Below are 54712 nucleotides of genomic sequence, written 5' to 3'. Positions count from 1 at the left end.
TACCTCTGTTCGATCGACTGGATCACGACGGTCCGGTCCGGTGGGCGCGCCCCGGACGACCTGCTGCCCCTCCTCCTCCCTGACCCGCGCGCGGCGCGGATCGTGTCGCACGCGGACTTTCTGTGGGTACGGCTGCTGGATGTCGTACGGGCGCTCCAGTCGCGTACGTACACGGCTTCGGGGTCCCTGGTGCTCGACGTGCACGACGAGTCGGGGCTGGCGGGCGGCCGCTTCCGGCTGGACGCCACGCCGGAGGGGGCGTGGTGCGTGCCGACGACGGAGGCGGCGGATCTGTCCCTGGGGATCGGGGACGTGGGGAGGCTGTATCTCGGGGACGAATCGGTGCTGCGGCTGGTGGCCCTCGGCCGGATCGACGAGGCCACCCCGGGCGCGGCGGCACAGGCGGACGCGGTGTTCCGCGCGAGGCGCCGCCCTTGGTGCCCGGACATGTTCTGACGGGGCGTGCTCTGACGGGGTGTGCTCGGGGGTGGGTTCGAGGCCGGGTCCGCGGGCGGGGCCGCCTGTGCTGGCGCGCCCGCGGCGGCCTCAGACCGATGCGGAGTGGAGCAGCAGGGCGAGCATGATGCTGCCGGCGCCTGCTGCCGTGGCGTTCTTGGCGCGCAGGCCGAAGCTCAGCAGTCCGAGGCTGACGACGCCCACGATGCCGAAGCGCCAGTGGATGAACTCTTCGACGGCGAAGGTGAGGAGCGGCATGGCAGGTCCCTCCTTGGGGTGTGGGAGGAGCGTGCGAACCCGTTGGCTGATCGACCAACTGGAGTTAGCATCGGCCTACTTAGGCCAAGTGTTGAAAGTTGGTGCCAACTCACTTTGAGTTGTCCCCACTTGGTGTCCTCGAATAACCCTCTTCCAATAACTCCCCACAAACGGAAGAGAGTTGTAGCGTCGACCTGTGAACCAGGAGAACGGCACCATGAACGGACGAGACACCGAACAAAAGCTCGGCTACCAGGACATCGCCGACATTCTGCGGGGACGAATCCGCAGCGGTGAGCTGAAGGCCGGGGATCCCATGCCCACGCAGTCGCATCTGGTCGAGGAGTTCGGCGCCGGCCGGGGAACGGTCCGCGACGCCCTGAAGATCCTGCAGGACGAGGGCCTGCTCACCCACGTCACGCGCGGCGCCCCCGCACGTGTCGCCGGCAACGTCGCCCGGTCCGCGCACGACGCCGACGACCCGCAGCCGACGATGGTGGCGCTCGGCCCGCGCATGGCGGAGGCGTTCTCCGCCGAGCACGTCCGCATCGACGCGCTCAGTCTCACCGCCGAGACCCTGATGCTGGCCCTGGGTGAGCCACTGCGCCTCATCCACGAAGGCCGCATCAGGCCGGAGACCATCGAGGCCCGCATCCTGCTCCCCGGCCGCGACATCAACCTCGCCTTCCCGACGCCGGTCGAGACCGAGCAGGCCCTCATCGACGACAACCCCGTCCACCAGCGCTGGCTGACCCAGCGCAACGCCCAGGGCCAGGTCCTCCGCCACAACCTCCAGGCCCTGCACCGCTCCCACGGCATCGACGTCAAGGTGACCTTCCGTGCGCTGCCCCTCACGCCGCCCGTCAAGCTGTACGTCCTGAACGGCTCCGAGGCCCTCTTCGCGTACTACGAGGTCACCAGGCGCGAGGAGGAGATCGACGAGACACCCGTCGAGATGTACGACGCCTTCGGGATGCAGTCGCTGCTCTTCCCGTTCGTCACCGCGAACGGGTCGCGCGACGCCGCCTTCGTGGCGCAGTCACAGATGTGGTTCGACGCACTCTGGAACACCATCGCCTCGAACCTGACACTCTCCTAGTGACTATCCAAGCGGCACACACGGAACAGGCGGCACACGTGGTCGAGCAGCTCAAGGATCTGGTCAGCGGCGCCGAGCATGTGCTCTTCGACTTCGACGGCCCCATCTGCCACCTCTTCGCGGGCCATCGCGCGCACCACGTCGCCGACAGCCTGGTGGAGTGGCTGGAGAAACGCGGCAGCCATGTGCTCCTGACGGACGAGGAACGGGACTCCGGGGACCCGCATGCCGTCCTGCGCGCGGTGAGCCGGCTGCAGCCGGGCAGCGAGCTGGTCGAGGCGCTGGAGGCGGAGCTGACCCGCGAGGAGCTCCACGCCACCACGACCGCCTGGCCCACCGCCTACGCCGACCCGCTGATACGTACCTGGAGTGCGATCGGCGTCGGCCTTGCCATCGCGACCAACAACTCCCCGCGGGTGGCGGAGCAGTACCTCACCGGCCGCGGGCTGCGCGAGTGCTTCGCGCCCCACATCCACGGCCGTACCACCGATCTTCACCTCCTCAAGCCCGATCCGGACTGTGTGCTGCGCGCCCTCACCTCCCTCGGCGCGGACCCGGCCGCGTCGCTGATGATCGGCGACACCCCCTCCGACCTGTACGCGGCCCGCGAGGCGGGTGTGCGCTTCCTCGGTTTCGGCCGTGATGGACACCGGGTGGAGAGACTGCACCGGGCGGGGGCGTCGGTGACCGTGGATTCGCTGGAACCGGTCCTGGACGCCGTCCGATGCGTGGGCAGGGGCCGGATCTAGAGCAGCAGGAGTACGCAGACCACGCACCCCAGCACCGCGCAGTCGCGCCTCTCCTCTTTGTCGGCCAGAACGAGGACGGCGACGAGCAGTCCGGGAGCCCCGAACAGCTGGTGGACGAGCAGCTCCAGCAAGGTTTGCAGGAGGCGGGCCATGGCGTTCCCTCCCTTCGGGTCCAGTCACCCGATCAACTTCCGGTCCAATTGGACTGGTTGATTGAAGTGGTGGTCCCCTTCCTGTCAGATCGCTTAACCCGTAGGGGTGTAGGCCCGCCAATTTGACCGAAAGTGGTATGAGGGAGCGGCCGGAAGGGGTACGGTCACGGCGTGGGGAGCAGACAGTCCGGCGAGGGGGCCGGCCGGGAGTTCCAGCGTGTCGCGGACGCGCTGCGGTCCAAGCTGGCCGACGGCGTATACCCGGTCGACGCCGTGCTGCCCACACAGCGGCAGCTCGCCGATACGTTCGGCGTCTCCCGCGACACCGTGCAGCGCGCACTGCGGGAGCTCGCCGACGAAGGGTGGATCGAGTCCCGTCAGGGCAGCGGCTCGCGCGTTCTCAAGAGCAGCCAGACGATCCACACCTCGTCGAGCACCCGGAAGGCGGGCACCGGACGGGTGACTCTCGGCCCGTTCATCCGGGCGGCCTTCGAGCAGCCGGAGGTGACCCTGGACGCGTTCACCCTGACGTCCGAGTCGCTGGACACCCATCTGCGTGTCCAGTCGGAGCGGGTGCGAAGCGGTGAGATCGGCCCGCGCCGCATCACCGTCCGTCTCCTGCTCCCCGATCTGCGGCAGCCGTCGGTCTATCCGCGGAACGTGGCGGATCCGGAAGACCTGCGGCCGCTGGAGCGACTGCGCGACATCAGCCGCCGCCACGCCGATTCGCTGCGCGACACGCTCCACGACCTGCGGCGCGAGGGCCTGGTGGCCGAAGCGGACCTTCAGGTCGGCCGCGTACCGCAGTACCCCACCGCCAAGCTCTATCTGCTCAACGGCACGGACGCGCTGCACGGCTTCTACGACCTGACCGAGCGCAAGGTGCTCCTGCCCCCTGATGACGAGGAAGTCGTCATCAGGGACGTGCTGGGCCTAGGCGCGACCCTGTTCCACTATGCGAAGGACGACGACCCCGAGTCCCAGGGGTCCTTGTTCATCGACGCCGCACAGGTGTGGTTCGACTCCCACTGGAAGGTGAAGCAGTGGTAACGAAGCGCGTCGCCACCGGGCTCAGGCCGCTAAGGTGTGCGTCATCATCAACGCCCCCGTGACTGTTTCAGGAGCGGCTTGTGGGTGCTACCCCTGCGGCCGTTCTGCCGGCCGCAGTCCCGCCCGACGACGGCGCGCCCGCGCACCGTCACGGCACGCCCGACGACGACGCGCTCGCCCGCTTCGTACGTGACGCGAAGCGCACCGCGGTGACGACCCGGGGGCATCACAACCGCAACCTCATCGTCCCACTCGACAAGCCCATGGCGCGTGTCCTCGGGCGGCGTGCAGGGGAACGCGTCACGGTGCGCCGGCGAATGCGGGGAGTGCTCCAGGTCGTCATCAGGACGTGGCAGGACGAGCGGCTTGTCCTCGACAGGCTGAAGGGCGTGCTGCCCCATGTGCCCGAGTGCCTGGCGGTGGTCGGGGACACGGCGGTGCACAGCTACGTGGAGGGCGTGCCGCTGTCGAGCGTGTGCGAGTACGGCAAGCCGGTCGACCCGCGGCTCGTCGAGGCGTTCGCCGGGCTGCTCGCCCAGACGGTGCGGGTGCGCAGGGAGAACCTGCCGGCGCTGCCGTACGGGTGGCCGAAGGACGGTGACAGCGAGGCGTTCCTGCAGACCTTGGCGAGGCTCGCCGACCAGCAGATCCGGCAGCCCAATTGGACCGAGTTCGGCGAGCTGTTCATGGCGCTGGGGGTCCCCGAGGACGCCCTGCGGAGGTTCGCCGACCGGATTCCGCGTATGGCGGCCCGGCCGTTCGGCCTGCTGCACACGGATCTCCACCGGGACAACGTGATCATCCCCTACTACGGCGACAGTGGTCCGCCGCTCGTGTGCGTCGACTGGGAACTGGCGACGTACGGTGACCCGCTGCACGACCTCGCGACGCACCTCGTACGGATGCGTTACCCGGATCTGCAGGAGCAGGAGATCGTGGACGCCTGGTGCCGGGCGATGAGTGAGATCCGGCCGGACGTCGTGAACGGCGTCGAGGATCTGGGTCACTACATCGCTTTCGAGCAGGCGCAGTCCGTCTATCCCGATGTGATGCGTGCGGTGAACCGACTGGACGACACGGATCTGCCGAGGGATCTCGCGCAGGCCGCCGAGTCGGTGCAGCGGGCGCTCCAAGTGGCACAGGAACCCCTGCAGTTGGGCGAACTGCCCTCCCTGCCGACGATCGAGCGGGTGATCCACCGCTGGCACACGACCGCCCGCTCCGGTCGTCACGCCAGGGGACGGAGCAGACAGTCGGCGGTCCTGTGGCAGGCGGACGTCCAGGTGCCGGAGCACCCGGGATTTCCGTGGACGGCGGTGACGGAGGCCCTGGTCGCCGAGGCGGAGGCACCCGCGGAACGCGTGTTCAAGGGCACGCACCACATCAACACGATCGTGGACGTGGCGAGCGCCGGTGCGTCCGTCGTCGTACGGCGCAGGGCGAGCGGGCCCAGGCGCGCGGAGCTGTGCGTCCTGGACGAGCACAAGGTGCTGCTGGCACTGGAACAGCTGCCGGGCGGATCCGTTCGGGCGCCGCGGCTTCTCGCTCTTGGCTGCAAGGGACTGTCGGACCGTTTCGCGATCCACTCCTACGAGGGATCCGGGAACTACTTCCAGCCACCTGATCACCCCGTGGCGGGGCTTCTGCCGCACGAGGCGGACGATCTTGTGGATCAGCTGGCAGCGCTCGTGCACATCGACACGCACACGCTCGACCACACCGTGAGCGATGGCTCGTTCTATCACTTGCTCAGCGACCGGCTCGTGGAGCTGGTCGAGGGTCTGCCCAAGGAATCGCTCCAGCTCGCGCGGGTGCTCGGGCTGCCTGCGGCCGACCGGCTGAAGGAGATGCTGGACAGCCGCACCGTCACACCGCGGACTCCGGTGCTGCTCCACGGCGACCTCAACCCCTGGAACCTGGTCAGGGGCAGCCGGTCAGGTCCGCTCACGATCATCGACTGGGAGATGGCGATGATCGGCGACCCGCTCTACGACCTGGTACGCCATCTCCATCTGACCCGGCACAGTTCCGAGATCGGCCGGCGCATGTTCCGCCGCTGGGAACGGAGCCTCCCCCCGGAGTACGTAAAGGGCTGGGAGGAGGACCGCCGCACCTACCGCTGGATCGAGCTCGTCCGCTCCGCGTACATCGATCTGGACCGGCTGGTGACGGGCGTGGGCCTGGACGCGCCCAATGTGCGCAAGGCTGTCGACTCGTACGCCGTGACCCTCTACGCGGCGACGGCGTCGCTGGGGCTGCGCGGGGGTCGCATGGTCAATCCGTACCTCATCGCGGCGCTGCCCGAGGGAGACAGAGTGATACAGGGCGCGAAGCCGCGGGCCCAGTCGCCGCTCACCTCATCCGTGCCCTGAACAGCACCCCGGACAGCCCGACCCCCACTACCAGCAGCCCTGCGCACCACCCCAGTGCGATCCAGGGTGTGTTGCCCACCGGCTGGTCCAGCAGGAGGCCGCGGAGTGACTCGATCACCGGGGTGACCGGCTGGTGTTCCGCGAAGCCGTGGAGCCAGGACGGCATCGTCCCGATCGGGACGAACGCACTGCTCGGGTAGGGCAGGAACATCATGAAGAAGGTGAATCCGCCCGCCGCCTCCGGGGACTTGGCGAGCAGGCCCGCGGCCGCCGAGAGCCAGGAAATGGCGACGATGAAGGCGAGCAGGACGCCGGCTGCCGCGAGCGCGGCGGGGGCGGAGGCCGAGGGGCGGAAGCCGATCGCGAAGGCGACGCCGAGGACGAGAGCGGTCGAGACGAGGTTGCGGGCGGCGCTGGCGGTCACGTGGCCCGCCAGGATGGGGATGCCGCCGATGTCGAGGGAACGGAAACGGTCGATGATGCCGCCCTTCATGTCCTCGCTGACGCTCACGGCGGTGGTGGAGGAGCCGAAACCGGCGCAGAGGAGCAGGACGCCGGGGACGACGTAGGTGACGTACTCCGTACCGGTGTCGATGGCGCCGCCGAAGAAGTAGACGAAGATCAGCATCAGCATGACCGGCAGCAGCATGCTGGTGATGACGGCGTCGATGTTGCGCCTGCTGAGGCGGATGCCGCGGCCTGTGAGTGTGAGGGCGTCGGACAGGGCGTCAGGCACGGGTGGGCTCCTTCTCCGTGGGCGCGGGGGTATGGGCGTGCGGCGTCGTCGTCGCGGCGGGCGCGGTGCGGGTGAGGGCGAGGAAGACGTCGTCGAGCGTCGCCGAGTGGAGCGAGAAGCGGGCCACGTCCCGGTGGTGCGGGTCGAGTTCGTCGAGCAGCGCGCGGACATGGGCGGCCGTGCCGTCGGTCGGGATGCCGAGGGTGAGGGTCTCGGGGGAGCGGTGCACGGCCCGGTCGGCGTGCCGGTCGTACGCTGCGCGGTCGGCCAGGACCAGGTCGATGCGGTGACCGGCGACGCGGCGCTTGAGCTCGTCCGCCGTGCCCTCGGCGACGAGCACGCCGCCGTCGATCACGGCGATGCGGTCGGCGAGCCGGTCGGCCTCCTCCAGGTACTGGGTCGTGAGGAAGACGGTGGCGCCGCGGCCCGCCAGGTCGCGGACGGCCTGCCAGAGCTGCTGACGGCTGCGCGGGTCGAGGCCGGTCGTCGGCTCGTCGAGGAAGATCACCTCCGGGTCGCCGACCAGCCCGGCGGCGAGATCGAGCCGGCGCCGCATGCCGCCCGAGTACGTACGCGCCAGGCGCCGCGCGGCGTCCGTGAGGTCGAAGCGGTCGAGGAGTTCGGTGGCGCGGCGGCGGGCGGCGGTGCGGGAGGCGCCGCCGAGGCGGGCCATCATGCGCAGGTTCTCCTCGCCCGTCTGCATGTCGTCGATCGCCGCGAACTGCCCGGTCAGGCTGATGGCCCTGCGGACGGCGGCGCGCTCGGTGACGACGTCGTGCCCCGCGACGCGGGCGCGGCCCGCGTCGGCCGTCGTGAGCGTGGTGAGGACGCGGATGGTGGTGGTCTTGCCCGCACCGTTGGGACCGAGGAGCGAGAAGACGGTGCCGCGTTCGACGCGCAGGTCGACGCCGCGCAGGACGCCGACGGCTCCGTACGACTTCGTGAGTCCGTGTGCCTCGATGGCGGCCGGTGCGCCGTGGCCGCCGTGGTCTGTCCCCATGAGCCTCCCCCTTCTGCGTATGGCATACGCGTTACTGCGTAAGGCTTACGCATTACTAGGATGTTCGTCAAGCGACAAGGAGGCGGTGGCGTGGTGGCGGACACAAGCGGCAGCGGCGACACCGGGCTGCCGGCCGGTATCGAGGCGGCCTGGGGCCTGCGGGAACGCCCGTCGAAGGGTCCGAAGCCCGGCATCGGCCTGGACCGGATCGTCGACGCCGCGATCCGGCTGGCGGCCGACGAAGGTCTCGCGGCGGTGTCCATGGGCCGGGTCGCGAAGGCGCTCGGCGTCTCGACGATGTCGCTCTACCGGTACGTCGGCGCGAAGGACGAGCTGTACGTACTGATGCAGGAGGCCGTCATCGGCACCCCGCCGCCCGTCGAGCAGGGCGCCGGCTGGCGCGAGGCGCTCACGTCCTGGGCGCGGGCGCAGCGCACGGTGTTCCAGCGTCATCTGTGGGCGCTGCGCATCCCGGTCTCCGGCCCGCCGGCCACGCCCAACATGGTGGCCTGGTGGGAGCAGGGCCTCGTGGCGCTTGAGCCCACGGGCCTCGGCTCCGGGGACAAGATCTCGGTGATCCTGCTGGTCAGCGGCTTCGTACGGAGCGAGGCGACGATGATGGCCGACCTGGACGCGGCCGTGCGGGCGAGCGGCACCCCAGAGCAGTTCACCGCCCGGTACGAGAACATGCTCACCCGCCTCGCCGACCCGGTCCGCTACCCGTCCGTGGCCGCGCTCCTGAAGACGGGTGTGATGACCGAGCCGGACGAACCGGACTACGAGTTCACCTTCGGGCTCGACCGGATCCTGGACGGCGTCGCCGCGCTGGTCGCCCGGTGCGCCGGGCCGGACCAGGGCTGCTGACGGGCTTTCACACCGTCAGTGCCACGTTGCCCACCAGGCGCCGCGACTTGATCGCCGCATGAGCGCCCGATGCCCGGTCCAGGGGGGAGCCGCGCCGATCACCGGGCGCAGGGCGCCCGAAGCCGCGGCGGCGAGGGGCGGATGGGCCGGTTCGGCATGGGCCGGGGGCGAGAGCCGGACGTCCGCGATGCCCAGCGGGCGTAGGTCCCGGCGCTCGGCCTCGCACGGGTCCGCGGCGGCGAAGCCGCCCGTCGGGGCGCCGTGGACCGAGAAGCGGCCGCCGTCGGCGGCGACGTCCACGACCACCCGGCCCGGGCGGGCCTCCGGTTCCGGGGCCTCCGCCGGGACCAGGGCGTCGGGGCCGCCGAAATCGATCACCGTGTCACGCGCGTGGTGTCCACACCTCGCCCCGAGTGCCGAGCCGTCGTGTGGAGGCGTCCGGAACGTACACCGTGGTCGAGGTCAAACTTCCTTGACGACGCGGTACTTGAGATGGGTCGCGTTCGAGGTGTGGACCACGTGCAGCGGCTCGAGCTCCTGGTGCAGCGTGCCCAGCCTGTCGAAGAGCCTCAGGCCCTCCCCGAACAGCACCGGCAGCACATGCAGCTGGAGCTCGTCCACCAGTCCTGCGCGAAGGAACTGCTGGACCGTCTCCGCGCCGCCCGCGACGTCGACGTTCCGGCCGCCGGACGCGGCCTCGGCCTGCTCCAGGGCGCTGTGGATGCCGTCGGTCACGAAGGTGTAGCTGGTGCCGCCCTCCTTGACCTCGGGCCGGCGGGGCCGGTGGGTCAGGACGAACACCGGGGCGCGGAAGGGAGGGTTGTCGCCCCACGGCTTCTCCCCGGTGTCGAACATCGTCCGGCCCATCACCACCACGCCCGTCGCGTCGAACCACTCGCCGACGATCTCCGAGTCGCGGTTGTGCTCGCCGCCGGTCAGGCCCTGGCGCTCCCGCCAGCTCGCCAGTCCGGCCATCCACTCGTGCAGGCGCAGCCCGCCGTCGCCGCCCGGATTGCCGATACCGGCGTGGGGCCCGGCGATGCAGCCGTCGAGCGACATCATCAGGTCTGCGGTCACTGTCACGTTCGTCGTCATGGTGGCTCCCGAGGTCGGCCGCGGTCGTGGTGCCTGGAGGTGGTTCCTGGTGGTCCCACTCAAAGCGTCGATCGGGAGCCGGCGTTTTCGACACGCGCAGGGGGCCGGATCGGACGGGTCGGCCGCGGAGGCGTACGGAGCAGGGTGAGCGCCACCACGAAGGCGGTGCCGATGAGCCCCGCGCCGACGGCGAAGGCCAGGTGGTAGCCGCTGGTCAGCGCCTCGGCCCGGCTGCTCCCGGCCGACACCCGGCTTCCGGTGCGGGCGGCAGCCAGCGTGGAGAGCACCGCGACGCCCAGGGCCATGCCGATCTGCGCGGTCGTGTTGAAGACCCCGGAGGCGAGCCCCGCGTCCTCCTCGCTCGCGCCGGACATCCCGAGCGAGGTCAGCGCGGGCAGCGCCAGCCCGAAGCCGGCGGCCAGCAGCATGACGGGCAACAGGTCGAGCGCGTAGTCGGCATGCACGGGGAGCCGGGTGAGCAGCCCGAGGAGCCCGCCCAGGAGCACAAGCCCCGCCAGCAGGACGGTGCGTTCGCCGAAGCGGGCGATCAGCCGGGCGGAGACGCCCAGGGACACCGCTCCGATGACGAGGGCCGCCGGGAGCATGGCGAGCCCGGTCCCGAGGGCGCCGTATCCACGGACTTGCTGCAGATAGAGGGCGACGAGGATCTGGAAGGAGAACAGGGCGGCCACCATCAGCATCTGGACCAGGTTCGCCCCGAGGACGTTGCGCGAGCGGAGGATCCGCGGCGGCATGAGCGGCGTGCGGGCCGTGGCCTGGCGTGCGGCGAACGCGGCGAGCAGGACGACGGCGAGGGCGCCGAGGCCGAGCGTGTGCGCCGAGGCCCAGCCGTACGCCTCGACCTTGACGACGGTGTAGACCCCTAGCATCAGCCCGGCCGTGACGAGGATCGCGCCGATGACATCGGCCCCCGCCCTCAGGCCGATGCCGCGGTCGCCGGGCAGGACGGGTACGGCGACGGCAAGAGCCGAGAGGCCGATCGGCAGGTTGATGAAGAAGATCCAGTGCCAGTCGAGCACATCGGTGAGTACGCCACCGAGCACCTGTCCGAGCGATGCCCCGGCGGCGCCGGTGAAGCTGAACACGGCGATGGCCTTCGCGCGCTCCTTGGGCTCGGTGAAGAGCGTGACGAGAATGCCCAGGCCGACGGCCGAGGCCAGCGCGCTGCCGACGCCCTGGAGGAAGCGGGCGGCGATCAGCACGCCGGGCGACGTCGCGATCCCGGCGACGAGCGAGGCCACGGTGAACACCGCGGTCCCGGCCAGGAACACCCGCTTCCGGCCGAGCAGGTCGCCGAGCCGCCCCGCGAGGAGCAGCAGACCCGCGAAGGCGATGAGGTAGGCATTGACGACCCAGCTGAGGCCGGCGGGGGAGAAGCCCAGGTCGTTCTGGATGGCCGGCATGGCGACGGTGACGATGCTGCCGTCGAGGATCGTCATCAGCGTGGCCGTGGCGATGACGGCGAGGGCGAGCCAGCGGGAGTCGGTGGACACGGAGGTCTCCTGTCGGGCGTCGGAAGGGTCGACAAGAGGGACCGTAGCAGATGGTTTTGTTGCAGACTATCTATCTCAGATCGATATCTCGGCGGTGTTCCGCTTCCCGCGCCGCCTCGCTTCCTGGTGCCGAGCTTCCTGGCGCCGCGCTTCCCACCGCCTCACTTCTCCCGCCGTCTCAACTCCTCCGGCCGTCTCACTTTCCGCGCTGCCTCGCCCGCCGGGTCGGCCGCGGACTGTCGGTCGGAGTGGCCAGACCGTCGTCGGCCAGCTGGTTCAGCGCCCGCAGCAGCGTTTCCCTGTCCTCGTTGGCGAGCGTGCCGAGCGCCTCCGCGTGCACGCGATCCACGATCTTCTGGCTCTTCTCGGCGATCCGCGCACCCTCCTCGGTCACGGCGATGATCCGCGCGCGCCGGTCCCGGCCGGACGGGCGCCGCTCGGCCAGTCCGGCCTCCTCCAGGGCGTCCACGGTCACGACCATGGTGGTCTTGTCCATGTCGCCGATCTCCGCGAGCTGCGCCTGTGTCCGCTCCTCCTCCAGGGCGTGCACGAGTACGCAGTGCATTCGCGCGGTCAGGCCGATCTCGCCGAGTGCGGCGGCCATCCGGGTGCGCAGCACATGACTGGTGTGGTCGAGGAGAAAGGACAGGTCGGGGGCGGTGCGGGCGGGTGTCATGGCGGTCATGCGTGCCAGCGTAACAAGATGAATCCGTGGCGGATTATTCGAAAGTGGACTTTCCGTTCGCGCTGTCGTTCGCTCGAACGCTCGGGTGCGGTGCATCAGCCGCTCGTGTGCGCAGCACCAGCCGAGCGCTTCGCGGCTGTGCCGCATGAAGTCCCGCTCGGCCACGTTCTGCGTGCGGGCGCTCGCCGCCTCGTACGCCTCGGCGGCCTCTTCCCTACGACCCAGGCGGCGCAACAGGTCGGCGCGCACGGCGTGGAACACGTGGTAGCCGTCGATCCGTGCGCCCAGGCCCTCCACCTGGGCGAGCGCCGCCTTCGGGCCCTCTACCTCGGCCACCGCGACCGCGCGGTTGAGGGCGACGGTGACCGGAGCCACCGGGAACGTCGGACGCCCGCGCGAACAGGCCCACGCCATCGGCGACGTCCTGGGCACACCGCTCCGCTTCACCGAACTCGCCCGAGCCGAGGCCCGCTCGGCCATGCTCCGGTTCATGCCCGAACCGGTGGTGGACGGCACCCTCTCCATCCTGGGCGAACCGACGGCAGCCGAACGGCGGGGGAGCCCCGACGCGGAGCGGGTCCTCGGCCGGCCGACGCGTACCTTCGCCGAGTGGGCGGTGCGCAACGCCGCGGCGTTCCGCTGATGCGTACCGTTCTCCCATGCCCGAACTCCAGCGCCTCCGCCTCGACCACGCCCCGGCCTTGCTCGCGTTCGAGCAGGAGAACCGGGCCTACTTCGCCGCGTCCATTCCCGACCGTGGCGACGACTACTTCGCCGAATTCGACGCACGCCACAGCGACTTGCTCGCCGAGCAGGACGCCGGACTCCACGTCTTCCATGTGCTGGTGGACAGCGGCGGCGACATCCTGGGGCGGGTCAACCTGATCGACGTGGCGGACGGCTCCGCCGAGATCGGGTACCGGATCGCCGAGAAGGCGGCCGGCCAGGGCCTGGCCACGAGCGCCGTCCGCCAGGTGTGCGTGCTTGCCGCGTCGGAGTACGGACTGGCCACGTTGCGGGCCGTGACGACCCGCGACAACGCCGGCTCGCGAGCCGTGCTCGCCCGTACGGGATTCGTACCGACCGGCGAGATGGTGCTGGTCGGCCGTCCGGGGATCCGCTACGTAAGGGACCTGAGCCGCACCGGCGCCGACCCGGCCGCCCGGGCCGCCGCCCCTCGCGGCAACGGCTGAGCGGACAGCGGACGCAGGACGAAACGGACACGCGACGCGGAGACGGTGCACGCGTGGACGGTGCACGCGTGGACGGTGTACGCGTGGACGGTGTCCCCGCGGGGACCGTGGATGAGGACGACGGTCAGCGAACGCGCCTCAGGCGGTCGACCAGCCGGCGGAGCTCACCGCGTCCGCGGCGAGGACGCGGCTGACGTGGTCGCCGGCTCGCCGCGACTCGCCGGCCCGTGTCGTCGTCGCTCGGCCTCCGATGGCCGTCGGGCGACAGGAGGGGCGCCTTGCGTTCCGACTGCGCCCGGATCTCGTAGTAGGACTCGTGCGCGGTCACACGGAACGCCTCGTCGTAGGAGGCCATGGCCGCGCGGACGGCCGCGCCGGCGAGGCCGCGGCGGCGGACGTGGACGGCCACCCAGGTGAAGAAGCCCACGACAGCGGCGAGGCCACCGGCAAGCATCAGGAACGGCAAGAACCCACCCATGGGCCGGAGCCTATGTCCTCGCGATTTCCTCGGACCCTGCTCCGTCCGAGCGTGACGGGGCACACTTTTGCAAGCAGGTGCTTGCAATTGTTAGCGCCAATGTCGCAGTATCGGGGGCATGGCATCACTCAACGTCGGCAATCTCGGTGACTACCTTCGCGAGCAGCGGCGCAACGCCCAGCTCTCGCTGCGGCAGCTCGCCGACGCCGCCGGGGTGTCGAATCCGTACCTCAGCCAGATCGAGCGCGGGCTGCGCAAGCCCAGCGCCGAGGTGTTGCAGCAGGTCGCGAAGGCGCTGCGGATCTCGGCCGAGACGCTGTACGTACGGGCCGGGATTCTGGACGAGCGGGAGCGGGACGAGCTGGAGACGCGGGCCGTCATCCTCGCCGACCCGTCGATCAACGAGCGGCAGAAGCAGGTTCTTCTGCAGATCTACGACTCGTTCCGCAAGGAGAACGGCTTCGACGCCGATACGGATAAGGACACCGCCGATGACGGCCCCCGCACGGCCGACGCACGTGGTGCCGATGGACCCGCATCACCCGTACGTGAACCAGAACTCTGACTCTGCGATCCGGGAGGACCACAGTCATGGCCATCGCTGATGACCTGCGCAAGACGTTCACCGACCCGACCCCCCTCTACTTCGCGGCCGGCACGGCCGACCTCGCCGTGCAGCAGGCCAAGAAGGTGCCCGCGCTGATCGAGCAGCTGCGGGCCGAGGCGCCCGCGCGGTTCGAGGCGGTGCGGGAGACCGACCCGAAGGCCGTGCAGGAGAAGGTGACCGCCCAGGCCAAGGAGGCCCAGGCCACCGTCCAGGCCAAGGTCACCGAGGTGCTCGGAACCCTGGACACCGATCTGAAGAAGCTGGGCGAGACCGCCCAGGACCTGGCACTGCGGGGCGTGGGGGTGGCCGCCGAGTACGCGGTCCGCGCCCGCGAGACGTACGAGAAGGTCGCCGAGCACGGCGAGCAGACCGTGAAGGCCTGGCGCGGCGAGGCGGCCGAGGAGATCGCCGAGATCGCGATCGCCGTCGAGCCCAAGGCGGAGGAGTCCAAGAGCTCCGAGCCCACGGCCAACGGCACCTCGGTGAAGAGCGCTCCCGAGGCCAAGGCCACCACGGATGGTCGGCCCAATGCCGCCGCCCCGGCTCCCCGCAAGGCACCGGTGCGTAAGCCGGCGGCCAAGAAGAGCAGCCCTTCCTCCGGAAAGTAGGACCTGACAACCAGGCCGACGCCCTCACGGGCCGGGCACGTCATCGGTGCCCGGCCCGTTGCCGTGGGTAGATACGGGGTACGTTGGCCGCGAGGCGCTTCACATCACTCTTAGGCGGTGCTCATGATCGGCATGTGGATGGGCGGATTCGAAAGTCTCCTCTGGCTGGTGCTCGGCCTGGTCATGCTTGTCCTGGCGGTAGCCGCGCTGGTCATGGCCGCCCTCGCGCGCGAGGACGCCTACCGCGCCGCCGACAAGCAGACCAAGATGCTCTGGCTGATTCTGCTGGGCGTCACGGTCGCGGTGGATCTCTTCCTGCAGATGCTGTTCCTGCAGATCGCCGGCCTGATCGCGACGATCGTCTTCCTCGTCGACGTGCGGCCCGCGCTCCAGCAGGTCTCGGGCGGCCGTGGCCGCCGCGGCGGGTCCAGCAGCGACGGTCCGTACGGTCCGTACAACGGCGGCCGGTAGGACCGGGGCCCGTCGGGGCCCGGCCAGGGGCCGTCCAGGGAGGCTTCCGGTCTGCCCGCCCGCGGCTCCCGCCCGTCGAGTCCGGCTCGCCGAGTCCGGGCCCGCCGGGGTCCTGCCGGATCCGTCAGCGCACGCGGTCCAGCAGCAGCACGGCCACGTCGTCCGTCAGGTCCCCGCCGTTCAACTCCCGCACCTCGGCCACCGCGGCTTCGAGCAGTGCCTCACCGCGGAGCCCCGCCGCCAGCCGACGGTTGATCATCTCGACCATGCCGTCCTGGCCCAGGCGCTCCCCGTCCGGGGAGGTCCGGCCCTCGATGAGTCCGTCCGTGTACATCATCAGGCTCCAGGCCGCGCCCAGCTCGACCTGACGGCGCGGCCAGCGGGCGTTCGGCAGCAGGCCGAGTGCCGGGCCGCCGTTCTCGTACGGGAGAAGCTGCGCCGCCTGGCCCCTGCGGGCGATCAGGGGGGAGGGGTGGCCGGCCAGGCACAGGCCCGCCCGACGCCCGTCCGGCGCGATGTCGACCATGCAGAGCGTCGCGAAGATCTCGTCGCTCTCCCGCTCGTGCTCCAGCACCTGCTGCAGCGTGGAGAGCAGCTCGTCGCCGCACAGCCCCGCGAACGTCAGCGCCCGCCACGCGATCCGCAGCTCCACGCCGAGCGCCGCCTCGTCCGGCCCGTGGCCGCAGACGTCGCCGATCATGGCGTGGACCGTGCCGTCCGGGGTGCGGACCGTGTCGTAGAAGTCGCCACCGAGCAGAGCGCGGGAGCGGCCCGGCCGGTAGCGGGCGGCGAACCGCAGATCCGAGCCCTGGAGGAGGGGCGTGGGCAGCAGGCCGCGCTCCAGACGGGCGTTCTCCTGCGCCCGCAGCCGTGACTCGGCCAGCTTCACCTGCGCGGTGTCGGCGCGCTTGCGTTCGACGGCGTACCGGATGGCGCGGCTCAGGGTCCGGCCGTCCAGCTCGGTGCGGAGCAGGAAGTCCTGAGCGCCCACGCGCACCGCCTCGGCCGCCCGCTCGGCGTCCGCCTCGGCGGTGAGCGCCAGCACGGCGTGGCACGGCGCGAGGCGCAGGACGTGCCGCAGGACGGCGAGCTCGTCGGCGTCCTCGTCGGACTGGCCGCGTACGCGTCCGGGCAGGGCCAGGTCGACGAGGATGCAGTGGATGTCGTCCGTGAGCAGCCGCTCGGCCTCGGTGAGGTTGCGGGCGGTACGGATACGCACACGGGTCCCGGCCGCGTCGAGCATCTCGGGGACGGTGAACGTGCCTGCCGGGTCGTCCTCGATGACGAGGAGCGTGAGGTCGGTGCCGTTGGTGGTCTCGGTGACGGTGTCGCGCATGGGCGGTACGGAGACAGGCGGTACGGCGGGGGCCGGTACTGCTACGGGCGAGCCGGTCCGCTGGCGCGGAACGGGTACGGGCATCTGTCTGGTTTCCTTCCCTCCCCCCGAGGGCGCGGCAGGTCGACGATCGACGTCCCGCCAGACGGGGACCATAGCGGTAGCGGGTGGTGCATTGGAATGGCGTGGCGAGAAGAGCGGATGGCATATGCCGCGCATCGGGAGGTAGTTGCCCCACCGGTGATGACGAACGTCACGCGTCGCTGGTGACCGGGGTCACGAGATCGCCGCGTGACGCCTGTCACCACGATGTCAGTTACGTGGTTCCGCTCACGTTCCGCCCACCCGTACGGGTGCAAGTCCCGGCATTCGGTGTGCACAAGACATACGGCACCTTCCCGGCCTATTTGTCCGGGCGCACGACTCCGAGGATCGCCATCGAACCCGCGCCGGCCAGCGTCACATGCCGTCCCGGCCGCGGCGCGTGGACGATCGCCCCGTCACCCACGTACATCCCCACATGGCTGGCGTCGGCGTGGTAGATGATCAGGTCGCCGGGCCGCATGTCCTTGATGTCGACGCGCGGCAGCAGTCGCCACTGCTCCTGCGAGGTCCGCGGGATGCCCCGCCCCGCCGCCGCCCAGGCCTGCGAGGTCAGACCGGAGCAGTCGTACGAACCGGGCCCCTCGGCGCCCCACACGTACGGCTTGCCGATCTGCGCGGTCGCGAAGGCGATGGCCTTCCTGCCCTGCTTGCTCGCGCTGCCGGCCGCGATGTTCTTCAGGACGCCGGAGCTCAGCCAGGCCGTCTGCGCCCGGTACGCCGCCTCCTCCTCCAGCTTCAGCAGTCGCTCCCGCTCCTCCTTCTCGAGCTGCGACTCGATCTTCTTCGCGGCGGCGATCTGCTGGTTGATCTCCTTCTTGGCCTTCTCCTGCCTGACCCGGTTGGCTTCCAGCCTGGTCCACTGGGCGCCGGCCTCCTTGGTGTACGCCGCCAAGTCGGCCTGGGTCTGCTCGAGTTCGGCGATGAGGTCCTTCGTCGCCTTCTGGCCCTGCTGGAAGCGGCCTGCGCTGTCGAGGAAGAGCTGCGGGTCGTCCGTCAGCATCAACTGGGCCTCGGGCGGCAGTCCGCCGCCCCGGTACTGTGCGCGGGCGGCGGCGCCCGCACGGTCCTTGAGGTCGGCGATCCGGTCCTGGCCCTTCACTATCTCCCGGGCCAGCTCGACGATCTCGGCCGACTGCTTCTTCGCCTGCTCCTCGGCGAGGTTGTACGCGTCGGTGGCGGACGCGGCCCTGGCGTAGAGGCCGTCGAGCTCCACGCGGATCTCTTCGAGGGTCTTCTTCGGGGGTGCGGGCGGGGCCGGTTCGGGCGCGGCGGGCGCCGCAGGCGCGGCGATCGATGCGGGAGCCAGGAGCGACGAAGGCGCTGCGAACGCCTGGCCCGGCGCCGCCAGCAACGTCACGGCGCAGACCACGGTGATCGCGGCGGCAGCACAGCGGCGTCGGTTCACAAGCTCCCCCTCTAAATGTGATTTACCGTCAGTAACTTACGCACGACGTCGTGATGGTGCCACGCCCTCCGCAAAAGCGACAGGGCCACGCGCCGGGTACCGCCTGATCACATCCATTTGTCAAAGACGAACGAACCCGGTCCCGTGTTCCCCGGATCCCCGTGTTGCGTCCGTTCAGCCGGAATTGGGTGCCAGGGCCGGCCATTTCACGGTGACTTCGCCCTGCCGCCACCGGCGCAGCCCGTCCGAACCCGCCCCCGTCAGCGGCCAGTCGGCGGCCAGATCGCGCACGGCTCTCATCCACCGTTGGCGGGCTCCCAGCGTGGCGTACGGGGCCGCCGCCGCCCACGCCCGGTCGAAGTCGCGCAGAAACGCGTGCACGGGCTCGCCCGGCACGTTCCGGTGGATGAGCGCCTTGGGCAGCCGCTCCGCCAGGTCCGACGGCCGCTCAAGCGAACCCAGCCGGGTGGCGAAGGTCACCGTCCGCGGCCCCTCCGGTCCCAGCGCCACCCACACGTGCCGCCGCCCTATCTCGTCGCACGTCCCCTCGACCAGCAGGCCGCCCGGCGCGAGGCGGGCGCACAGCCTCTCCCACACCGCGGCGACCTGGTCCTCGTCGTACTGGCGCAGCACGTTCGCCGCCCGTATGAGCAGGGGCCGCTCCGGCAGTGGGACCTCGAAGCCGCCGTGCAGGAAGCGCAGCCCGTCCCGCTCGTACGGGCGCGCCGCCGCGACCCGGGCCGGCTCTATCTCTATGCCGACGACCTTCGACCGCGGCTCGGCGGCACGCAGCCGCTGCAGCAGCTCCACGGCGGTCCAGGGGGCGGCCCCGTACCCGAGGTCCACGGCGACCGGCGCGGCGGCCGAACGGCGCAGCGCCGGGCCGTGCACGGCGGCGATCCAGCGGTCCATGCGGCGCAGCCGGTTCGGGTTGGTGGTGCCACGGGTCACCGCGCCCACGGGGCGGCTCGGGGGCGGGATGGTGCGCGCGGACATGTGAACGAGGGTAAGGGCGGACGGGGCACCTACGGCACGCCGGGCACAGTGGCCCGCACGACACACCGGGCCGCGCGCCGATTCACCCGGGTGCGCTCGGATGCACTCGGCAATGATTCGGCAAAGCGGAAATGAAAGAGACCGTTCCGCTGTTCTTGCGCTTGAAGGGCAGCGAGCGCCCTTTGTCGGCATGCCCATCCTCAGGCGGGCCGAGCAGCGAGCGCACCCGAGCGGAGAGGACCGTCCACGTGAGCCAGTACGTGTCCCGGCTCGCCGGAACCCTGGCATCGCCGCCCCGGCTGCGGCTTACCGGACATCACCGCAGGCCGCGCCGCGTCGCCATGCTGAGCGTGCACACCTCCCCCCTGCACCAGCCGGGGACGGGCGACGCGGGCGGCATGAACGTCTACATCGTGGAGCTCGCCAAGCGGCTCGCCGCCATCGGCGTCGAGGTGGAGATCTTCACCCGGGCGACCGCGGGCGGGCTGGCGCCGGTCGTAGAGCTCGCGCCCGGTGTGCTGGTCCGGCACGTGGACGCGGGACCCTACGAGGGCCTGGCCAAGGAGGACCTCCCGGCCCAGTTGTGCGCCTTCACGCACGGCGTGATGCAGGCTTGGGCGGGCCACCGGCCCGGCCACTACGACCTGGTCCACTCCCACTACTGGCTCTCCGGCCATGTCGGCTGGCTCGCCGCCGAGCGCTGGGGCGTTCCGCTCGTCCATGCCATGCACACCATGGCCAAGGTCAAGAACGCCGCGCTCGCCGAGGGCGACACGCCCGAGCCCGCGGCCCGCGTCATCGGCGAGACCCAGATCGTCGACGCCGCCGACCGGCTGATCGCCAACACGGCGGAGGAGGCCGGTGAGCTGATCCGCCATTACGACGCGGACCCCGCCAAGGTCGCCGTCGTCCACCCCGGCGTGAACCTGGAGCGCTTCCGCGTCGCCGACGGCCGGGCCGCCGCCCGAGCCCGCCTCGGACTCCCGCAGGACGCCGTGATCCCGCTCTTCGCCGGCCGTATCCAGCCGCTGAAGGCCCCTGATGTGCTGCTGCGCGCGGTCGCCCTGTTGCTGGAGCAGGATCCGACCCTGCGCCACCGCATGATCGTGCCGGTCGTCGGCGGGCCCAGCGGCAGCGGTCTCGCCAGGCCGGAGGGCCTGCAGAAGCTGGCGGCCCGGCTCGGGATCGCCGACGTCGTACGCTTCCGGCCGCCGGTCGCGCAGAACCTGCTCGCGGACTGGTTCCGCGCCGCGTCCGTGCTGGTCATGCCCTCGTACAGCGAGTCCTTCGGGCTGGTCGCCATAGAGGCGCAGGCGACGGGCACACCGGTCGTCGCGGCCTCCGTGGGCGGTCTTCCGGTCGCGGTGCGGGACGGGGAGACCGGCTTCCTGGTGCCGGGGCACGACCCGGCGGACTACGCCCGCGCGCTGCGCCGTTTCGTGGACGAGCCGCGGCTGGCGGGCCGCATGGGCGCCGCGGCAGCGCGCCACGCGCGCGGCTTCGGCTGGGACACGGCGGCCTCCGCCACCGCGGACGTGTACACCGCGGCGATGCACGAGCACCGCCGTCGCGTACGCTCCCACCATGGCTGACGTGCTGAAGGTCCTGGAGCAGACGCTCACGGACGCCGAGCTGGAGTGGGAGAGCCCCCAGCCGGGCTCGTACGTCGTGAAGCTGCCGGGCACCCGCAAGCTGTCGACGACCTGCTCGCTGATCGTGGGTCAGCACTCGCTGTCCGTCAACGCCTTCGTCATCCGCCACCCGGACGAGAACGAGGCGGGTGTCCACCGCTGGCTGCTGGAGCGCAATCTCAGGCTGTACGGCGTGAGTTACGCGATCGACCCGCTCGGCGACATCTACCTGGTCGGCAAGCTGCCGCTCTCGGTCATCACGCCCGAGGAGCTGGACCGGCTGCTCGGCACAGTGCTGGAGGCGGCGGACGGCGGGTTCAACAGCCTGCTGGAGCTGGGCTTCGCGACCGCGATCCGCAAGGAGTATGCGTGGCGGGTGTCCCGCGGCGAGTCCACCCGAAATCTTGACGCGTTCACGCATCTGACCCAGCGCCCGGCGAAGTAGATCGCCAACGCACACCCTCTGCACGACCTCTTCCCCGCCCTGCCTGGGCCGTGGCATGCTCACCGCCGACGTGGACATGAACATCGTTCATATACGTGGAAGGTGGGCAACATGGATCAGCTGACCAGACGGGGCCTGCTCGGCGGTGCGATAGCCGTGGCCGCGGTCGCCGCGACCGGCGGTACGGCGAATGCCGCGACCCCCCGGACCCGCGAGACCGCAACGCTCTGGCGGGAGTTCGCCGCGTCCCCGTACACCCACCCCCAGATCCCGTTCGTCGGCAGGGCGGGACAGCGCGGCGGAGCGGCGTACTTCCCCAGGCCGCGTGTCGTGGCGAACGTCCTGAATCTCGGGGCGCGGCCGGACGGCTCCGCCGACGCCGCCCCCGCGATCAACCGTGCCGTCGCCGCTGCCGGCGAACGCGGCGGCGGCACGGTCCTCATCCCGCCCGGCACCTACCGCATCGACGACGTCATCCGTATCGGCCACAGCAACGTCGTCCTGCGCGGCGCCGGCAGCGGCCGCACCAAGCTCGTCGCGACGAAGAACCTCACCGAGCTCATCGGCCCGTACGGCAGCCGCTACGGCGGCGACAAATCCAGCTGGTCGTGGGCGGGCGGCCTCATCTGGCTGTGCCCGCAGGCCCGTTACGAGAGTCTCACCGCCGCCATCCAGGCCCGGGCCTGGCCCTTCGAGGGCTGGACCGGCAACCGGCGCGACGAGTGGAGCACCCTGACCACCGTCCGCCCCGCCCGCCGCGGCGACCGCTGCGTGACCGTCGACGACCCGTCGGCGCTGCGGCGCGGACAACTCGTCCTGCTGCGCCTCGCCGACGACGCCGCGCACACCCTCCTCGAACACATGGCGGGGGACGGCCCCGGCCCCGAGGCGTACGTGTGGGACGACAAGACCAAGCTCACCTCCTACGTGCCCTACGAATGGCCCGTGCGCGTCGAGTCCGTGCGGGGGGACCGGGTGTGGCTGGAGCGGCCCTTGCCCCTCGACGTACGCCCCGAGTGGGACCCGCGCCTGACCACGCACGTCGAGGCGCTGACCGGCTCCGGGGTCGAAGGGCTGACACTGGAGGCGGTCGAGACCCCGCAGGCGCCCCATCTGCTCGACAAGGGCCACAACGGCGTCACCTTCCAGTGCGCGTACGACTGCTGGGCCGACGACATCACCGTCCGCCACGTCGACAACGGCTTCGGGCTCGTCGCCGCCTCCGCGTGCACGCTGCGCCGCACCCGCGTCGCGGGCCGCGGCTCGCACCACCCGTACTTCTGCCGCGAGGGCGCGCACGACAACCTCGTCGAGGACTTCGTCATCGAGCAGCGCACCGTGCCCGCCCCGGCCGGCACCCAGCTGCACGGCATCAACGTCGAGGGCCTGTCCAGCTACAACGTCTGGTCCCGCGGCGTGATGGAGATGGGCACCTTCGACACGCACCGCGGGATGCCGTTCGCGAACGTACGGACCGAGATCACCGTCGACAACAACGGGCGGCACGGCGGCGACGCGTCCGCAGGACCTCTGTACGGGGCGCGCTTCACGCACTGGAATGTCACGGTGACCAACGAACGGGCGGGCCTGGTACGGATCGACGGGATCGCCCCGTACAGCGCGACCGTCGGCATCTCCACGGTGCGGGAGTTCGATCAGATCGACGTGCCGGACTTCACCGGGGCGCTCAACTCACGGATCGAGGCCTACGGTTCGCCCGGCGACGTGCGGCCGCGGAACCTGTACGAGGCGCAGCGCGCGCTCGACTGCTGAGCTGACGCGGAGGGAGCGGCGGCCCGCGGGTCCCAAGCCCCTCAGGCGTCCGCCCGCTCCGAGGGCTCGGCCGTGGCGGGGACGGCCGGGCCCGGAATCCGGCCGTCGGCGGTCGGCGCCCCCGGCAGTGCGCGCATCAGCAGCCAGTAACCCAGCGCCGCCACCGTGCCGATCACCCCGCACGAGCCCCACAGCCACTCGGCGCCGAAGTGGTCGATCACGTACCCCGCGAGCAGCGGGGCGACCAGGGCGGCGACCGACCAGGACATGGTGTAGACGCCCTGATAGCGGCCGCGGCCGTGGACAGGGGAGAGGCGGACCACCAGGCCCATCTGGGTGGGGGAGTTGATGATCTCGGCCAGCGTCCAGACGCACACGGTCAGCGCGTACACGCCGATCGATCCGGCGAAGGCCGTCAGCCCGAAGCCGTAGCCCGCGAGCAGCGCGGAGATCACCAGGAGCCGTTGCGGGTCGCGGTGCTCGATGAAGCGGGTGACCGGGATCTGCAGGGCGACGATCAGCACGCCGTTGACCGCGATGACGAGTCCGTAGTCGGAAGGGGACCAGCCGTCCAGGCCCATAGCCACCGGCAGTCCGACCGACCCCTGCATGAAGATCAGCGAGATGAGGAAGGAGAGCCCGACGACGCCCATGAACCGCCTGTCCCGCAAGACGGTGCCGAGCCCGATCTCCGCCTCGGTCTTGTCCGCGGCTGCGCTGCGCTCGGGCCGGGACTCCGGCAGTTTGACGAAGACCAGCACCGCGCAGACGAGCGTGAGCGCGGCCTCGCCGAGGAAGCCGGCGAGATAGCTGTACTCGGCGATGAGGCCGGCGGCCGCGGAGGAGATCGCGAAGCCGAGGTTGATCGCCCAGTAGTTGAGTGCGAAGGCCCGCACCCGGTCCTCGGGGCGCACGATGTCCGCCATCATCGCCTGCACCGCGGGGCGGGAGGCGTTGCTCGTCAAACCGACGAGGCAGGCGACGGCCGCGATCGCCACCGGGTGCTCCATGAAGCCGAGCAGTGCGACGGACAGGGCGGTCGAGGTCTGCGCGATCAGCAGCGTGGGCCGCCGCCCCAGCCGGTCGGCCATCACCCCCGCGCCGAGCGACGAGACGACGCCGCCGAGTCCGTGCAGGGCGGCGACGAGTCCGGCGTACGAGGCCGAATAACCCCGATCCAGGGTGAGATAGAGGGCCATGAAGGTCGCGACGAAGGCGCCGAGCCGGTTGACCAGGGTGCTGGTCCACAGCCACCAGAACTCCCGGGGAAGGCCTGAGACGCTCTCCTTCGCGGCACGTCGGAGCGTGGCTGCGGACATACGGACTCCCCCCGGTTTGTAAGTGGCACTGCACTGATCGGCAACTTACAGATCCGGTGTGCCCGGGCGCCAGTCGATTGACGGCGGACGTCAATCGTCGGCCGCATCGGGCGTCGATTAGGCTCGGGCCCATGGCCGACGCGACATACAAGCTGATCCTGCTCCGCCACGGCGAGAGCGAGTGGAACGCGAAGAACCTGTTCACCGGCTGGGTGGACGTCAACCTCACCGAGAAGGGCGAGAAGGAGGCTGTGCGCGGCGGTGAGCTGCTCAAGGACGCCGGCCTGCTCCCCGACGTGCTCCACACCTCCCTCCAGAGGCGCGCCATCCGCACAGCCCAGCTTTCGCTGGAGGCCGCGGACCGCCACTGGATCCCGGTGCACCGCTCCTGGCGTCTGAACGAGCGCCACTACGGCGCGCTGCAGGGCAAGGACAAGGCGCAGACCCTCGCCGAGTTCGGCGAGGAGCAGTTCATGCTGTGGCGCCGCTCGTACGACACCCCGCCGCCGGCCCTCGCCGACGACAACGAGTTCTCCCAGGCCCACGACGCGCGCTACGCGACGATCCCGCCGGAGCTGCGCCCGCGCACCGAGTGCCTGAAGGACGTTGTCGTCCGCATGCTGCCGTACTGGTACGACGGCATCGTGCCGGACCTGCTGGCGGGCCGCACGGTCCTGATCGCCGCCCACGGCAACAGCCTGCGCGCGCTGGTCAAGCACCTCGACGGCATCTCCGACGCCGACATCGCCGGCCTCAACATCCCGACCGGCATCCCGCTCGTCTACGAACTCGACGCCGACTTCAAGCCCGTCAAGCCGGGCGGCACGTACCTCGACCCGGAGGCCGCGGCGGCGGCCATCGAGGCGGTCAAGAACCAGGGCAAGAAGAAGTAGATCTGGTGATCATGCCTCCCTCCTGCGCTTTCGGTGCGGATGGGAGGCATTTTCACGGCCCGGGGACCACTCTGGGCCCTCAGCCCTCCGGATTCTGCGGCCGGAGTGCATGCCCCACGGCCTTACGGGCCCGCTCCCGACTGCTCGGCATGAGGTGCGCGTACACCTTCAGCGACAGCCCCGGGTCGGAGTGTCCGAGGTATTCGGCAAGAGCCTTGATGCAGCTCGCTGCGCTCGCGCGCGACGGCGTTCGGGAGCTCCCGCCCGCCGCGTGCTTCCGGGCCGACTCGGACCTGGCGTGCCCGACGGGTCGCACAGTCCCTGCGACTCTCCCGGCTACGCTCGCGCAGGAGCGCCCCGCGGCGCGTGGCTGCGGGGCGCCTTGTGGGGTTCAGTCGACCTGCTCCCCGTCGTGCGTACCGCCCTTGCAGAGGTTTTCCGCCAGATCGGGCGTTCCGCCGCCCTGCTTGCACTCATAAGGGGTGACGTAGGATGTGGCACCCTGTGCGGCGGTGGCGGTGGCGGCGCCTGTGAGGCCGAGTCCGGCGAGGGCTGCCGTGGCGATGACGGCGGCGAGGATTCGTCGAATGCGCATTTGGTTCCCCTTTCACGGATTGCCTCGGTTGGGGCACTAGTCAGCTTGATCTTCACCCATGTGGGTGGCACGTCTTGTTAGGCCATTCGGGTGACAGTGCTGTCGGGTGCGGAGTCGGTGACGCGACCCGTCGGACAGGCCCTAGAACGAAGAGACCACCCCGGCATCGCGGCCCGGCTGCCCGCCCGCCCCCCTGAAAAGCCGTGGTGAACCACAGAGAGCGGGGGAGGCCCGGCGGCACCTGCCCACCTCTGCCGCCTGCCCCTTGGAAGGCCCGCAGGGCAGCAGTCCACGGGCTGGTGATCACTGACCACACGGGCAAGGAACAGGCGCAGGAGGTTGCAGAGGCATTCACCGGGTGGGAGGAGAACGCTGAGAAAGAGATTCGGGTGGCGGTGTACGGGAAGGGGGGCGCGCTGCTCCACAGCATCCCGGCCACTTGATTTGCCAGTAGCGTGATCTCGCGCTGAATCGCAGGCGGGTCACGATCAGCGGCGGCGAGACCGTCGGCGTGCTGGAGCTCGAGGACTGAGGAACGGCGCGCGGTGCATGCCGGGCCAGGGCTGGTCCCCGTCCGGGCTGGTCCTGGCCGGCGCGTGCGAGCCGAAGGGCCCCGTCCGGGAGAAGCGGACGGGGCCCTTCTGCTGTCGTGGATCAGGTGCGGCCGGTCAGCCGCCGCACTGGCACGGCCCGCCCGACTGGCAGCCGCAGCCACAGCCGGAGCCGCAGCCGCAGGCGGCGAGGAGCGGCAGGTGGCGGGGCGAGGGCGTCGCCACTTCGACGGGTGCGTCCTGCTGGGGGTCGGTCGTGGGGGAATCGGCCATGGGGTCCTCCTCGAAGGCGTGCGTGTGTCGCCTTTCCCCATTTCATGCCCACTGGGCCCGGCGCATCAACGGCGCACAGGTGTGCCCGCGCCCCGACCCGCTTTTCCGCAGGCCCTTTGCGCCGCTTCACCGTTGCACTGCGTTGCCGGGTGGAGCGGCCCCGTCGGCCATGGGAGCCGGAGGCTATGCGCCCTCGACCGTCGTCTCCGGCTGGAGCTCATCGGCGTGCTCGCCCGTCACCAGGTAGACGACGCGCTTGGCGACCGAGACCGCGTGGTCGGCGAAGCGCTCGTAGTAGCGGCCCAGCAGGGTGACGTCGACCGCCGTCTCGATGCCGTGCTTCCAGCGGTCGTCAATCAGGTGCGTGAACAGCGCGCGGTGCAGCTGGTCCATCTCGTCGTCGTCCGTCTCCAGCTGGAGGGCCAGATCGACGTCCTTCGTGATGATGACCTCCGCCGCCTTGGCCATCAGGCGCTGTGCCAGCTGACCCATCTCCAGGATGGTGGCGTGCAGGTCCTGCGGAACCGCGGAGTCCGGGAAGCGCAGCCGGGCCAGCTTGGCCACGTGCTGGGCCAGGTCGCCGGAGCGCTCCAGGTCCGCGCTCATCCGCAGGGAGGTCACCACGATCCGCAGATCCGTCGCCACCGGCTGCTGGCGGGCCAGCAGGGCTATGGCGCGGGCCTCGAGGTCGTGCTGAAGATCGTCGACCTTCTGGTCGGCGGCGATGACGGTCTCGGCGAGCTTCAGATCCGCGTCGAGCATGGCCGTCGTGGCGCGCCCGATCGCGGACCCGACCAGCCGTGCCATCTCGACAAGGCCTTCGCCGATCGAATCGAGTTCCTCGTGGTACGCGTCCCGCATGGGAAGTCCCTCTCTTGACGTGAACGGGGGGTCGGGTGGGGCTGAGACCCCCACGCTCCCACGTTCCGTTCGTAACGCGTCCGGATCCTCCCTCCCAAATGAACCGGCACTTTATCCCGGGTGAACTCTGAGCGACGACTGTTCGAGGTGCCACTCGGATGGCTGGGAGACCACCCTGGCGCCCGCATAACCTGGATGCATGGACGTGAACGCGGCGGTCGCCGCATTGGCTGCGATCGCCGGCGTGTGCACCGGCGTGATCGCCGTGCTGGCGTTCCGTTGGAGCGAGCGCGAACAGGCGAGACCCACCCGCACATCCCTGCACATGGACGCCGTGCTTCCGCCCGGCGTCGACACCGTGCTCTCGGTGCTCCGCTCCTCCGCGGTCGTCCTCGACGAGAGCGACTCCGTGGTCAAGGCCAGTTCTGCCGCGTACGCGCTGGGTCTGGTCAGGGGCGGAAAGCTGGCCATCGAGCCCATGCTGCACATGGCCCGTGACACCCGGCGCGACGGCGAGATACGCCAGGTCGAGCTCGACCTGCCTCGCCGCGGCACCGGCCGCGGCGAGGCCCTCGCCGTCTCCGCGCGGGTCGCGCCGCTCGGATCCCGCCTCGTGCTGCTGCTGGTCGAGGACCTCACCGAAGCCCGTCGTATCGAAGCGGTACGGCGCGATTTCGTCGCCAATGTCAGCCATGAGCTCAAGACTCCCGTCGGCGCGCTCTCGCTGCTCTCCGAGGCGGTCATGGACGCCTCGGACGACCCCGAGGCGGTCACCCGCTTCGCGGGCCGGATGCAGATCGAGGCGACCCGGCTCACCAATCTCGTGCAGGAGCTCATCGATCTCTCCCGGGTGCAGAACGACGACCCGCTGGACGACGCCGAGCCCGTACGGGTGGACGAGCTGGTCGCCGAGGCCATCGACCGCTCCCGCCACACCGCTTCCACCAAACAGATCACCATGGCCGCCGGCGGCACCGCCGACCTGTACGTCTGGGGAAACCGCGGCCAGCTGGCCGCCGCCCTCGGCAATCTCGTCGAGAACGCCGTCAACTACTCACCTGCCCGCACCCGGGTCGGCATAGCGGCGCGGCGTGTCTCCGCGTCCGGCGGGGACCTGATCGAGATCGCCGTCACCGACCAGGGCATCGGTATCTCCGAGAAGGACCGCGAGCGCGTCTTCGAGCGCTTCTACCGCGTCGACCCCGCCCGCTCCCGGGCGACCGGAGGTACGGGCCTGGGCCTGGCCATCGTCAAGCACGTGGCCGCCTCGCACGGCGGGGAGGTCACGGTGTGGAGCACCGAGGGTCAGGGCTCCACCTTCACGCTGCGGTTGCCGGAGGCAGGCTCCGTCCGGGACCGTACGCGCAGCCACGTCGCCGACGAAGCCGACGAGGGACTGTACGACGCGGACCCGGATCCCGATCCTGATACCGGACCCGCTCCCGTCTCCCATCCCGACCCGGATCCCGCACCCCGCACCGCTCACGGTCACGAGTTCCGTCGTGATCCCGAATCCGATTCCCACCCCGAATCCCACCCCGGTCCTGATCCCCGGACCACCCCACGCGAACCACTGCCTGCCCCGGAGGTCCTTCCGTGACCCGAGTGCTTGTCGTCGAGGACGAGGAATCCTTCAGCGACGCTCTTTCCTACATGCTCCGCAAGGAGGGCTTCGAGGTCGCTGTGGCGACCACAGGTCCCGAAGGGCTCGACGAGTTCGAGCGCAACGGCGCCGACCTCGTGCTCCTCGACCTGATGCTGCCGGGCCTGCCCGGCACCGAGGTCTGCCGCCAGCTGCGCGGCCGTTCCAACGTCCCGGTCATCATGGTGACCGCGAAGGACAGCGAGATCGACAAGGTCGTCGGCCTGGAAATAGGAGCCGACGACTACGTGACGAAGCCCTTCTCCTCGCGGGAGCTGGTCGCCCGCATCCGCGCGGTCCTGCGCCGCCGCGGCGAGCCGGAGGAGGTCGCCCCCGCGGCCCTGGAGGCCGGCCCGGTCCGGATGGACGTGGACCGTCACGTCGTCACCGTCGCCGGCGGCAAGGTCGACCTGCCGCTCAAGGAGTTCGACCTGCTGGAGATGCTCCTGCGCAACGCGGGCCGTGTGCTGACCCGTATGCAGCTGATCGACCGCGTCTGGGGCGCGGACTACGTGGGTGACACCAAGACCCTCGACGTCCACGTCAAGCGCCTGCGCGCCAAGATCGAGCCCGACCCGGGCGCTCCGCGCTACCTGGTCACGGTCCGGGGCCTGGGATACAAGTTCGAGCCGTAAACCGGCCCGGCCCTCCTGCCGCCGGACGCCCGTCGCGAACCGACTGACGTCACGGCGGCACAGCGTCCCGAAGCCGGGGAGGCCCCCGGGCCGAGCCGTGCGAGGGGCACACACGGGACGGGATTCGAGCGCGACCCGGCTGCTGCTCGCTGCCTGGTCCGCGGTCCAGGGACTTCGGCTACAAGCCCGTGAGCCTCAACCGGCTCACGGGCTCACGGGCGGCTCACCGAGCCGCGGGTCCGGCCGACGCCCCGCACCCCGGCACGTGTACGGCGGCGCCCCACCGGATCCTTCCGGTGGGGCGCCGCCGTGTGCGCGTACGGGTGCGTGCGCGGGCCTGCGTCAGTGCCCGGCCTCGTGGGACGCCGAGGCGGAGTCCGACGGCGTGGCCTCGCCGCCCTCGGTCCCGGCGTCGCCCTCGTGCTCACCCTCGGTCCCGGCGTCGCCCTCGTGCTCACCCTCGCCCTCGTCGCCGTGCTGGCCCTCCGCCGGCGCGGTCTCGGCGCCGGTCGGGCTGCCCGTGGGGGTGGGGGACGCCGGAGGCGGCGGCAGGACGGACGGGCCGAAGTCCTTGTAGTAGGTGTCGGCCGGCACGACGAAGGCCTGCATCTTCACGTCGCCGGTCTCGCTGAAGCGGAAGACGACTTCCTGGACGTTGCCGCTCTCGCCGACCTCGCGGCCGTTCTCGATGACAGCCGAGGCGTTGCCCTTGCCGCCGAGCACGACCGAGCCGAGGGCCGGCACGGTGACCGGGCCGCTGCCCGTGGCAGAGGACAGCTTCACGGCGGCGTTCGTGCCCGGCAGCGTGATGGAGTCGAGGGTCTGCGGCTCGGTGCCGTCGTTGAACAGCGTCGCCGAGACGGCCGCCGGCCCCTCCGTGCCCGCCACGGGCTGCGCGATCACCGTCGCGTTCTGGATCTTGATGTCACCGACCGAGGTTGCGGCGTTGTCCGGCTTGACGCCGAGCGTCTGCGCGTCCATGCCTGCTGCGCAGGCGGAGAGCGAGGCGATCGAGATCACGAGGGCACTGGCGGCGATGGCGCCGCGTCGAAGGCTGCGGCTCACGGCGGCGGCAACTCCTTGGACGTACGGACGGGCTGAGGTGGTACGGGCCTTGCGGTCTTACAGCGGGTTCAGGTTACCGAGCCGTGGTCGGCGCCCCGCACCCGACCCGCCCCGGACGCGGCCCCGACCTCCGCGGTCGCCACCTCGGGCCCGATCGCGGCATGCCCGTCCGCCGGATTTGGTCCGCTGTTCACATAAGCCGGGTGATCAATTCCGCGGACCATCACACATTTCTTACGGAAAGCCGTGCGACGCCCTTGGTGATCAATTCGGGATTCCTTCTCGCTACCCCCCGCCGTGCGGGTGACCGGGCCTCGAACGGAGTACGGGAAGTACACTGCTGGGAACCAGGCAAATCGGGACGTTCATCCGCTTGGGCGGGGGTTGCGGTGCGTGTAACGTGCGCGTTTCTGTGCGCCCGTGCAGCCGCTCCCACCTGCGAATACCCTCTTCCGGAAGCCGTCCGCAGCACGTCCGGGTTGCTGTTGTCAAGCCCCGAGATATGCCCTGACCTGCGAAAACGCCATTCAGAAGAAGCCGTTCTCGTGTTACCCTGGATAGCCACGGAAGGGGTACCTGTCACATGACGTTCAAGGTTGGCGACACCGTGGTCTATCCCCATCACGGGGCCGCGCTGATCGAGGCCATCGAAACTCGCCAGATCAAAGGCGTGGACAAGACCTACTTGGTGCTCAAGGTCGCTCAGGGCGACTTGACGGTTCGTGTGCCGGCGGACAATGCGGATCTCGTTGGCGTGCGAGATGTGGTCGGTCAGGACGGGCTGGACCGGGTCTTCGACGTGCTGCGCGCGCCGTATGCGGAGGAGCCCACGAACTGGTCCCGTCGCTACAAGGCAAATCTCGAGAAGCTCGCCTCCGGCGATGTCATCAAGGTCGCCGAAGTAGTGCGCGACCTGTGGCGCCGCGAGCGCGAGCGCGGTCTCTCCGCAGGTGAGAAGCGCATGCTGGCCAAGGCTCGCCAGATTCTGGTGAGCGAACTGGCCCTCGCGGAGAACACGAACGAGGACAAGGCCGAGGCTCTCCTCGACGAGGTCCTCGCGTCCTGACACCAGGCGTCTGCGCTCCCCCGCGCCAGGCGTCCACGGTGCAGAACTGAATGCCGCGGTGCCCGCTGACCAGCTGAGGGGTTGTGTCGCCGGGCACTGCGGCATGTCCGCACGACCAAGATCCCGGCGCCGGGTCGACACCCGGCACCCCCACCATCCCGACGTCCCCCCGTCCCCGAGCGTCCCCGACCTCTGACGTGCCGGGCCCGGGCAGCTGGCGCAGCTCGCTCAACCAGGTGTCACGGAAAGAGTTCCGGTCAAGGCGTCGCGCCCGGCACGCTGTGGCCATACCCAGATGAGCCGAGGGCACAAACCTGGCCAAGCCGAATTCGGTCCTGGCCATGCCAATGAGGGGCCGTCCCCGACCTCCGGAGTGGAACCGATGTCAGAACAGACGCGCACCGGCCGCACCGCCGTGGTGATCCCCGCGGCAGGCCGGGGCGTACGGCTCGGCCCGGGCGCCCCCAAGGCGCTCCGCACGATCAACGGCACCCCCATGCTGATCCACGCCGTACGCGCCATGGCGGCCTCCCGGGCCGTCTCGCTCGTCGTCGTGGTCGCACCGCCCGACGGCGCCCCCGAGGTCAAGAACCTGCTCGACGAGCATGCGCTGCCCGAGCGCACCGACTACCTGGTCGTCCCGGGCGGTGACACCCGCCAGGAGTCCGTCCGCCTCGGCCTCGAAGCGCTCCCCGAGACGATCACCACCGTCCTCGTCCACGACGCGGCCCGCCCGCTGGTCCCCGTCGACATCGTCGACGGCGTGATCGAAGCCGTCCGGGACGGGGCCGCGGCCGTCGTCCCCGCTCTGCCGCTCGCCGACACCGTCAAGCAGGTCGAACCGCGCGAGAAGGGCGAACCCGAGCCGGTCGTCGCCACCCCCGAGCGGGCCCGGCTGCGCGCCGTGCAGACCCCGCAGGGCTTCGACCGCGACACGCTCGTACGCGCCCACGAGACCATCGCCGTGGGCGGCGACGGCGCCACGGACGACGCCGGGATGGTCGAGCAGCTCGGCGCGCCCGTCGTGGTCGTACCCGGCCATGAAGAGGCGTTCAAGGTGACCCGCCCGCTGGACCTCGTCCTCGCCGAGGCCGTACTCGCCCGCAGGAGGGCCAACGATGGCTTCTGAGGCACCTGATCTCCGCCTGCCGCGGGCCGGCATGCCCCTCGTCGGCATCGGCACCGACGTCCACGCCTTCGAGCGCGGCCGCGAGCTGTGGTGCGCGGGCCTGCTCTGGCCCGACGAGGAGTACGGTCTCGCCGGTCACTCCGACGGCGACGTCGCCGCCCACGCCGCCTGCGACGCCCTCTTCTCGGCCGCCGGGGTCGGAGACCTCGGCGCACACTTCGGCACCGGCCGCCCCGAGTGGTCCGGCGCCTCCGGGGTCACCCTCCTCGCCGAGGCCGCCAGGATCGTCCGCGCCGAGGGCTTCGAGATCGGCAACATCGCCGTCCAGGTCATCGGCGTACGGCCGAAGATCGGCAAGCGGCGCGACGAGGCGCAGAAGGCGCTGAGCGAGGCGGCCGGCGCCCCGGTGTCCGTGTCCGGCACGACGACGGACGGTCTCGGGCTCACCGGCAGGGCCGAAGGGCTGGCAGCGATCGCCACGGCGCTGGTCGTCCGCGCGTCCTGACCGGGTGCGGGCGGTCGCGTCAGGTAGAGCGGTTGTGGAATCAACGAATTCCTGCGCCAGGAGTCAACGAGGTCAGGAGGACCGCACCGTGACCGCCCCACTCAGCGACAAGCTCAAGGACCTGCTCGACAAGCCCGTTTTCGTCAACCTCGCCACCATTCAGCCCGACGGAAGCCCTCAGGTGTCTCCCGTCTGGGTGAAGCGTGACGGCGACGACCTGCTGATCTCGACCACCGTCGGGCGCCGCAAGGAGCAGAACATCCGCCGCGACCCCCGCGTGACGGTGCTCGTCCAGCCCTTCGACGAGCCGTACACGTACGCCGAGATCCGCGGCACCGTCACCCTCACCACCGAGGGCGGCCAGGAGCTGATCGACGAGCTGTCGATGAAGTACACCGGCAAGATGTACGCCGCGTTCAACCCGGAGGCCGGCAAGGACGCCCCGCGCGTGGTTGTCCGGGTCACCCCGCGGAAGGTCGTCGGCGCCCTCGTCTGAGCGCACCCCGGCCCTCCGCGGCGGGCCGTGGTCACAATCGAGCCCCCGCGTCCCCAAGGGGCGCGGGGCACTGCCGCAGGGCCACTACTCTTGAGTGGTGACTATTCGGCTGTACGACACCAACGCCCGGCAGATCCGTGACTTCGTCCCGCTCACGCCGGGTTGTGTCTCGATCTACCTGTGTGGCGCGACCGTGCAGTCCGCCCCGCACATCGGGCACATCAGGTCCGGACTCAACTTCGACATCATGCGCCGCTGGTTCGAGTACCGCGGCTACGACGTCACGTTCGTCCGCAACGTGACGGACATCGACGACAAGATCATCGCCAAGGCGGCCCTCCAGGAGCGCCCCTGGTGGTCGATCGGCTACGAGAACGAGCGCGCCTTCACCGCCGGTTACGACGTGCTCGGCTGCCTGCCCCCGTCGTACGAGCCGCGTGCCACCGGCCACATCACCGAGATGGTCGAGATGATGCGCGGCCTCATCGAGCGCGGCCACGCCTACGAGTCCGACGGGAACGTCTACTTCGACGTGCGCTCCTTCCCCGGCTACCTGGAGCTGTCCAACCAGGACGTCGACGATCTGCGCCAGCCGTCGGGCGAGGGCGAGACCGGCAAGCGCGACCCGCGGGACTTCGCCATGTGGAAGGCGGAGAAGCCGGGGGAGCCGTCCTGGGAGACCCCGTGGGGACGGGGGCGTCCGGGCTGGCACCTGGAGTGCTCGGCCATGGCGCACAAGTACCTGGGTTCCGCGTTCGACATCCACGGTGGCGGGATCGACCTGATCTTCCCGCACCACGAGAACGAGATCGCCCAGGCCAAGGCCTTCGGCGACGACTTCGCCTCGTACTGGGTGCACAACGCCTGGGTGACGCTGAGCGGCGAGAAGATGTCGAAGTCGCTCGGCAACTCGGTCCTCGTCAGCGAGATGGTCAAGCAGTGGCGGCCCATCGTGCTGCGCTACTACCTGGGCACCCCGCACTACCGCTCGATGATCGAGTACAGCGAGGAGGCCCTGTGCGACGCCGAGTCCGCGTTCGCGCGCATCGAGGGCTTCGTCCAGCGGGTCACCGAAAAGGCAGGGGAGGCGGTCGCTCCCGCCGCCGAGGTGCCGCCGGCCTTCGCCGAGGCCATGGACGACGACCTGGGCGTCCCGCAGGCCCTCGCGATCGTCCACACCACGGTCCGGCAGGGCAACAGCGCGCTGGCCGCCGACGACAAGGAAGCCGCCGTCGCACGCCTCGCCGAGGTGCGGGCCATGCTCGGCGTCCTCGGCCTCGACCCGCTCGACCCGCACTGGGCGGGCGAGGCCGACCGCGGCGAGGACCTCCACGGCGTCGTCGACACGCTCGTACGCCTCGTGCTGCAGCAGCGCGAGTCGGCCAGGACCCGCAAGGACTGGGCCACGGCCGACGCGATCCGCGACCAGCTCAACCAGTCCGGACTCGCCATCGAGGACGGCCCCGACGGCCCACGCTGGACGCTCGGACCCCGCTGACCAGCGACAGTGTGCCGCCCGGCCGCCCGGGCGGCACACTTCTTACGTACGTACGCATCAGGGACCCGCGAAGATCCGTCCGGGACCCACGAAGAATTCAGGGAAACAGGTAGTCATGGCCGGGAACAGCCAGCGCAGGAACCGCCGCACATCCAACAAGAAGGGCGCGACGGTCGGCAGCGGTGGCAATCGGCGCCGCGGCCTCGAAGGCAAGGGCCCGACCCCGCCCGCGTCCGCCCGCAAGGGCCATGCGAAGAACCGCGTCGCCAACGCCAGGGCCAAGCAGGCCCAGCGGCGGCCCGTCGCCCGCCGCGGCGGCAAGGGCTCGTCCGAGATGGTCGTCGGCCGCAACCCCGTCTTCGAGGCGCTGCGCGACGGCGTGCCCGCGACGACGCTGTACGTCCAGCAGTTCATCGACAACGACGAGCGGGTGCGCGAGGCGCTCCACCTCGCCGGGGAGCGCGGCAACATCCACCTGATGGAGGCGCCGCGGGTCGAGCTGGACCGGATGACGAATGGGCTCAACCACCAGGGGCTCGTCCTCCAGGTCCCGCCGTACGAGTACGCGCACCCGGAGGACCTGGCGGCCGCCGCCTTCGACGACGGTGAGGACCCCCTGATCGTCGCCCTCGACGGCGTCACCGACCCGCGCAACCTCGGTGCGGTCGTCCGCTCCGTCGCGGCCTTCGGCGGCCACGGCGTGGTCGTCCCCGAGCGCCGCGCCGCCGGCATGACGGCCGGCGCCTGGAAGACCTCCGCCGGCACCGCCGCCCGCACCCCGGTCGCCCGCGCGACCAACCTCACCCGCGCCCTGGAGGCCTACCAGAAGGCCGGCATCACCGTCGTCGGCCTCGCCGCCGACGGCGAGGTCGAGGTCGGCGAGCTCGAGGCCCTCGACGGCCCGGTCGTCATCGTCGTCGGCAGCGAGGGCAAGGGCCTGTCGCGGCTGGTCGGCGAAACCTGCGACTTCCGCGTCCGCATCCCCATGCCGGGCGGTGCCGAGTCTCTCAACGCGGGTGTCGCGGCGGGTGTGGTCCTGTACGAGGCGGCCCGCCGCAGGAGCTGATCCTGGGAGCACCGGTCATCCCGGCGCCCCGGTTCACCCTGCGTGACCTGCACCGTCCGGGCGGCCGTGGCCGGGGGCCGGCCGCTCCGCGGTCAGGAAGTCAGCCCGGCCAGCCTGGCGCGGGTCAGGACCGCGATGGTGAAGGCGTCGGTCACACGGCCGTCGGCGATCATGGCGTCGGCCTCCGCCGGCGGCATCGTGCGCGTGGAACGGATGCCCTCGCCCGTGGCGAGGCTGCCGACGGCGTCGATGCGGGCCGCGAAGAGCAGCACGCGGTCGGCAGTCATGCCGGTGTCCGGGTGGACCGCGCCGAGGTCGGTCAGTTCGAGGACGTGCGCACCGATCTCCTCGCTCAGCTCCTTCGCCGCATTGGCCTCGGCGCTCAGACCGCGTGTGCCGAAGCCGCGCGGCACCTCCCACTGCCAGGAGCGGGTCGCATGGCGGTAGTGCTCGATCAGGACGACCCCGCCGTCCAGCAGCGGCAGCACCACACAGCCCGGCTCCGCGTTACGGCTGACCGAGCGGATGTACGTACCCGTACGCCCGTCCGGGAACCGCACCGGGTCGCGCAGGAGCATCACGTACGGGTCCGCGTACAGCACACCGCCGGCCGCCGCGACGGCCTCCGGGTCGGAGAGGATCTCGATGCCGCCCGGCACGTTCAGGAACAGATCGGGGCGCTCGGCGCGCAATCGTTCGTAGAGCTCCATCCGTACGACCCCCTCGGCGTCCCGCCACATGACCGGTCAGGCGTCCGGTGACTGCTGGTCCGCCTGCCTTCCGCGGGGCCCGGCGCCGGTCTCGGCGACCCGGCCGCCGTACACCCGCAGAATCGTCCCCCAGTCCTTCTTCAGGTTGCCCAGCCTGAGCGTCGGCAATGTCACCGAATGACTGAGCCCGGAACGCCGGCCCCGCCCGCCGCTGCCGCCCGCGCCCCGTTCCCAGAACTCCAGCCGGATGGCCACCGCCCCGGCCGCCGCCGTCGCCAGCTGGATCGAGCCGCCGAGCAGCGAGACCTCCTCACCGCCGGTGATCATCAGACTGAGCCCCGCCGACTCGAGCACCACCGCCGCCACGATCTCCCGCTGGAAGCCCTGCTGCGAGCCGCTCACCTTCCGCGCCGTACGCAGCATCCGCGCATGCCGCCGCGCGATGTCGGACGTCGCCGCGTTGAACTCCTCCGCCGACGGCAGCCGCCCGTCCCGGAAGCCGCCCCGCACGAAGGCGTCCAGCGCGTTCACATACGCCCGCCACTCCTCCTCCCGCCTCAGCCGCGTGATGTCCGCCAGCTTCAGCGAGCCGTACGAATTCGGCCCGTCCACCGCCCGGTGCAGCGAATCCGCGAACAGATCCCGCAGCAGCAGCCCGATCGCCTCCGGATCGTCGTCCCGTGCCCGGTCCTCCGGCCGCAGCTCCTCCAGCGTGGAGCGCGGCGGCGAGTCGGGCGGGGTCAGCGCGATCAGCTTGCTCGCCTTGGGGATGCCCAGGTTGTAGAGGAGGTCGATCAGCTGCTTGGTGGGGACGACGTGGTCGCCGTCCCGCAGGAGGTTCTCGTACGGCTCCGTCCCCGGCCTGGTCAGGAACTCGCGGTAGACGTCGCTCCGGAGGATGTTCCGGTCGACGTCCTGCTCGCCCGCCCAGATGTACAGGTCCTTGAGGATGCCCTCCCGCATCGCCCGGGCCTGCTCCACGGGGATCCCGAGGTTCTTCGCGAGCTGCGGTGCCCGCAGCCGCCGCAGCCCCGAGAGCTCGCGCGAGAAGAAGTTCCCCACCGCGTCGGCCCGTTCGCGGTTCGCCTCGTCGTCCCAGTCGAACCGTACGGACGCCGGATCCGCCTCGTCCGCGAGGAGCCGCTGCCAGTCGCGGTGCACGGCACGGTCGTACGCCCACGAGTACTCGCCGGCCGGATCGCGCTCGGTCAGCAGATACGGCACCAGCGCGCGGTCGTTCAGCAGCCGGACGAACGCCTCCCGCTCGGCGGGATCCGCCGAGGCGCGGTAAGGGGCGCTGAGCGCCTCGTTGTTGAGGAAGTACGCGCGGTTCACGACCAGCGTGCCGCTGTTCACCAGCGCGCGGCGCAGCTCGGCCGAGGCCGCGGCGACGGTCTCGGGGCTCGGCCCTGACGGGGCGTCCGTACTCTGCCGGGCGGCGGCGAGATCGGCGGGTAGCCACTGGTTGTCGAGCGCCTGGGCCATCACGGGATAGTCGGTGAGGTCGCCGAAAACGAGCTGATTGGCGGTTCGTGTGCCGTCCTCGGCGGTGCCGTCGGACATGGATCCGTCCTCCCCCTCGCTCAACCTCGGTCAACTTCCGGGATTCTAGGGGCGATTGGGCTTGCGTGACCGGACGTTGATCGACCGGCTCGGAACGATCGGCCGATCTTGACGGGTCTCGGACATTTCAGGGCCGTCAAGGCAGTGTCCTAAACACAGGTCACTCGGTTAGATGAGTGTGGACACCAGAACGCCCCGGCCCGGGTTCGACGAGCAGACCTTCCTGAGCATGGTCAAGGTGGACTGCGATCCCGCGCAGGTCATCGTGAACCACGCCAGCTTCCGGGTGAAGCTCGGCCCCAGCCAGACCACGCGCCCCGCGCGAGGCATGGCGGACACTGCCAGGATTCCCGTCGCCGCAGGCGCCGCCGCCGCTGCCGCCGGTGTCGGTGCGGCGCGCCGTCGACGGCCCGTCGTGTGGAGTGGGCGGTCCGCTCCGGGCGACCCCGGCGCGACCGGTCTGCTGCAGGCCGTGCGCACGACCAACACCGTCAACACGGTCCCGGAGTACGAGAGGTTCGAGGGGTACGACGGGTACGAGGGGTACGAGGGGTACGAGGGGTACGACGGGTACGAGGGGTACGAGGGGTACGAGGGGTACGACGGGGGTGCCACGCAGGTCCTCCCGCGCGTCGACCTGGCCCCCGGCCCCGACGGCCGCTCCGGCCCCACCCGCACTTCCGGCAGCTCCGGCGCCGACACCATGCCCACGCCCGTCGTCGGGCCACAGGGCGGTTCCGGGCCCCTCCTGCCGCCCATGCGGCGGGCGGAGGGCGCCTACGACGCGTACGACACCTACGACGCGTACGAGCCCTACGGCGAAGAGGCCGACGAGGAGTCGGACTTCGGGCGCGATCGCGACTTCGCGTACGAACCCGGCTACGGATCCGGCGAACGCCGCCACGCCGCCGACACCGGCGTGCGGCACGCCTACTACCCCGGGCGCCGCATGAACCTCGGCGTCGTCCTCCTCCCGCTCCGCGTCTTCCTCGGCCTCATCTCCGTCTACGCCGGCATGGGCAAGCTCTGCGACCCCGTCTACTTCGACGGCGGCGAACGCGGCTCCATGGTCAAGTGGCTCAACTCGCTGGACCCCTGGACGCTCGCCGAGCCGCTGCGCGACTTCGCGCTCTCGCACCCCGTCGGCTCCGGACTCACCGTCGCCTTCCTTCAGGTCGTCGTCGGCGTGCTCACCGTCCTCGGCCTCTGGCAGCGGGTCGCCGCCGTCGGCGGGGCGCTGCTCTCCGCCGCGCTGATCATGACCGTGAGCTGGCGGACCGTCCCGGTGTACGACGCGCCGGACATCGTCTACCTCGCCGCCTGGTCCCCGCTGGTCATCGCGGGTGCCCCGGTCTACTCGGTCGACGGCCGCCTCGCGGGCGAGGCCTGGCGCAAGCTCGGCCCCCGCTCGGAACTGTGGGAGCTGAGGCGCCGGGTGCTGCGGCGCGGCGGGGTGCTCGCCGCGGTGGTCGTCGGCCTGACCCTGCTGGTCGGCTCCATCCTCGGCGGAGCCGTGCGCTCCACCGAGCTGGTCACCGTGCCGGGACCGAACGTCGACCCCACCAACCACCTCCCCGGCTCCCCCCTCCCTCAGGAGTCGGGCGAGCGCAGCCCCTCCCGCCGGGCGGAGCAGCAGCCCGCGCCCATCAAGAGCGAGACGAGCGACCCGGCGGCGGAGAAGGCCGAACCGTCCGAGACGGTCCGCGAGTCCGGCCGCGTCGGCGAGGCGAGCAGCCCGAGCCAGTCCCAGGGCACGGGCAGCCGGCAGTCCCCGAGACAGTCGCAGCCGGTCCAGCCGCCGTCCAGTGGCTCCGGCCCCTCCTCCACCGGTGGCGGCACCTCGGGCGGCAGCACGTCCGGAGGCGGTGGCAGCACGGGCGGCTGGTCCGGCGACGGCGGCTCCGGGGGCGGCAGCGGCGGCGGCAACCGCAACCCGATCGGCGGCCTCCTGGGCTGACCCCGCACACGCAGAAGGGCGGTCGCCGCGTCGGTCCGACGCGGCGACCGCCCTTCCGGCTTCCCGGCGGAGTGCGCTCGCGGCTGCTCGGCTCAGCGGGGGTGCGCCGAGAGCTCCTTCGCCGCCTCCGTCAGGTCCTTCGCCGTGTCGATGGCCCGCCAGTACGCCCCCTGCGGCAGCGGGAACCCGGCCAGCGCGCGCTCACGGGCAAGCCGGGGGAACGTCGTGCGTTCATGGTCACCACGGTCCGGCAGCAGGCTCGTGAAGGCCGCCGAGAAGACGTACACACCCGCGTTGATGAGATACGGCGACGGCGGCGACTCGATGAAGTCGAGCACGTGCCCGAACTCGTCGGTCTCCACGGCCCCCCACGGGATACGGGGCCTGGCGAGGGCGAGCGTCGCGGTGGCGTCCCGCTCGGCGTGGAACTCGGCCATCTCGCGCAGCGAGAAACGCGTCCAGATGTCACCGTTGGTCGCGTACCAGGGCTCATCCGGGTGCGGGAGGCTCTTAGCCGCGTGCTTGAGGCCGCCGCCCCGGCCCAGCGGCTCCTCCTCGACCACGGTGGTGACACGCAGCGGCAGCACGGCGCTGTCCAGCCACTCCTGCAGGACCTCGGCGAGATGCCCGCAGGACACCACGGCGTCGGTCACGCCCTCGTCGGCCAGCCAGGAAAGCTGATGGCCGATGATCGGGGTCCCCGTCCCGGGGATCTCGACCATCGGCTTGGGGCGGTCGTCGGTGTACGGGCGCAGTCGCGAGCCCTGGCCGCCGGCCAGGACCACGGCCTGCGTCGGATACGTATGCATACGGGCACGATAAGCGGTGCCCCTTCACGGGCAGCGAGGCCCATGGCGAAGCGGACCCGAGAAATGGCGGAGGGGGCGGCCTCGGCGGCCGCCCCGCGTCCTGGGTGGGGCCCTGCGTCCTGTGTGGCGGTCCCGCATCCCGAGTGGCGGTCCTGCGCCCTCGGCGGTCGCCCGACGCCCTCAGCTGCCCTGCGCCTGCTGGTAGACGCCGGCGGCGAACGACGTGTCGCAGACGGGCCGCGAGTAGGCCTGCGCGCGCGTGGGGCCGTAGTGCGCCACGGCGGCGCGGCCCAGGGCCCTCGCGATCGACATGCAGTGACCGGCGAGCGACGGGCTTGCCTCGACCTCGCGCTGGAGATGGGTGAGGGCGGTGCCAGGGTCCTTCTCCTGCAGCTCGGCGAGGAGCTTGTCGCGAAGAAGCTCGTGCGGCGCACTGGACTTGGCACGAACCGATACATTCTCCGACGACGCGGTGAGCATCCGGGCCTCGGAGTTGCGCCCCGCCCACGGGACACTGGTGACCGCGAGAGTTCCGGAGAGCACCAGGACGACGGGCAGGACGAGGGCGAAAGTGCGGCCGATACGGCGGGCTGTGTGGGTCACGCAGGCGAGCGTAGCGCTCGGTAGTGATTTGGCGACATTTAGTCACCCCTGTGGGGGATGGTTCGAGAGGGTTTTTCGAATCGGGTGTTGACGCGCGGCTTCGAAATAACCGATTTGCCGGGGTATTTGTCGACATGCGCCAACGGCCCCCTCGCCGTAGCGAGAGGGCCGTTCATCGCGTGAGAGGCCGGCGCCTCAGTCGGCCGAGCCGCTTGGGCCGCCTGATCCGGCCGTGCCGGCTCGGTCGCCTCAGTCGCTGAGGCGCTCGCCGGTGGAGGTCGAGAAGACGTGCGTCTCGCCCGGCCGCGGCACGACGTGCAGCTTGGCGCCCTTCTCCGGCACGGAACGCCCGTTCACCCGGACGACCAGGTCCTTGCTCTGGTCGCCGACCTCGGCCGTGCCGTACACGTAACCGTCAGCGCCGAGCTCCTCGACGACATTGACGGTCACGGCCAGACCGGCCGGCGCGTCCTCGCTGTGCTTCGACAGCGACTCGGCGGCCCCACCGTTCAGCTCGACAACTTCGAAGTGCTCAGGACGGACACCGACGGTCACGGTCCGGTCGCCCTTGTCCGCGGCCGCGGAAAGCGCCTCGCGGCTCACCGGGACGACGCTGTTGCCGAACTTCACACCGCCGTCGGTGATCGGCACCTCCACCAGGTTCATGGCGGGGGAGCCGATGAAGCCCGCGACGAAAAGGTTCGCCGGACGGTCGTACATGTTCCGCGGCGAGTCGATCTGCTGCAGCAGACCGTCCTTCAGCACGGCGACCCGGTCGCCCATCGTCATGGCCTCGACCTGGTCGTGCGTGACGTACACGGTGGTGATGCCGAGACGGCGCTGCAGCGACGCGATCTGCGTACGCGTCGAGACACGGAGCTTCGCGTCGAGGTTCGACAGCGGCTCGTCCATGAGGAACACCTGCGGCTCACGAACGATGGCGCGACCCATCGCGACACGCTGCCGCTGACCACCGGACAGCGCCTTCGGCTTGCGGTCCAGGTACTCGGTCAGGTCGAGGATCTTCGCCGCCTCCTCGACCTTCTGCCGGATGGTGGCCTTGTTGACGCCCGCGATCTTGAGCGCGAAGCCCATGTTGTCGGCGACGGTCATGTGCGGGTACAGCGCGTAGTTCTGGAACACCATGGCGATGTCCCGGTCCTTCGGCGGGAGGTGGGTGACATCGCGGTCACCGATGCGGATGGATCCGCCGTTGACGTCCTCGAGACCCGCGAGCATGCGCAGGGAGGTCGACTTGCCGCAGCCGGAGGGGCCGACCAGGACGAGGAACTCGCCGTCCTCGATCTCGATCTCGAGCCCGTCGACGGCGGGCTTCGTGGAGCCCGGGTAGATCCGGGTCGCCTTGTCGAACGTGACAGTGGCCATGGGTGATGGTCCCTTCACCGGCAGGAACGTGCCGGACGATCCGAGTGGAAGGAAGAATGGGTCTAGTCCACCGGAGTGAACTGGAGGTGACGCTACCTGGTGAGGTGCGGTCTGTCAGTAGGCGGAGCCTCCGCCTTTTGACCTGCATCTCCGGCAGCGGAACCCCAGGCGCTTCCCGCCTCGTCGCCCACAGCCGACGGGAGGGCGGGTCGCCCCACCCGTCCGGGCGGACTCACACAGACTCCACAGGCATGCCGGCCGACGGCCCATCGGCCCTTACTGCAGTGGCTGTTGGGTTAGTTGTGATGCCCGGATCGATGGCGGAGGCGCCTTTCCCGCGGGCAGTGCGTCAGCCACCGACCGGTACGGCCGCAGCCCGTCCCCGCGAAGGTCGACCGCGGCATTCCCGTCCCGACCGTGAGGCATACCACACCCGCTGCATGGTCGCGCGCGGACGTACAGCAGCCTTGCTGCCGCCAACCGTGTGGCACGGCGAGCAGCGGCACGTGGACGGGAAGAAACGATCCACGATCACCGGCGTGCGGTCATCGCAAAAGCACGTCAGCGCTCTCCAGGAACGGATGGGCGAGAGGTCACGAATCCTGTGGTCGGAGGAATTGGCCCCTGTGTAAAGTAAGGGAGCTTCCGCGCGCGGCTTCGAAGTGCGCGGTGCCGCCTTAGCTCAGTTGGCAGAGCGCCCCACTTGTAATGGGAAGGTCGTCGGTTCGATTCCGACAGGCGGCTCCAGCACCACTGTGTCCCGGATCATTCCGATCCGGGACCCTTGCGTTTTACGGGGTGTGGTGGGGCGCGGGTGTTCCGGCACCCGCGTACCCGCGGCACCGCCCATCCGGCACCAGCTGCCGCGCCGCCCGGCCGTGGGGGAGAGGCGGTGCGTCCGCCTCGGTTCGGCTGTCGGCGTGTCCGTGCCGGGACGCCCTGGCCGGTTCGGGGCCAGGTGCCACACGCGGAATTCCCGGTCGAAGGCGTCGTCACCGGTCTCCGCTCGGCATCGCTCCTCGTAGGGGAGCGGGTCTCCGATGGCGAGGGCCGCATTCTCGGGCGCTCCGGTGCGGGCGGAACGGCGGCCGGCGGAGCCGGCAGGCGGTGATCGGGCCGGGGGTGTCGGTCATGGGGGTCAGTGCCGGCCGGAGATCTTGTCCGCGAGGGTGGCGATGCGGTCCGTCTCCGCGGTGCGGGCCCTGAGTTCGCGGCGGTCGGCGGTGCGGTAGGCGGCGTAGAGGGTGTGGACGCCGAGCCAGCGGAAGGGTTCGGGTTCCCATTTGCGGACTCTGTGGTTGACCCAGGGGAGGGTGGTGAGGTCCGTGGGGCCGGATTGGCCGGAGTCCTGCTGGATGAGGTCGCGGAGGGTGCGGGCGGCGAGGTTGGTGGTGGCGACGCCGGAGCCGACGTAGCCGCCGGCCCAGCCGAGGCCGGTGGAGCGGTCGAGGGTGACGGTGGCGCACCAGTCGCGTGGGACGCCGAGGACGCCGGACCAGGCGTGGCTGATGGCGGTTCCTGCGAGTTGGGGGAAGAAGCGGGTCAGGATGGCGCGCAGGGCGTCGATGGTGGCGGGCTGGGTGCGGTCGGCGTTCTCGGCGGTGGCGGCACGTGAGCCGTAGCGGTAGGGGATGCCGCGCCCGCCGATGGCGATGCGGTCGTCGGCGGTGCGTTGGGCGTACATGTAGGCGTGGGCCATGTCGCCGAGGGTTTCGCGGCCCTCCCAGCCGATGGTGTCCCAGATGTCCGCGGGGAGAGGTTCGGTGACGATCATGGAGGAGTTCATGGGGAGCCAGGAGCGCTTCTGGCCCTTGATGCCCGCGGTGAAGCCCTCGGTGCAGCGGAGGATGTAGGGGGCGCGGACGGTGCCGTAGGGGGTCACGGCGTGTTTGGGGCGGATCTCCGACACGGGTGTCGATTCGTGGATCGTCACGCCCAGCGCTTCCACGGCCGCCGCTAGCCCCTTGACGAGCTTGACGGGGTGGAGGCGGGCGCCGTGCGGGGTCCAGGTGGAGCCGACGGCTCCGGTGATGCGGATGCGGTCTGCCGTTTCGCGGGCGCCGTGGAGTTCGCGGTCCTTTTCGCCGAAGGCGGCCTCGGCGGCGTGGAAGTTCTTGAGGCGGGTGAGCTGGGCGGGTGTGTAGGCGACTTCGAGCACGCCGCCCTGGTGGATGTCGGCGTCGATGTGTTCCTCGGTGGCGACGCGGATGACCTCGGCGACGGTGTCGTTCATGGCCTGTTGGAGGCGTGTGGCGGCGTCGCGGCCGTGCAGTTCGGCGTAGCGGTCGCGGCCGGCGATGCCGTTGTAGAGCCAGCCGCCGTTGCGCCCGGAGGCGCCGTATCCGCAGAACTTGGCCTCGAGGACGGTGATGTTGAGGAAGGGGACGGCTTTTTTGAGGTAGTACGCGGTCCACAGTCCGGTGTATCCGCCGCCGACGATGCATACGTCGGCGGACGCGTCGCCCGGCAGGGGCTCCCGGGGGGTGGGGATGCCGTCGTCCGCGTACCAGTAGGAGATGCCGCCGTTGATCGTCGTGCTGGTCATGGGGGTGTTCGTACACCGGCGGTTGTGGGGCTGTCCAGGGTGGTCCGGGACCGCGCCGGGGCCGGCGGGCGGGATCGTACGATCCGGGTGTGATCGAGATCCCGGACGAGCTGGTCGCGACGCAGATCAAGTACAACGGCGATGCGGGCCGCGCTTTCCTCGAGGCGCTGCCGGGGCGGGCGGCGGAGTTCACGGAGCGGTGGGGGCTGCGGGTCACCGGGGCGGCGATGCACGGAGTGGCGTCGCTGGCGCTGCCGGTCGTGCGGCGGGACGGGACGCATGCCGTGCTGAAGCTGCAGTTGCGGGACGGGGAGAGCGACGGTGAGTGGCTGGCTCTGCGGACCTGGGACGGCGACGGTGTCGTACGGCTGCTGGAGTGCGACGCGGACACCGCGACGTTGCTGCTCGAGCGGCTGGACGGGGGCCGGCATCTGTCGGTGGTGGAGGACGACCGGGCGGCGGTACGGATTCTCGCGGAGCTGCTGGCGCGGCTGACGGCGGTGCCGGCGCCGGCAACCGGGCTGCGTCGGCTGGGGGACATCGCGGCGGGGATGCTGGACCGGGTGCCGGGGGTGGTGGGCGCGCTGGCGGACGTGGAGGAGCGGCGGCTGCTGCGGGACTGTGCGGCGGCGGTGCGGGAGGTGGCGGCGGAGCCGGGCGGCCGGCTGCTGCACTGGGATCTGCACTACGGCAACATCCTGGCCGCGGAGCGTGAGCCGTGGCTGGCCATCGACCCGAAGCCGCTGGCCGGTGATCCGGGGTTCGAGCTGCTGCCCGCGCTGTGGAACCGGTTCGAGCCGCAGGCGACGCTGTGGCGGTTCGATCTGCTGACGGAGCGGCTCGGCCTGGACCGGGGGCGGGCGCGGGCGTGGACGCTGGGGAGGGTGCTGCAGAACAGTCTGTGGGCCGTGGCGGACGGCGGTGGTGACGGCGTGCTCGACGAGCGGCATGTGTCCATCGCCCGGAATCTGCTGGCGCGCTGAGCCGTCATGTGCGCAGGGTGCACTCATGATTCGAACCGCCACTCCTGCCGATGTCCCTGTGATCCACGCGATGGTCCGGGAGCTCGCCGATTACGAGAAGGCCCTGCACGAGGCGCATGCCACCGAGGAGCAGCTGGGTGAGGCGCTGTTCGGGGAGCGGCCCGCGGCCTTCGCCCACATCGCGGAGACGGCGGGCGGTGACGTCGCCGGGTTCGCGCTGTGGTTCCTGAACTTCTCCACGTGGCGCGGGGTGCACGGGATCTATCTGGAGGATCTGTACGTACGGCCGGGGCTGCGCGGCGGCGGGTACGGCAAGGCGCTGCTGACGGAGCTGGCGCGGATCTGTGTGGAGCGGGGCTATGAGCGCCTCGAGTGGTCCGTACTGAACTGGAACACCCCGTCGATCGACTTCTACGAGGCGCTGGGCGCGCGGCCGCAGGACGAGTGGACGGTGTACCGGCTGACCGACGGGGCGCTCCGGCGGCTGGGCGGGGCGGCGCCGGGCGGGGCCGCGCCCGCCGGGGTCACCTCCGGGTGCGGGGCGGGCGGGGCTGTGTGACTCTGGCCGCGGGAGCGGGGGCCGGGGGCGCTGACGAGGGAGATGGTCATGGACCAGCTCGGAGACAAGCCCGAAGCCGTCCGTAAGCGGCTGGAGGAGGAGAAGCGGCGGGCCCGGAACGAGGAGCCGGTGTCCGCGGACCGGGCCGCCGAGTCGCGGGAGGCGTCCTCGCCCGGCGATGAGCTGGACGCGGACGAGGCCCTCGGCGACTTGGGCGACGTGTACCGCGACGAGCTGTACCGGGGCGGCCCCAGCAGCGCTTAGTCGCCGCCGAGGACGCCGCGCACCCGGGGGACGGCGCCACCGGCGCTACGGAACGAGGACGACCTTGCCGGTCGTGCCGCGCGTCTCCAGGGCGCGGTGGGCCGCAGCGGCCTCGGCGAGCGGGTAGCGCTGCACGGCGGGCCGCAGGCGGCCGGCGGCGGCTTCGGCGAGCGAGCGGGTCTCCAGGGCGCGCAGGCCGCCGGCTCTGTCGAGCATGGCCGGGCCGAGGACGCTCTCGGAGGTGATGCCGCGCGCGGTGAGTTCCTCGTCGGTGAAGGTGAGCGGGCCGCCTTCGCGGATGCCTTGGCTGGACCAGCCGAAGACGAGGTGCTGCCCTCCCTTGCCGAGGAGGTCGACGGCGGCGCGGCCGGTGTCTCCGCCGACGGAGTCGAAGACGACGCCGGCGCGGCGGTCGCCGAGGTAGGTGCGGACGTGTGCGGGCCAGTCGGGGAGCGTGTAGTCGACGGCGAGGTCGGCGCCGTTCGCGGTGACACGGGCGATCTTGTCGGGGCCGCCGGCGAGGCCGATGACGGTGGCGCCGGCGTTCTTGGCGTACTGGACGAGGAGAGTGCCGATGCCGCCGGCCGCCGAGGGGACGACGGCGACGGTGTCGGGGCCGAGGTCGGTGAACTGGAGGATGCCGAGGGCGGTGCGGCCGGTGCCGATCATGGCGACGGCCTCGGCCTCGTCGATGCCGGCGGGGATCTCGTGGAGCCTGCCGGCATCGGTGACGGCGAGCTCGGCGTAGCCTCCGGGTGCCATACCGAGGTGGGCGACGACGCGCTTGCCGAGCCAGCTGTCGTCGGTGCCTTCGCCGATGCCGTCGACGGTGCCGGCGACCTCGCGGCCGGGGACGGTGGGCAGGTCGACGGGGGCGGGGTACGGGCCGGTGTCGCCCTCGCGCAGGGCGGCGTCGAGGAGGTGCACGCCGGCGGCGGCGACGGCGATGCGGACCTGGCCGGGGCCGGGCTCGGGGTCGTCGACGGTCTCGTACATGAGGTTCTCGGCGGGACCGTGGGCGTGGAGGCGGATGGCGTGCATGGTGGGCTCCCCTGTGCTGTGTGGCGTTGGTGGGACCAGCCTTCAACCTCAAGCAAGGTTGAGGTCAAGGCTTCCCGGATCTCCGGTCGTCCCGGTCCCGTCCGTCCCGCCGGACGTTCCGGTCCCACCGGTCTTCCAGGCCTTCCAGGTCCCGCCGGTCCGCCCGGCCCTGGCCGCCTTGACGGCGAGGGTCGCCGCCTCGATGCCGCTGTTGAAGGACACCTCCGAGAGCAGTCCGGGTGCGGCGACCTGGTCGCCCGCGAGGAAGACGCCGTGGCCGCGGTCGATGCGGGGCCGGTCCCGCCAGGTCGTACCGGGGCGGTCGACCGCGCCCGTACGCCCCGTGGCGACGGACTCGCGCCGCCAGGTGGTGCGCTCGCGCCAGCCGGGGAAGCCGAGGTCGAGGAGGCGTTCCGCGTGGGCGACGCCGTCGGCCTTGGACTCGTGGGGAGCGAGGGGGAGCTGCCCCTGGACGAGCTGTTCCCCGGCGGGGGCGAGGCTCGGGTCCTGGGCGGTGAAGCGTTCGATCCAGCCCGGCGCGTCGAGGTCGGAGACGGCGAACACGTCGTTCTTGCGGGTGCGTACGGCCAGGTCGACCAGGGTCGTACGGCCGCTGTCCCAGCGCAGGGTGTCGTCGTCGTCGAGGAGGCGGCGGGCGGCGTCGAGGGAGGTCGCGACGATGGTGGGGCCGCCGGTGTCGGGGAGGGCGTCGACGCGGGCGCCGGTCTCGATGCGTACGCCCAGGTTCCAGGCGTGCGCGACCATCCGCTCGGTCACCGCGGACCAGCCGCCGCGCGGGTAGTGCGCCTCGGGCGGGAGCTTGGTGGCGCGGCGCAGCCGCTCGTGGACGAAGGCGGCGGAGAGCGATCCGGGGTCGTGGTGGAAGAGCGCGACGGCGACGAAGTGGGCGGCGGCGCGGGCGCCCGTCTCGCCGACCTCGCCGGTGGCCCAGGTGAGGAAGTCGCTGTCCACAGGGGCGTGTTCGGGCCGTCGGCGCAGCAGTCGGAGCATTGCGAGGGGCGGGGTACGGCGGAGCCTGCCGTCGCGGTGCAGGCGCAGCCGGGCGGCTTCGCGCGGCGGGAGCGGGGCGAGCGGGCCGATGAGATCGCGCTGGGCGAGCCAAGTCCAGTGGGGGCCGCCGTTGTAGAGGGCGTGGGGGCCTTCGTTGGTCCGGTACGGGCCTTCGGACGTGCGGGCGCGGCCGCCGGGCGTGCGGTGGGACTCGTACAGGGTCACCCGGGCGCCGGACTCGGCGGCGGTGATGGCCGCGGTGAGGCCGGCGAGGCCGGCGCCGATGACGGTGATGCGGGGCTGGGTCGTCACTTCGTACTCCGATGCTCCGGGTCCTGGGTGCGTTCATGGACTGGACGGATCGGGGGCGGGCGGGTGTGACATCGGCGCGGGGGCGTTGTCGGTGGCGTGCGTCACGATGGGGTCATGACGGGACGGACGAGGAAGGCGACGCGGGTGGCGGCGGCCCGGCGCCCTGAGGTGCGGTTGCCGCCGCTGAGTCCGTACGGGGGTGGCGGGCTGGAGCCGGACGGGGACTACGACGGCGTGGAGCTGGCCGGGCTGGATCTCGCGCGCCAGACGGGGGCCGGGGCGCGGTTCCTGGACTGTGCGCTGCGGGAGTGCGGGCTGGACGAGACGTCGCTGGTGGGCGCGCGGTTCATCGACTCGGTGCTGACGGGTGTGCGGGGTGTGGGGACGGACCTCGCGGGGGCCTCGCTGCGGGATGTGGAGGTCGTGGACGCGCGGATGGGCGGGGTGCAGCTCCACGGTGCGGTGCTGGAGAGGGTGGTGGTGCGAGGCGGAAAGATCGACTACCTGAATCTGCGGAATGCGCGGCTGAAGGACGTCGTGTTCGAGGGGTGCGTGCTGGCGGAGCCCGACTTCGGCGGTGCGGAGCTGGTGCGGGTGGAGTTCAGCGACTGTGCGCTGCGGCGGGTGGACTTCAGCGGTGCACGGATGAAGGACGTGGACCTGCGGGGTGCGGTGGAGCTGGACATCGCGCGGGGTGTCGAGCGGCTGGCGGGGGCGGTGATCAGCACGGCTCAACTGATGGATCTGGCACCGGTGTTCGCGGCGCAGACGGGGGTGAGGGTGGAGGGGTAGCGCCCTTACGGGGTCCGGGGGAAGCGGGTCTGCAGGTCCCAGACGACGGGGTTGTCGGCGAGGCCTTCGTGCATGTCGGCGAGGTCGGCGATCAGATCGTGCAGGAAGTCGCGGGCCTCGCGGCGCAGTTCGGCGTGGTTGAAGGTGAGCGGGGGTTCGTCGCCCGGCATCCAGTCGGCCTCGACGTCCACCCACCCGAAGCGGCGCTCGAACAGCATGCGGTCTGCCGACTCGGTGAAGTCGAGCTCGGCGTGCTGCGGCTGTGCGGCCCGGCTTCCGCGCGGGTCCCGGTCGAGCTGCTCGACGATGTCGCACAGCGCCCACGCGAAGTCGAGCACCGGCACCCATCCCCAGGCTGTGGACACCTCGCGGTCCGCCTTGGTGTCCGCGAGATACACGTCGCCGCAGAAGAGGTCGTGCCGCAGGGCGTGGACGTCCGCGTGGCGATAGTCGGTCTGCGGGGGGTCGGGGAAGCGGCGGGAGAGGGAGTAGCCGATGTCGAGCACGGGTCGATGGTGTCATGCGCGGGCACCCGGCCCGTGGCGTGGGCTCCGGCCTGTGAAAACGCCCCGGCCAGCGCCTGCGCGCCACCGCCACCGCCCGAGCCCGCGCACTGCCCGCGCCTTCGTGCCCTGGGCCCTGCCCGTGCCTCCGATGAGCGGTTTCCGGCTCCTGCCGGGCGGCGCGGCCGACCCGCGCGGCCGACCCGAGTGGCCGTGTGGCCGGCCCGCGCGGTCAGGGCAGCAGCCGTTGCTCCTTCGCCACCGCCACCGCGCCCGCCCGTGTGTCGACGCCGAGCTTGGCGTAGATCCGGCCCAGATGGGTCTTCACCGTCGCCTCGCTGATGAACAGCGCCCGCGCGATCTCCCGATTGCCGAGCCCGCGCGCGAGCTGCCCCAGGATGTCCAGCTCGCGGTCCGTCAGGGCCGGGCGTGCCGCTCCCCGCAGTCGGTCCATGACGCGGCTCGCGACCGGCGGGGAGAGGGCGGTGCGGCCCTGGGCGGCGGAGTGGATCGCCGCGAACAGCTCCTGCGGGCGCTCGGCCTTCAGCAGATAGCCGGTCGCGCCCGCCTCGATGGCGCGGGTGATGTCGGCGTCCGTGTCGTACGTCGTCAGGACGAGCACATGCACCTCGGGGGACGCGATCCGGCGGGTGGCCTCGACCCCGTCGATGCCGGGCCCCAGCTGGAGGTCCATGAGCACGACGTCCGGCCTCAGTTTGGCGGCCGTCGCGACCGCCTCCTCGCCGCTGCCGGCCTCGCCGACGACCTCGATGCCCGGCTCGCTGCCGAGGAGGGCGAGGAGCCCGGCGCGTACGACGGCGTGGTCGTCGCACAGCAGGATCCGTACGGTCATGGGGTCTCCATCATGACGTCTCCAGAGGGATGGCGGCCGAGACCACCGTGCCCTCACCGGGCGCGGACTCGACCGTCAGGGTGCCGCCCAGCTGCCTGACCCGCGCCCGCATCGCGGGCAGGCCGTGGCCCCGGACGCCGCTCCGGCCCCGAGAGCCGCTCCGGACTCCTCGGGTGCCCGGGGCGCCGGGCGGCGCCTCACCGGGCTCGAAGCCGCGCCCGTCAGCAGTCTCCTGGAACGCGCCCACCTCCGAGCTGGCCGAGCGGCTCCGGCAGGCCCCGAACCTGAAGGACATCCCGGGCACGCTGTTCCTGGCGGGCGGCGCCCCGGTGCAGGCGAAGGGCGCGCCCGTCGCGGGCATCGGTGTCGCGGGTGCCCCGAGCGGTGACCTCGACGAGAAGTTCGCGCAGGCGGGCGTTGCCGCGCTGGGCAGGTAGGGGAGCGCGGGCGGGACGCCGGAGGTGCCGGAGCGCCGGTGGCGCTGGGCGCCGGTGGTGCCGGGACGTCGGAGGTGCTGGGGACGGGCGGCGAGGCGGAGCCCCACCGGGAGGCGGGAAGTCGCCCCATGCGCACCACCGGCCGTCTCGTAGATCACCCGGGCCCATTACGGGAAGCGGACATTTCACGCATAGGATCGCTGATGTGGACCAGCGACCCCTCCGCCGCATCCTGGCGCCCGCCGCAGCCCTCCTGACCCTCCTCACGGGCGCGGGCTGCACGGCCGAAGCCGTCAAGGGGGTCCAGGGCGCCCCCGGAGCCGCCGGTCTGCGCGACCCGTACTTCCCCAAGCTCGGCAACGGCGGCTACGACGTACGGCACTACGCCCTCACGCTCGACTACGACCCGAAGACGGGCAAGCTCACCGCCACCGCCGACATCACCGCCCGCGCCACCCAGAACCTCAGCGCCTTCAATCTCGACCTCCACGGCCTGACCGTCGGCGGCGCGACCGTCGACGGCGCCCCCGCCGCCGTCAACCGCGCGGGGGACGAGCTGACCCTGCGCCCGCGCGACGACCTCAAGAAGGGCGGCATCTTCCGCACCGTCGTCCGCTACTCCGGCTCCCCGGGCCTCCTCACGGACGCCGACCACTCCGAGGAGGGCTGGTTGAGGACCGCGGACGGCGCTGTCGCGCTCGGCCAGCCGACGGGCTCGATGGCGTGGTTTCCCGGCAACCACCACCCCAGCGACAAGGCGACCTACGACATCACCGTGATGGTCCCCACCGGCCTCACCGCCGTCTCCAACGGGGAACTGCGCTCCGAGCGTCCCACCACCGACGGGCGGCGCACCGCCTTCTCGTGGCACGCCGGGCAGCCGATGGCGAGTTACCTCGCCACCGTGGCCATCGGCCACTACCGCACCAAGGCGTCGAGCCCGGGGGACGGCCAGGGCGTGCCGCTCTACACCGCCGCCGACACGACCGTCGCCGCGCGCAGCGAGGAGCTGCTGGCCCGGATCCCCGAGCTCCTGGCGTGGGCGAAGGACTACTTCGGCCCCTACCCCTTCACGTCCACCGGCGCGATCGTCGAGCGCACGGGGGACGCGGGCTATGCCCTGGAGACCCAGAACCGGCCCGTCTTCCCCGAGAGCTCCTTCGACGCCCCGACCCTCGTCCACGAGCTCGCCCACCAGTGGTACGGCGACTCCGTCACGCCGAAGACCTGGCAGGACATGTGGCTGAACGAGGGCTTCGCGACGTACGCGGAGTGGCTGTACCTCGAGGACTTCGAGGACATCACCGTCGGCAAGAGCTTCGAGACGGCCTTCGGCACGGACGCGAACTGGGCCTTCCCGCCCGGCGAGCCGCCGAGCGCCGAGGAGATCTCCGACCCGCCGGTGTACTACCGGGGCGCGATGGTCCTCCACAAGATCCGCCAGGCCGTCGGCGACGACACCTTCTTCGCCATCCTGGAGGGCTGGCCGCGGACTCACCGTCACGGCAACGCATCCACCGATGACTTCATCACCTACGTGGAGGAGGTGTCGGGCAAGGATCTGGCCGAGGTCTGGGACGTCTGGCTGTACGGCGAGGACAAGCCCGCGAAGCCTTAGCCTTGATCCACCGAGGTGGTTTGAGAGTGGTCTTTTGATCGGTTTCGGGTCGGGTGGCCGGGTGAGGGCAGGTTGTGTCCGCTGGTCTGCCCAG

56 protein-coding genes, 1 tRNA gene and 4 pseudogenes (1 of these 61 cut by a window edge) are annotated in these 54712 nt (G+C 71.1%); 31 read left to right on the top strand and 30 right to left on the bottom strand.

Annotated elements, in window-relative coordinates; translation table 11 throughout:
• Positions 1-456, top strand: partial view of a GNAT family N-acetyltransferase gene (locus ABT078_RS21085; protein ID WP_351229871.1) — the final stretch only. It extends 798 nt beyond the left edge of the window; the window shows 456 of its 1254 coding nt (coding positions 799-1254); its start codon lies beyond the left edge, outside the window; its stop codon occupies positions 454-456.
• A gap of 90 nt (positions 457-546) precedes the next feature.
• On the opposite strand, the gene ABT078_RS21080 is transcribed toward ABT078_RS21085, so the two are convergent.
• Positions 547-714: a hypothetical protein gene (locus ABT078_RS21080; protein WP_351229869.1), complete on the bottom strand. Its 168-nt coding sequence runs from the start codon at positions 712-714 to the stop codon at positions 547-549.
• A 217-nt stretch (positions 715-931) separates the two neighbouring features.
• Here ABT078_RS21080 and ABT078_RS21075 point away from each other — a divergent pair, with 217 nt between their 5' ends.
• Both ABT078_RS21075 and ABT078_RS21070 read left to right on the top strand, forming a co-directional pair.
• A complete protein-coding gene (locus tag ABT078_RS21075; protein ID WP_351229867.1) occupies positions 932-1813 on the top strand; it encodes a winged helix-turn-helix domain-containing protein in 882 nt (293 codons plus the stop codon).
• Positions 1813-2562, top strand: a complete 750-nt coding sequence (locus ABT078_RS21070; protein WP_351229865.1) for an HAD family hydrolase — start codon at positions 1813-1815, stop codon at positions 2560-2562. Before ABT078_RS21075 ends, ABT078_RS21070 begins: the two co-directional genes overlap by 1 nt.
• Here the strand turns inward: ABT078_RS21070 and ABT078_RS21065 are convergent.
• A complete protein-coding gene (locus tag ABT078_RS21065; protein ID WP_351229863.1) occupies positions 2559-2714 on the bottom strand; it encodes a hypothetical protein in 156 nt (51 codons plus the stop codon). The two genes, ABT078_RS21070 and ABT078_RS21065, sit on opposite strands and share 4 nt — an antisense overlap.
• A gap of 171 nt (positions 2715-2885) precedes the next feature.
• On the opposite strand from ABT078_RS21065, the gene ABT078_RS21060 reads away from it, so the two are divergent.
• Positions 2886-3764, top strand: coding sequence for a winged helix-turn-helix domain-containing protein (locus ABT078_RS21060; protein ID WP_351229862.1), 879 nt, complete (start codon positions 2886-2888; stop codon positions 3762-3764).
• An 80-nt stretch (positions 3765-3844) separates the two neighbouring features.
• Entirely contained in the window at positions 3845-6136 is a 2292-nt protein-coding gene (locus ABT078_RS21055; RefSeq protein WP_351229860.1) for a phosphotransferase, read from the top strand.
• Here ABT078_RS21055 and ABT078_RS21050 read toward each other — a convergent pair.
• Positions 6117-6872, bottom strand: a complete 756-nt coding sequence (locus tag ABT078_RS21050; protein ID WP_351229858.1) for an ABC transporter permease — start codon at positions 6870-6872, stop codon at positions 6117-6119. The two genes, ABT078_RS21055 and ABT078_RS21050, sit on opposite strands and share 20 nt — an antisense overlap.
• Positions 6865-7872: an ATP-binding cassette domain-containing protein gene (locus ABT078_RS21045; RefSeq protein WP_351229856.1), complete on the bottom strand. Its 1008-nt coding sequence runs from the start codon at positions 7870-7872 to the stop codon at positions 6865-6867. Before ABT078_RS21045 ends, ABT078_RS21050 begins: the two co-directional genes overlap by 8 nt.
• A gap of 60 nt (positions 7873-7932) precedes the next feature.
• Here ABT078_RS21045 and ABT078_RS21040 point away from each other — a divergent pair, with 60 nt between their 5' ends.
• The gene (locus tag ABT078_RS21040) at positions 7933-8736 is read left to right on the top strand and encodes a TetR/AcrR family transcriptional regulator (RefSeq protein WP_502981268.1); all 804 of its coding nucleotides are present in this window, start codon (positions 7933-7935) and stop codon (positions 8734-8736) included.
• A 15-nt stretch (positions 8737-8751) separates the two neighbouring features.
• Here ABT078_RS21040 and ABT078_RS21035 read toward each other — a convergent pair whose 3' ends face one another.
• The 5 genes and pseudogenes from ABT078_RS21035 to ABT078_RS21015 all read right to left on the bottom strand — a co-directional run.
• Positions 8752-9114, bottom strand: coding sequence for an MDR/zinc-dependent alcohol dehydrogenase-like family protein (locus tag ABT078_RS21035; protein WP_351229853.1), 363 nt, complete (start codon positions 9112-9114; stop codon positions 8752-8754).
• Between the two features lie 84 nt (positions 9115-9198).
• The gene (locus tag ABT078_RS21030) at positions 9199-9831 is read right to left on the bottom strand and encodes a dihydrofolate reductase family protein (RefSeq protein WP_351229851.1); all 633 of its coding nucleotides are present in this window, start codon (positions 9829-9831) and stop codon (positions 9199-9201) included.
• A 59-nt stretch (positions 9832-9890) separates the two neighbouring features.
• Entirely contained in the window at positions 9891-11345 is a 1455-nt protein-coding gene (locus ABT078_RS21025; protein WP_351229849.1) for an MFS transporter, read from the bottom strand.
• 196 nt (positions 11346-11541) lie between these two features.
• A complete protein-coding gene (locus ABT078_RS21020) occupies positions 11542-12030 on the bottom strand; it encodes a MarR family winged helix-turn-helix transcriptional regulator (RefSeq protein ID WP_351229969.1) in 489 nt (162 codons plus the stop codon).
• Between the two features lie 123 nt (positions 12031-12153).
• Positions 12154-12390 (bottom strand): annotated as a pseudogene (locus ABT078_RS21015) (RNA polymerase sigma factor); the annotation flags it as partial.
• Position 12391: 1 nt separating this feature from the next.
• On the opposite strand from ABT078_RS21015, the gene ABT078_RS21010 reads away from it, so the two are divergent.
• Together ABT078_RS21010 and ABT078_RS21005 are read left to right on the top strand one after the other, a co-directional pair.
• Positions 12392-12673: a Rossmann-fold NAD(P)-binding domain-containing protein gene (locus tag ABT078_RS21010; RefSeq protein WP_351229847.1), complete on the top strand. Its 282-nt coding sequence runs from the start codon at positions 12392-12394 to the stop codon at positions 12671-12673.
• 16 nt (positions 12674-12689) lie between these two features.
• On the top strand, positions 12690-13223 hold the full coding sequence (locus ABT078_RS21005; RefSeq protein ID WP_351229845.1) for a GNAT family N-acetyltransferase: 534 nt from the start codon (positions 12690-12692) through the stop codon (positions 13221-13223).
• A 124-nt stretch (positions 13224-13347) separates the two neighbouring features.
• Here the strand turns inward: ABT078_RS21005 and ABT078_RS21000 are convergent, their stop codons facing one another.
• Positions 13348-13701 carry a hypothetical protein gene (locus ABT078_RS21000; RefSeq protein WP_351229843.1) on the bottom strand — a complete coding sequence of 118 codons (354 nt, stop codon included), beginning with the start codon at positions 13699-13701 and terminating at the stop codon, positions 13348-13350.
• 118 nt (positions 13702-13819) lie between these two features.
• Here ABT078_RS21000 and ABT078_RS20995 point away from each other — a divergent pair, with 118 nt between their 5' ends.
• From ABT078_RS20995 to ABT078_RS20985, 3 genes are all read left to right on the top strand, one after another.
• Complete coding sequence (locus tag ABT078_RS20995) at positions 13820-14266, top strand: helix-turn-helix domain-containing protein (RefSeq protein WP_351229841.1); 447 nt, start codon at positions 13820-13822, stop codon at positions 14264-14266.
• Positions 14267-14292: 26 nt separating this feature from the next.
• Positions 14293-14916 (top strand): hypothetical protein, encoded by a 624-nt coding sequence (locus tag ABT078_RS20990; RefSeq protein ID WP_351229839.1) that lies wholly within the window; start codon positions 14293-14295, stop codon positions 14914-14916.
• 132 nt (positions 14917-15048) lie between these two features.
• Positions 15049-15387: a DUF2516 family protein gene (locus ABT078_RS20985; RefSeq protein WP_351229967.1), complete on the top strand. Its 339-nt coding sequence runs from the start codon at positions 15049-15051 to the stop codon at positions 15385-15387.
• 124 nt (positions 15388-15511) lie between these two features.
• Here ABT078_RS20985 and ABT078_RS20980 read toward each other — a convergent pair whose 3' ends face one another.
• The 3 genes from ABT078_RS20980 to ABT078_RS20970 form a co-directional block, all read right to left on the bottom strand.
• On the bottom strand, positions 15512-16807 hold the full coding sequence (locus ABT078_RS20980; protein WP_351229837.1) for a PP2C family protein-serine/threonine phosphatase: 1296 nt from the start codon (positions 16805-16807) through the stop codon (positions 15512-15514).
• A gap of 319 nt (positions 16808-17126) precedes the next feature.
• Positions 17127-18233 carry a C40 family peptidase gene (locus ABT078_RS20975; protein ID WP_351229835.1) on the bottom strand — a complete coding sequence of 369 codons (1107 nt, stop codon included), beginning with the start codon at positions 18231-18233 and terminating at the stop codon, positions 17127-17129.
• Between the two features lie 174 nt (positions 18234-18407).
• Complete coding sequence (locus ABT078_RS20970) at positions 18408-19229, bottom strand: class I SAM-dependent methyltransferase (protein ID WP_351229833.1); 822 nt, start codon at positions 19227-19229, stop codon at positions 18408-18410.
• A gap of 248 nt (positions 19230-19477) precedes the next feature.
• Here ABT078_RS20970 and mshA point away from each other — a divergent pair, with 248 nt between their 5' ends.
• From mshA to ABT078_RS20955, 3 genes are all read left to right on the top strand, one after another.
• Positions 19478-20821: a D-inositol-3-phosphate glycosyltransferase gene (mshA, locus tag ABT078_RS20965; protein ID WP_351229831.1), complete on the top strand. Its 1344-nt coding sequence runs from the start codon at positions 19478-19480 to the stop codon at positions 20819-20821.
• Positions 20814-21305, top strand: coding sequence for a type III secretion system chaperone family protein (locus ABT078_RS20960; RefSeq protein WP_351229829.1), 492 nt, complete (start codon positions 20814-20816; stop codon positions 21303-21305). Before mshA ends, ABT078_RS20960 begins: the two co-directional genes overlap by 8 nt.
• Before the next feature lie 111 nt (positions 21306-21416).
• On the top strand, positions 21417-23078 hold the full coding sequence (locus ABT078_RS20955; RefSeq protein ID WP_351229827.1) for a glycosyl hydrolase family 28-related protein: 1662 nt from the start codon (positions 21417-21419) through the stop codon (positions 23076-23078).
• A 41-nt stretch (positions 23079-23119) separates the two neighbouring features.
• Here the strand turns inward: ABT078_RS20955 and ABT078_RS20950 are convergent, their stop codons facing one another.
• Positions 23120-24397: an MDR family MFS transporter gene (locus ABT078_RS20950; protein WP_351229825.1), complete on the bottom strand. Its 1278-nt coding sequence runs from the start codon at positions 24395-24397 to the stop codon at positions 23120-23122.
• A gap of 131 nt (positions 24398-24528) precedes the next feature.
• On the opposite strand from ABT078_RS20950, the gene ABT078_RS20945 reads away from it, so the two are divergent.
• On the top strand, positions 24529-25290 hold the full coding sequence (locus tag ABT078_RS20945; protein ID WP_351229823.1) for a phosphoglyceromutase: 762 nt from the start codon (positions 24529-24531) through the stop codon (positions 25288-25290).
• Positions 25291-25369: 79 nt separating this feature from the next.
• On the opposite strand, the pseudogene ABT078_RS20940 reads toward ABT078_RS20945, so the two are convergent.
• From ABT078_RS20940 to phoU, 4 genes and pseudogenes are all read right to left on the bottom strand, one after another.
• A pseudogene (locus tag ABT078_RS20940) lies at positions 25370-25522 on the bottom strand (site-specific integrase); the annotation flags it as partial.
• A gap of 159 nt (positions 25523-25681) precedes the next feature.
• Complete coding sequence (locus ABT078_RS20935) at positions 25682-25885, bottom strand: hypothetical protein (protein WP_351229821.1); 204 nt, start codon at positions 25883-25885, stop codon at positions 25682-25684.
• 668 nt (positions 25886-26553) lie between these two features.
• Positions 26554-26709, bottom strand: a complete 156-nt coding sequence (locus tag ABT078_RS20930) for a hypothetical protein (protein ID WP_351229819.1) — start codon at positions 26707-26709, stop codon at positions 26554-26556.
• Positions 26710-26892: 183 nt separating this feature from the next.
• Positions 26893-27570, bottom strand: coding sequence for a phosphate signaling complex protein PhoU (gene phoU, locus ABT078_RS20925; protein ID WP_351229817.1), 678 nt, complete (start codon positions 27568-27570; stop codon positions 26893-26895).
• Positions 27571-27769: 199 nt separating this feature from the next.
• Here phoU and phoR point away from each other — a divergent pair, with 199 nt between their 5' ends.
• Together phoR and phoP are read left to right on the top strand one after the other, a co-directional pair.
• Positions 27770-29170 carry a two-component system sensor histidine kinase PhoR gene (phoR, locus tag ABT078_RS20920; protein WP_351229815.1) on the top strand — a complete coding sequence of 467 codons (1401 nt, stop codon included), beginning with the start codon at positions 27770-27772 and terminating at the stop codon, positions 29168-29170.
• Positions 29167-29847: a two-component system response regulator PhoP gene (gene phoP / locus ABT078_RS20915; RefSeq protein ID WP_064067557.1), complete on the top strand. Its 681-nt coding sequence runs from the start codon at positions 29167-29169 to the stop codon at positions 29845-29847. The genes phoR and phoP overlap by 4 nt, the downstream gene beginning before the upstream one ends.
• A 342-nt stretch (positions 29848-30189) precedes the next feature.
• On the opposite strand, the gene ABT078_RS20910 is transcribed toward phoP, so the two are convergent.
• Positions 30190-30912, bottom strand: coding sequence for a DUF461 domain-containing protein (locus ABT078_RS20910; protein ID WP_351229812.1), 723 nt, complete (start codon positions 30910-30912; stop codon positions 30190-30192).
• A 583-nt stretch (positions 30913-31495) separates the two neighbouring features.
• Here ABT078_RS20910 and ABT078_RS20905 point away from each other — a divergent pair.
• The 6 genes from ABT078_RS20905 to rlmB all read left to right on the top strand — a co-directional run bounded on the left by ABT078_RS20905 (position 31496) and on the right by rlmB (position 36672).
• Positions 31496-31978, top strand: coding sequence for a CarD family transcriptional regulator (locus ABT078_RS20905; RefSeq protein WP_017945956.1), 483 nt, complete (start codon positions 31496-31498; stop codon positions 31976-31978).
• 382 nt (positions 31979-32360) lie between these two features.
• Positions 32361-33107, top strand: coding sequence for a 2-C-methyl-D-erythritol 4-phosphate cytidylyltransferase (gene ispD, locus ABT078_RS20900; RefSeq protein WP_351229810.1), 747 nt, complete (start codon positions 32361-32363; stop codon positions 33105-33107).
• The gene (gene ispF / locus ABT078_RS20895; RefSeq protein WP_351229808.1) at positions 33097-33612 is read left to right on the top strand and encodes a 2-C-methyl-D-erythritol 2,4-cyclodiphosphate synthase; all 516 of its coding nucleotides are present in this window, start codon (positions 33097-33099) and stop codon (positions 33610-33612) included. The genes ispD and ispF overlap by 11 nt, the downstream gene beginning before the upstream one ends.
• A gap of 88 nt (positions 33613-33700) precedes the next feature.
• Positions 33701-34108, top strand: a complete 408-nt coding sequence (locus ABT078_RS20890; protein WP_351229805.1) for a PPOX class F420-dependent oxidoreductase — start codon at positions 33701-33703, stop codon at positions 34106-34108.
• Between the two features lie 97 nt (positions 34109-34205).
• The gene (cysS, locus tag ABT078_RS20885; protein WP_351229803.1) at positions 34206-35606 is read left to right on the top strand and encodes a cysteine--tRNA ligase; all 1401 of its coding nucleotides are present in this window, start codon (positions 34206-34208) and stop codon (positions 35604-35606) included.
• A gap of 115 nt (positions 35607-35721) precedes the next feature.
• Positions 35722-36672, top strand: a complete 951-nt coding sequence (rlmB, locus tag ABT078_RS20880) for a 23S rRNA (guanosine(2251)-2'-O)-methyltransferase RlmB (RefSeq protein ID WP_351229801.1) — start codon at positions 35722-35724, stop codon at positions 36670-36672.
• 92 nt (positions 36673-36764) lie between these two features.
• On the opposite strand, the gene ABT078_RS20875 is transcribed toward rlmB, so the two are convergent.
• Together ABT078_RS20875 and ABT078_RS20870 are read right to left on the bottom strand one after the other, a co-directional pair.
• The gene (locus ABT078_RS20875; protein WP_351229799.1) at positions 36765-37382 is read right to left on the bottom strand and encodes an NUDIX hydrolase; all 618 of its coding nucleotides are present in this window, start codon (positions 37380-37382) and stop codon (positions 36765-36767) included.
• Between the two features lie 36 nt (positions 37383-37418).
• Positions 37419-38945: a hypothetical protein gene (locus tag ABT078_RS20870; protein WP_351229797.1), complete on the bottom strand. Its 1527-nt coding sequence runs from the start codon at positions 38943-38945 to the stop codon at positions 37419-37421.
• Positions 38946-39117: 172 nt separating this feature from the next.
• On the opposite strand from ABT078_RS20870, the gene ABT078_RS20865 reads away from it, so the two are divergent.
• On the top strand, positions 39118-40902 hold the full coding sequence (locus tag ABT078_RS20865; RefSeq protein ID WP_351229795.1) for a DoxX family membrane protein: 1785 nt from the start codon (positions 39118-39120) through the stop codon (positions 40900-40902).
• Positions 40903-40994: 92 nt separating this feature from the next.
• Here ABT078_RS20865 and ABT078_RS20860 read toward each other — a convergent pair whose 3' ends face one another.
• The 3 genes from ABT078_RS20860 to ABT078_RS20850 form a co-directional block, all read right to left on the bottom strand.
• The gene (locus ABT078_RS20860; RefSeq protein ID WP_351229793.1) at positions 40995-41711 is read right to left on the bottom strand and encodes a nucleotidyltransferase family protein; all 717 of its coding nucleotides are present in this window, start codon (positions 41709-41711) and stop codon (positions 40995-40997) included.
• Between the two features lie 180 nt (positions 41712-41891).
• A complete protein-coding gene (locus ABT078_RS20855) occupies positions 41892-42314 on the bottom strand; it encodes a hypothetical protein (protein WP_351229792.1) in 423 nt (140 codons plus the stop codon).
• Positions 42315-42563: 249 nt separating this feature from the next.
• The gene (locus ABT078_RS20850) at positions 42564-43700 is read right to left on the bottom strand and encodes an ABC transporter ATP-binding protein (protein WP_351229790.1); all 1137 of its coding nucleotides are present in this window, start codon (positions 43698-43700) and stop codon (positions 42564-42566) included.
• Positions 43701-44371: 671 nt separating this feature from the next.
• Between ABT078_RS20850 and ABT078_RS20845 the strand changes: the two genes are divergently transcribed.
• A tRNA-Thr gene (locus tag ABT078_RS20845) sits at positions 44372-44447 on the top strand.
• A gap of 391 nt (positions 44448-44838) precedes the next feature.
• On the opposite strand, the gene ABT078_RS20840 is transcribed toward ABT078_RS20845, so the two are convergent.
• Positions 44839-46245, bottom strand: a complete 1407-nt coding sequence (locus ABT078_RS20840) for an NAD(P)/FAD-dependent oxidoreductase (protein WP_351229788.1) — start codon at positions 46243-46245, stop codon at positions 44839-44841.
• Between the two features lie 89 nt (positions 46246-46334).
• Here ABT078_RS20840 and ABT078_RS20835 point away from each other — a divergent pair, with 89 nt between their 5' ends.
• Genes ABT078_RS20835 through ABT078_RS20825 form a run of 3 tightly spaced genes read left to right on the top strand, consistent with a single transcriptional unit; the run spans position 46335 to position 48051 of the window.
• A complete protein-coding gene (locus ABT078_RS20835; RefSeq protein WP_351229786.1) occupies positions 46335-47228 on the top strand; it encodes an aminoglycoside phosphotransferase family protein in 894 nt (297 codons plus the stop codon).
• 25 nt (positions 47229-47253) lie between these two features.
• A complete protein-coding gene (locus tag ABT078_RS20830; protein WP_351229784.1) occupies positions 47254-47787 on the top strand; it encodes a GNAT family N-acetyltransferase in 534 nt (177 codons plus the stop codon).
• Positions 47788-47835: 48 nt separating this feature from the next.
• Complete coding sequence (locus ABT078_RS20825; RefSeq protein WP_351229782.1) at positions 47836-48051, top strand: hypothetical protein; 216 nt, start codon at positions 47836-47838, stop codon at positions 48049-48051.
• A gap of 45 nt (positions 48052-48096) precedes the next feature.
• Here ABT078_RS20825 and ABT078_RS20820 read toward each other — a convergent pair whose 3' ends face one another.
• Positions 48097-49092 carry a zinc-binding dehydrogenase gene (locus tag ABT078_RS20820; protein ID WP_351229780.1) on the bottom strand — a complete coding sequence of 332 codons (996 nt, stop codon included), beginning with the start codon at positions 49090-49092 and terminating at the stop codon, positions 48097-48099.
• Between the two features lie 48 nt (positions 49093-49140).
• Positions 49141-50415 (bottom strand): FAD-dependent oxidoreductase, encoded by a 1275-nt coding sequence (locus ABT078_RS20815; RefSeq protein WP_351229778.1) that lies wholly within the window; start codon positions 50413-50415, stop codon positions 49141-49143.
• A 114-nt stretch (positions 50416-50529) separates the two neighbouring features.
• Between ABT078_RS20815 and ABT078_RS20810 the strand changes: the two genes are divergently transcribed.
• A complete protein-coding gene (locus ABT078_RS20810) occupies positions 50530-51207 on the top strand; it encodes a pentapeptide repeat-containing protein (RefSeq protein ID WP_351229776.1) in 678 nt (225 codons plus the stop codon).
• Between the two features lie 5 nt (positions 51208-51212).
• Here ABT078_RS20810 and ABT078_RS20805 read toward each other — a convergent pair whose 3' ends face one another.
• The 3 genes and pseudogenes from ABT078_RS20805 to ABT078_RS20795 all read right to left on the bottom strand — a co-directional run.
• A complete protein-coding gene (locus tag ABT078_RS20805; RefSeq protein WP_351229774.1) occupies positions 51213-51713 on the bottom strand; it encodes a hypothetical protein in 501 nt (166 codons plus the stop codon).
• Between the two features lie 229 nt (positions 51714-51942).
• A complete protein-coding gene (locus tag ABT078_RS20800) occupies positions 51943-52563 on the bottom strand; it encodes a response regulator (protein WP_351229772.1) in 621 nt (206 codons plus the stop codon).
• Positions 52564-52573: 10 nt separating this feature from the next.
• Positions 52574-52786, bottom strand: a pseudogene (locus ABT078_RS20795) (ATP-binding protein); the annotation flags it as partial.
• Here ABT078_RS20795 and ABT078_RS20790 point away from each other — a divergent pair.
• Both ABT078_RS20790 and ABT078_RS20785 read left to right on the top strand, forming a co-directional pair.
• A pseudogene (locus ABT078_RS20790) lies at positions 52755-53000 on the top strand (heme-binding protein); the annotation flags it as partial. The pseudogenes ABT078_RS20795 and ABT078_RS20790 overlap by 32 nt on opposite strands.
• A 205-nt stretch (positions 53001-53205) precedes the next feature.
• The gene (locus tag ABT078_RS20785; RefSeq protein ID WP_351229769.1) at positions 53206-54618 is read left to right on the top strand and encodes a M1 family metallopeptidase; all 1413 of its coding nucleotides are present in this window, start codon (positions 53206-53208) and stop codon (positions 54616-54618) included.
• Positions 54619-54712 lie beyond the last annotated feature (94 nt).

The sequence above is a fragment of the Streptomyces sp. NPDC002133 genome, from assembly GCF_040296405.1.
Lineage (GTDB): Bacteria > Actinomycetota > Actinomycetes > Streptomycetales > Streptomycetaceae > Streptomyces.
This window is presented reverse-complemented; position numbering and strand designations above follow the sequence as displayed.

Excerpts from the sequence above, each read along its gene's own strand:
- ABT078_RS21080 (WP_351229869.1), bottom strand. The coding sequence starts at position 714 with ATGCCGCTCCTCACCTTCGCCGTCGAAGAGTTCATCCACTGGCGCTTC.
- ABT078_RS21075 (WP_351229867.1), top strand. The coding sequence starts at position 932 with ATGAACGGACGAGACACCGAACAAAAGCTCGGCTACCAGGACATCGCC.
- ABT078_RS21065 (WP_351229863.1), bottom strand. The coding sequence starts at position 2,714 with ATGGCCCGCCTCCTGCAAACCTTGCTGGAGCTGCTCGTCCACCAGCTG.
- ABT078_RS21045 (WP_351229856.1), bottom strand. The coding sequence starts at position 7,872 with ATGGGGACAGACCACGGCGGCCACGGCGCACCGGCCGCCATCGAGGCA.
- ABT078_RS21040 (WP_502981268.1), top strand. The coding sequence starts at position 7,933 with ATGTTCGTCAAGCGACAAGGAGGCGGTGGCGTGGTGGCGGACACAAGC.
- ABT078_RS21030 (WP_351229851.1), bottom strand. The coding sequence starts at position 9,831 with ATGACGACGAACGTGACAGTGACCGCAGACCTGATGATGTCGCTCGAC.
- ABT078_RS21020 (WP_351229969.1), bottom strand. The coding sequence starts at position 12,030 with ATGACCGCCATGACACCCGCCCGCACCGCCCCCGACCTGTCCTTTCTC.
- ABT078_RS21005 (WP_351229845.1), top strand. The coding sequence starts at position 12,690 with ATGCCCGAACTCCAGCGCCTCCGCCTCGACCACGCCCCGGCCTTGCTC.
- ABT078_RS21000 (WP_351229843.1), bottom strand. The coding sequence starts at position 13,701 with ATGGGTGGGTTCTTGCCGTTCCTGATGCTTGCCGGTGGCCTCGCCGCT.
- ABT078_RS20995 (WP_351229841.1), top strand. The coding sequence starts at position 13,820 with ATGGCATCACTCAACGTCGGCAATCTCGGTGACTACCTTCGCGAGCAG.
- ABT078_RS20990 (WP_351229839.1), top strand. The coding sequence starts at position 14,293 with ATGGCCATCGCTGATGACCTGCGCAAGACGTTCACCGACCCGACCCCC.
- ABT078_RS20985 (WP_351229967.1), top strand. The coding sequence starts at position 15,049 with ATGTGGATGGGCGGATTCGAAAGTCTCCTCTGGCTGGTGCTCGGCCTG.
- ABT078_RS20980 (WP_351229837.1), bottom strand. The coding sequence starts at position 16,807 with ATGCCCGTACCCGTTCCGCGCCAGCGGACCGGCTCGCCCGTAGCAGTA.
- ABT078_RS20970 (WP_351229833.1), bottom strand. The coding sequence starts at position 19,229 with ATGTCCGCGCGCACCATCCCGCCCCCGAGCCGCCCCGTGGGCGCGGTG.
- ABT078_RS20960 (WP_351229829.1), top strand. The coding sequence starts at position 20,814 with ATGGCTGACGTGCTGAAGGTCCTGGAGCAGACGCTCACGGACGCCGAG.
- ABT078_RS20955 (WP_351229827.1), top strand. The coding sequence starts at position 21,417 with ATGGATCAGCTGACCAGACGGGGCCTGCTCGGCGGTGCGATAGCCGTG.
- ABT078_RS20950 (WP_351229825.1), bottom strand. The coding sequence starts at position 24,397 with ATGTCCGCAGCCACGCTCCGACGTGCCGCGAAGGAGAGCGTCTCAGGC.
- ABT078_RS20945 (WP_351229823.1), top strand. The coding sequence starts at position 24,529 with ATGGCCGACGCGACATACAAGCTGATCCTGCTCCGCCACGGCGAGAGC.
- ABT078_RS20935 (WP_351229821.1), bottom strand. The coding sequence starts at position 25,885 with ATGCGCATTCGACGAATCCTCGCCGCCGTCATCGCCACGGCAGCCCTC.
- ABT078_RS20930 (WP_351229819.1), bottom strand. The coding sequence starts at position 26,709 with ATGGCCGATTCCCCCACGACCGACCCCCAGCAGGACGCACCCGTCGAA.
- phoU (WP_351229817.1), bottom strand. The coding sequence starts at position 27,570 with ATGCGGGACGCGTACCACGAGGAACTCGATTCGATCGGCGAAGGCCTT.
- phoR (WP_351229815.1), top strand. The coding sequence starts at position 27,770 with ATGGACGTGAACGCGGCGGTCGCCGCATTGGCTGCGATCGCCGGCGTG.
- ABT078_RS20905 (WP_017945956.1), top strand. The coding sequence starts at position 31,496 with ATGACGTTCAAGGTTGGCGACACCGTGGTCTATCCCCATCACGGGGCC.
- ispD (WP_351229810.1), top strand. The coding sequence starts at position 32,361 with ATGTCAGAACAGACGCGCACCGGCCGCACCGCCGTGGTGATCCCCGCG.
- ispF (WP_351229808.1), top strand. The coding sequence starts at position 33,097 with ATGGCTTCTGAGGCACCTGATCTCCGCCTGCCGCGGGCCGGCATGCCC.
- rlmB (WP_351229801.1), top strand. The coding sequence starts at position 35,722 with ATGGCCGGGAACAGCCAGCGCAGGAACCGCCGCACATCCAACAAGAAG.
- ABT078_RS20875 (WP_351229799.1), bottom strand. The coding sequence starts at position 37,382 with ATGGAGCTCTACGAACGATTGCGCGCCGAGCGCCCCGATCTGTTCCTG.
- ABT078_RS20870 (WP_351229797.1), bottom strand. The coding sequence starts at position 38,945 with ATGTCCGACGGCACCGCCGAGGACGGCACACGAACCGCCAATCAGCTC.
- ABT078_RS20865 (WP_351229795.1), top strand. The coding sequence starts at position 39,118 with ATGAGTGTGGACACCAGAACGCCCCGGCCCGGGTTCGACGAGCAGACC.
- ABT078_RS20860 (WP_351229793.1), bottom strand. The coding sequence starts at position 41,711 with ATGCATACGTATCCGACGCAGGCCGTGGTCCTGGCCGGCGGCCAGGGC.
- ABT078_RS20850 (WP_351229790.1), bottom strand. The coding sequence starts at position 43,700 with ATGGCCACTGTCACGTTCGACAAGGCGACCCGGATCTACCCGGGCTCC.
- ABT078_RS20840 (WP_351229788.1), bottom strand. The coding sequence starts at position 46,245 with ATGACCAGCACGACGATCAACGGCGGCATCTCCTACTGGTACGCGGAC.
- ABT078_RS20830 (WP_351229784.1), top strand. The coding sequence starts at position 47,254 with ATGATTCGAACCGCCACTCCTGCCGATGTCCCTGTGATCCACGCGATG.
- ABT078_RS20825 (WP_351229782.1), top strand. The coding sequence starts at position 47,836 with ATGGACCAGCTCGGAGACAAGCCCGAAGCCGTCCGTAAGCGGCTGGAG.
- ABT078_RS20820 (WP_351229780.1), bottom strand. The coding sequence starts at position 49,092 with ATGCACGCCATCCGCCTCCACGCCCACGGTCCCGCCGAGAACCTCATG.
- ABT078_RS20810 (WP_351229776.1), top strand. The coding sequence starts at position 50,530 with ATGACGGGACGGACGAGGAAGGCGACGCGGGTGGCGGCGGCCCGGCGC.
- ABT078_RS20800 (WP_351229772.1), bottom strand. The coding sequence starts at position 52,563 with ATGACCGTACGGATCCTGCTGTGCGACGACCACGCCGTCGTACGCGCC.